Here is a 57,671-nt window from a genome sequence, read left to right as displayed (position 1 = left end):
GTATAGGTGGGCGGGTTCACATGAGATACGTATGGGTGGGATTAATGGTTCTGATGCTGGGGAGCGGGCTAGCCGCCTGCGGTCGTTCAACCTCTGAAACCCCGGACGTTAGTAACCGTGATGCTTCACCGATTGCTCAAGCTCCCGCCAGCCCAGCTTCTCCGTCCGTAACTCCTAGTACGGCGACGTCGATCAAGCTGGGCTCCTTTTCGTTTAATGAAATCTACGAGATCGGCGCAGCAGGCTGTGGCATGACCCTGTGGACAAACGAGGAAAATGCGAAACCTTCTGGCGATCGCCGCTTCACCCTTTTAAGCGGTCTGGACGAGAATTCGACGTTGATGAAGATCAATGACGAAGTTGTGCGTTTCCGGCGTACCGAAGCCAGTGGTGATACCTTTTACGGCCAATTCACCTCGCAAACCTTCAGCAATGAAGAAAAAGGAATTACGGTACATGTTGATGTCACCCAGGGGCAGCCGGGCGAGATTGAGTCTCTTTCCATCCCCTCGGGCACGATTAAGGTTGAACTGAATGGGGAGAGTGTCGAAGTACCCGTCATAGGAGATGCGGGCTGCTAAAGAGCAATACTTCTTGAACAGGACTTACGCAAGCCCTCTATCCGTAGTGCCTTTGTGTTGTGGGTGGGGTGCGAAGCACCCCACCCACAACACAAAGGCGTAAGTCCTGTTGAAGTTAGGGGGAGACGGCAAGCCGTCTCCCCCTAACGCTATCTATCGACGGCGGTAAAATTTAGCTAGCCGTTCCTCCCACTGCTCCCAGTAGGAGAGCACATCAGCCAAATCAAAGGAAAACACTTCAGCGGGCTGATCCGGTAAGGCGACCACAACTCGTGCCGATCGCACCTCCACCCCTTCCACCTGACGGCTATGATTGACTGCACCACAGTAAGCCGCTACCTGCAAAGGTGCATCATAGAGCCGTTCTATCGACCCTTTGGGGCGATCGCCTGTCTTCCAGTCTAATAAGCAGGGAGTCCCTTGATAATTCACTACACAATCTACCTTTCCCGCATAGCCCAGGTCATGGTGAAACACCGTCGTTTCGACTAAATGCACTTCCTGAATATCTGTTAGAACAGGTTGCAAACTTTCCCAGTAGGGGCGGATCAGGTCGGGGCAAGGGATAGGGTTTCCCAGCAGGTAATGGCGAAGTTGCGTATGGGTCAGAGTTCCGCGACGACTGGCAGCAATGGAGACTCGGCTTGCTTCTTCGGAACCAAGGCGATCGCGCCACTTCGCCAGGGCTTCTCGCGCCTCGGGGGGTTTGGTGGCATTCAGCACAGTCGTCACACTGGGCAGCCGAACTCCCATCTCATCAATGAAATACCCGCGAGTGCTCCGAGCTTTAGACGCAGAACGAGCCACAGCTGTTTTACCTTTAGGTTCCTTCTAAGCTTAGCCTGCATTCTTCATCAGACATATCGCTACAGCCTTATAGCGCTGTGGGGTTGATTAAGTACAGTGGTGTAGGGCACGAAGTGCCCTACACCACTGTTGCTGTACTTAACGCACTTGCACATTGCTATAAGGACGTTTTCGAGTGCCGCGCGTTGTACAGCACTCGAAAACGCCGATTTTGGCGTGCGCTTCGCACACGCCAAAATCGGCACTTCAGCTTATCCCAAATTGAGGTTAAAAAAAGAGACGTATTGACTACGTCTCTCTCAATGACATATTGAGCTTGAATGGGCCAATCACACCCTAGCCCAGGATGTTACCAAAGCTTTCCAGAACACCAGACTGAGCCACCTTAAAGATCAGGTAGGCAAAAGCGGCTCCGCCAATACCACCTACCAGGAAGGAACCTGCAAACTCGCTCCAGCCTTCAGAATTGCCGAGGGCAGAGGGGGGGTTGGGGTTGGTCACAGTTGAAATGGGGCTGTTCACACCCACACTGCTGTACACCGACAGACAGAGGGTGAGAATAACCACAAGAACGACTGCTTCTACCAGACCCACTTCGTTTGCGAAGGGGGTGTTGCGGAACTGGCTGGTGAGGGCGAAGGGGCCAAACAGCAAGTAGCCGTGAGCCATGCCAACTTCCAGGCCCCGACGCTGAGCAGACAGACCTGCACGATACGCCGGAAGGTTATTAATCAGAGCTTTAGTAAATCCAGAGGAGTTAATCGGCGTGGCCAGGTTGCCGATTTGGGGATCGCCAGCGGGTTTAACTACGTCCATGTTCTGCACTATCTCTCAAAAGGTTTTCAAAGATGCCAGTGAGCCAGGCGTACCCGGCACACCGGGGAAGCATGCCACAGTAGGCAACCATGGCCCGTCAGCTCATCAGTATAGGGGAACCCAATATTGAAGAAGCTTTAGAGATTTTTGGAGAGGTTTGTAGCCCCTCCAAAAATTCTTGACAGACCATTAGATGCCCGAGGGATCTTCCCGCTCAATGTAGATAAACAAGAGAGCCATCGTAACAGCGGGAAATACCCAACCGATGATGGGTACGAAGATAGAAGGCAAGTAGGAAGCTGCCATAGTGTTTTCCTATGTAAACCAAACGCCATTACGTACAGAATTTACTGCCAATCCCTAACCGATCGACAGGAGACTAAGAATTTTTAACAAAAGGCAAGAAATGTAGGAATCCTGAGAGTCAACGGATCTGGCAAAAAGCTGATAGCTGAAGACTTCACTGATTTCCCTCAAAAAACTCAGGTCATGGGGAATTTACAGAACTACACGAATGGTGAAGGCTAGATCTCTAACTCATCAAATGAGAGGGTAGGAAGATCGGGCGGAACAACCGGGCGATCGACGGAGGCTTTATGGCTTTCCCGTTGCGTGGTGAGTTCGACAGCGATCGCCTCAAACTGTACCTCCAAACATCCATGGGGCACCGTTAGCGTTGTCCAGGCTTCCAGATTTCCATGACCATTGGGTAAAAAGTTCATAACCCAGCGGGGGCCATCCAACAGTACCCGGCTTTGCAGGTCTTGCATCCACAGCTTCACCCCCAGACGCGAAGCTGTGGGAGGTAGTTGCACCGTCACCTCCACCCGCTGCCCTGACACCAGCTCGCCACCAGTCACGCGCAGTTGAGGTGTAGGAAGCGGTTCCTCCTCCGGCAGAGCATCCGGTTGGATGGGTGGGGAAGGCGGGGCAGAAAAGCCCAGGGTATTGCGTAGAGTTGGCGGAGGTAATTCGTCATCCAGCACAATTTCCTGCTCATCCCAGCCTTCCTCGGAGAGGGGAAGAGAACTGTTGCCCAGGAATTGGGAGAGTTCGCGGTCGCCCGCCAGCGCACTCAGCCGAGACAAAAACCGACTTTGTAGATCCAGGGCACGAAACGCTAGTTCCTCGGCGGAGAGCGCCAGGTTTTCTTCTGGCAGGGCTTGCCCTACAACAGAAGGGCCATCCGTTGCCTCAGATGTTTCCAGGCGTTGCAGCACCCCATCAGCCTCTTCCAGGTCATGGCTGGGAGTTTCGGGAGCGCTGGGAGCATCTAGAGCAATATCCTCCGTGTCTGCAGAAGCTTCTGCTAATTCAGGGGCCACTTCCAAAACAATCTCAGGCTCTGGCTCTAGAAGCTTTTCCATGGGAAGTTCTATTCCCCTGGTACGCGGGCGATTGGGATCGGGTTGATAAATCTGAGGCGGCAAAATCTGCTCACCCGCGGGGCGCACCAAGGGAGCCGCTGCAGCTCGCTGAGCAATCAGGAACGTGATATCCAGGTCGACAGGCTGTTCGTCTTCCCGTAAGGGTGGATAGAGATCGGCCGGAAAATCATCGGCGACTGCCTCCAACAAATCATTCAGGCTGGCCGTCACCGAAAACCCAGCACTTACCAGAACCGAAGGATGATCCGTTGGCGTCGCCAGGGCCACCAGAGCCACATCTCCAATTAACAGGCGCGAGTCAGAGTTCTCGGGCAGCGTCACTTGACAGGAAAAGGGGCAGGGAAGCAGGCGGGACGTGAGCGATCGCCGCACTTCCAACACGGTGGAAGCCGTCTGGGGGTCACGCAGGGTAATTTGCAGGGCCACCGGCGGCAGGTAAGGGGTGTCTAGCTCTCCCACAGGCTCGATAGTGCCCTGAAGGGTGAGCGATCGCCCCGCTTGTACCACCAGGCTCGATTGCTGCAAAACCAACTGCACCGATTCTGGCTTTAGAGCTGGGCCCGAGGCGAATTCTTCCTCATTTTCAGGGGTTTCTACCTCAGCCGCAACTGGGGTGTCCAGATCCAAATCCAGATCTTCCAGCAAAGAGTCTATAACTGCATCGGAATCATCCTGAGCTTTCTGCCAGACCTCGCTCGAGCCAGTTGCCATCACAGCAGGCTCCGGTTCCACAGGCTCTTCTACGACTGGCTGTTCTGGGAAAACAAAGGGATTTGGCTCGTCGATCTCGACTGAACTGGCAGAATCAAGCACCGGCTCCGGTTCTGGCAAAGATTCAACCGCAGAAGCAGCACCTGCCTCGTCCAGGTCCTCGTGCACGCTATCGTGTCGCGACATCAGGCTGACTGCATCTAAATCAGCCGCCGGACCATCGGGCTCCCAGTCATCGGCTACTTCTGATTCTTGCGGCAACACGGAGAGCTGCACCCCATAGCGCCAACCCTGGCCCAGCATATCGGCCATCAAATCCCCTGCACAGCTGAGTTCCCACACACCGGGTTGCAGCCAGGTAAACGGAAAAATTACGATCAGACCATCATCGTTGATGCGTCCGTTGCGTTTCTGCGTGCGGCGGCGTGGAGGGTCTTCATCCAACCGAATATGGCAAATGCGAATCTCGACGGGTTGGTTCACTCGGCTGGTACGCGCGACCATCCGATAGCGACCTTCCAGCACCTCCACATCGGGCGACTCCAGGGGCAGCCAGGAGCGATCGCCCTCCCGTTGGATGAGAAATTCCCAGAACTCCATCAACCTGTACCCCTTACCTTACTATGGTTCGCGTGGTGGGTTGCCAGTTCGTGGGCGAGAACGGTAACCCTAAATGTGGATGTATGACGCGGTCTGATTCTGGTTTTAAGTCTAGCCCACTACTAAATATATAGGTTTGAAAATTATCAATTCCTGATGGGCTTCCTGACGCGAGGCCGGAAGTCACCCCATTACCCTGATAGCATGGGAAACGCAGCGTGGTGATAAATGATAAGGCATGACGGCGATTTCTAATGACGTTTTGATGGCCATTCCTCTGGATGAAATTCGCTACAACGACCAGGGGCTTGTTCCTGCCATCGTTCAAGACTATCTGGACGGTACCGTGTTAATGATGGCCTGGATGAATCGAGAATCCCTCCAAAAAACCCTAGAGACAGGTGAAACCTGGTTCTGGAGCCGCTCCCGCCAGGAATTCTGGCATAAGGGCGAAACCTCTGGTCATCTGCAACATGTCAAGTCAATCCGCTACGACTGCGACAGTGATGCTCTTTTGGTCGGGGTTGAGCAGGTCGGTGATGTGGCCTGCCACACAGGGGAACGTAGCTGTTTCCATCAGGTTGAGGGCACCATCACACCACCCCCTGCGGATATGCTATCCCAGGTGTTTGCCGTGATTCGCGATCGCCAACAAAATCCCAACCCTGACTCCTACACCTGCAAACTCTTTGCAGGCGGCGATAATAAAATCCTCAAAAAAATTGGCGAGGAAGGAGCCGAGGTGGTTATGGCCTGTAAGGACGATGATGCGGAGGCGATCGCTGGCGAGGTAGCCGATTTGTTTTACCACACCCTGGTTGCGATCGCCCATCACAACGTTGACTTACGGGATGTTTACCGGAAATTAGCCGATCGTCGCCGTTAAAATTGAGCCCATCAGAACCTACGCATTTTTGTTGTATGGTGTGCGAAGCCCACCACACAACAAAAATGTACTAAGCGTTATGGACTTGCGTAAGTCCTACCAGATATAGAGACGCTCTGCGGGAAGGTTATGTGGCTTAGCCACATAACCTTCCCGCAGAGCGTCTCTTGTTGGAATCTCAGGCTATGGCAATTCAATCCTTGGCCGAGTTAGCTTCCACCCGGCGGTCTTCCATGCCACTCAGCATCGCTAAAATTCCCAGGCAGATCAGCACACTAAGAGCTACTATCATCCAGAAACTATGGGCGATCGCCTCATCCTGATCCATGGCCCATCCCCCCAACGCCGGACCCAGAAAGTATCCCAATGCCCAGCAGAGGGAATTCACCGATAGATAAACCCCTCGAAATGCATCTGGAGAGAGCATCACCACTAGAGAGGAAGCAGCAGGCATGTAGAAGACAAGGGCGATCGCCATCACCCCCAGACCCACGGTTGCCCACCCCAATGCACCCGGAAGCAGCCCTGTCATCCCAACCATGGCAAAGCCAATACCCCACACCAGCGCCGAAATCATTAAGATTCGCGAATTACTGAGCCCATGCAAACGGCGCGCAACGGGCATTTGGAGGAGCGTTGCCAAAGCAATATGCCAGGCAAATAGCGCACTAATCACTCCTTCGGGGAACCCCATTCCGCCATTGGATTGCGGAATAAAATTGGCGAAATAGAGCGGTAACGCGCTCTGGGTCAGGGCTGGATAAGTAGTAAACAGGCAATTTGCCACAAAAAAAACCCAGAGAGGGCGATCGCTCAGAGCGACCCGCCACCCCTTACCCAGGCCATCAAAAGATTGCTCTGAATGGAGGGTTTCGGGAATGAGCCAGTACACAATGCCGAAAAAGACAATAAAGCTGACGCCATCAATCACAAATAGCATCTGATAGGAACTCGTCAGAGCTACTATCAGCCCTCCCAGTAGCACCCCAAACCCCAAACCCAAGGTATCTCCCAGGCGGGTCAGAGCGTACGCTTCGCGACGTTGCTCGACCGTTGTTAAATCTGCAACCACCGCTTCATTGGGAGGCCAGTAGAGACCGATACCCAACCCCAGGAGCAGGTTACCAACGAGAAATAGGGGAAAGTCATAGGCGATCGCGAGCAGAAAGGAGGCGATCGCTGATACGACCGCCGAGGCCAGCAACGTCCACCGTCGTCCCCACTCCGGCATGTCCGCCAGAGAACCACCCACGATACGTCCAAAAATTCCAGCAATGGCCCCGCTCCCAATGCCCAAGCCGACGACTGTAGCAGGCAACCCCACTTGATTCACGAAGTAAATCGGAGCATAGAACAGGGTAAAGCCCGTGCCCATTTGCGAGAGCAGTCGTCCGACAAAGAGAATCCAAACACGGAAGTCCAGGTCAGGCAGCCAGGATTTTAGGTGACGAGTCAGCCAGGTCATGGGGTAGAGCGCACGTAGCGGTTCCGAAGCATCTCTCCCAGCGTAGTGGATTCCTCCCCGGAATTGAGTCCATCGTTTGGGGAAAAGCGACCTCAAACATCTCTTTGAAGTGGTTGGTTTCACAGGGTTTTCACCTGATTTTTTTCAAGCCGTTGATTTTGCGTGAGCGACGCCCACGCAAAATCAACGGCTTGAAAAAATGGCGAGCCTGTTAAACGGTGTATGCCTGAACCAACTAGATGGAGTCCAGCCCTACTCTATCGGTGCCCACCTACAACGTCCACCGTATTTTTGTACTAATGCCCCTCGATCCCTTATCCTGGTAGCCAGACTCCCTGCTCCATCGCCATGCTCAGCTACCTTAAAGGCACCTTGATCGGTATTCAAAAAATTTCTGCCAATCGTGTGATTGCCGTTCTTGAAGTCAGTCAGGTTGGCTACGAAATTCAGATCGTGCCCCGGTTGGTCCAGAGTTTTCCTTCTGTCGGCGAAACGGTGCAGGTCTTTACCCACCAGCAAGTGCGGGAAGATCAAATCGTGCTGTTTGGCTTTGCATCCATGGCTGAACGGGATTTGTTTCGGCAACTGCTCAGCGTTAGTGGCATCGGCCCCCAGGCAGCGATCGCCCTCCTCGACACCCTGGGTCTCACAGAACTCGTGCAGGCCATTGTGACTAGCAATATCCGCGCCCTCTCCCGCGCTCCCGGCGTCGGGACCCGTACTGCCGAACGGTTAGCCGTTGAACTCAAAACCAAACTAGCTGAGTGGCGCAATCAATCCGGTCTCCTCAGTGCCCCAGACGCCACTCCTGTGTCAGCCGTCCAGGAAGATGTCGAGATGACACTGCTGGCCTTGGGCTACAGCAACAGCGAAATTTTGCAGGCCCTACAAGCCGTAGGACAGGAAAAAGCACTGGCCAAGAACGCCGATGCAGAAGTGTGGATTCGGGAGGCGATCGCCTGGCTCAGCCGCTAATAGCTATAGGAATTACGCAAGCCTGCGACCCACAGCACAAATGCTGAGCGCGAAATACACCACACTCAGCATGGCGAAACCAAAAACACTGTGCTGTTGGGCAATAACACTACCCAAACCTGATCCAAACTCCACAGCGAAGCGGCCTGACAACACCTATGCAAAATCTCCTAGGTCAAGGGGGTCTGGAGGACGGAGAGGCCCCTCCTCTAGACAGAGGATTTGGAGAGCGACGCGCTTCCCAGAGCCATACAACCCATATATAGCCTTCACTCTGCAAATTCTGTGGTGTGTCCCGCACTTTACAGAACACGATTCATAACCTATTAGTAGCGTTTTAACAGTCTCCACAACAGGCAATACCACTAGAAGAACCCTAGAGGTGCAAATCCCGATCAAGAAAGGCTTTCGCAGTCCCGTAGTGACCAGCTATGCATGGTATGATTATTGATTGTGACTTATTCAGGAACTTAGAAGATTCCCATGGCACTGGTACAGGAGCAAAAGCAACAAATCATTTCGGAGTATCAGGTTCACGATACCGATACTGGATCCGCTGACGTTCAAGTCGCAATGCTAACCGAGCGCATCAACCGTCTCAGCGACCACCTCAAGACCAACAAAAAAGACCACGCATCCCGCCGGGGTCTGCTGCAAATGATTGGTCGCCGTAAGCGCCTGCTGGCCTACATTCGTCAGCAAAGTCAAGAGCGCTATCGTGCCCTGATTCAGCGTTTAGGGATTCGCGGCTAAACCAGCTATGGCACCCAACCCTAAGCAGAAACCCAATTCTGATGCAGGCCGGACGGCTTTACCCTTTGAGCCCAAGCGTCGGAAGCCTGCTGAGAAAAAAGCCGAGAAGACCCCTGCTCCTGCCAGTTCCACCCGCAAGCCTTCGGGGAAAACGGCCTCCAGGGCAAATACGGGCATTCCTGATGCGGTTAGCAAGCGCATGGTTCGCCGTATGGCAGCCTTTTGTGGGGTTCCAACAGTCCTCGGTATCTCTTCATTCTTCGTCAGTTATCTGGCGGTTACTCAAGGGGTAGGGCTGCCTACATCAGCAGTTCTTTTGGTCAGCTTGGGGCTGTTTGGGTTGGGGGTTATTGGCCTCAGTTACGGGGTTTTATCAGCTTCCTGGGAAGAAGAACCGGGAAGCTTAGTTGGTTTCTCGGAATTTCGTACCAACTTTGGGCGAATGACTTCCGCATGGAAATCTGCAAAACAGGACAAGTCTTAATAAAGGCACAGATCCCGGTCAAGATTCCGTCAAGTCCATCCTGACCTCTCGGCACTCTACCTAAGGATGAACTTAAATCTGAGATGAAGACTGAAATTTTCTCAGTCCTTCCACCTAAATCTCCGCGCAGGATGTTGACATGATTGTAGTAATGAAACCCGGCGCTCCTGAGAGCGAAGTTGATCGCTTAGACGCAGAATTTCGTTCTCTGGGCTTGTCCCCTGAAAAGATCGTTGGTAAGCACAAGACCGTGATTGGGTTGGTAGGCGAAACCGTTGATATGGATGCCCTCCAGCTTCAAGACCTGAGCCCATGGATCGAACAGGTACTGCGGGTGGAAAAGCCCTACAAGCGGGTTAGCCGTGAGTTTCGTCATGGTGAGCCCAGCGAAGTCATTGTTTCAACTCCCAACGGCCCGGTTACTTTCAGTCAACATGCCCCTGTGGTTGTCGTTGCGGGTCCTTGCTCTGTTGAAAATGAAGAAATGATTGTGGAAACCGCACGCCGTGTTAAGGCAGCGGGTGCTCAATTTCTTCGTGGCGGAGCCTTCAAACCCCGCACCTCTCCCTACGCCTTCCAAGGCCACGGGGAAAGTGCTCTGGCGCTGCTGGCAGCAGCCAAGGAAGCAACCGGTCTGGGCATTATCACCGAAGTGATGGATGCCGCCGATATTGAAGTAATTTCTGAAGTTGCTGATGTGCTACAAGTTGGGGCACGCAACATGCACAACTTCTCCCTTCTGAAGAAGATGGGCGCTCAAGACAAGCCTGTCTTACTGAAGCGTGGCATGTCAGCCACCATTGAAGAGTGGCTCATGGCTGCTGAGTATATCGTGGCCGCTGGCAACTCAAACGTTATCTTCTGTGAGCGGGGTATTCGCACCTTCGATAACCAGTACGCTCGTAACACGCTGGATCTGTCTGCAATTCCTGTGCTGCGATCGCTCACCCACCTGCCCATTATGATCGACCCCAGCCACGGCACCGGCAAGTCTGAGTATGTGCCCTCCATGGCAGCGGCAGCTCTGGCAGCAGGTGCTGACTCCCTGATGATTGAAGTTCACCCTAATCCCTCCAAGGCGCTGTCCGATGGGCCTCAATCCCTGACACCCGATCGCTTCGATCGACTGATGACTGAACTTTCGGTCATTGGCAAAGCGGTAGGCCGTTGGGATACTCGGGTACCTGCTTTGATCTAGTTTTTCAACGCCTCACGACTGTTTGCATAGATTGGTTTTTAGTGGTGTGTCCCGTAGAGGTTACACACCACTTTTTTATAGGGTGTGGGGAAAGGGGCACTTCGTGCTTCTTTCACCACACCCTATCCACATGTCTAGAACACTACCTAATCGTCTTCGTTATTCTGATGAGACGATGAGGGGGGCTCGTCATCCTGCAAGCTCAAAATCTGCTCCTCTATCGTTTTGAGCATCTGGGCCAGAGCTGGAATAATTTCAAGTCGGGCACCACTCAGGGAAGATTCTTGTCGAGCGCGATCGCGCAACTCATTCAACTTATTTTGCAACTGTCGTGCAATACCCAAGGCATCCCGCTCCAGCAAAGCTAGTTGTTGCTGCTGGTAGAACCGTAAGGCCGCACCGCGCAGCACCTGCACTGTCGCTTCTTCACCATGATTTGACGGCATGAAGCGGCAGCGTAGAAGTAAGCGAGAGCCATTAAAAACGCGTTCCAAATCCACCTGTTTTGGTTTCTTCAGGGGAACCAGGGAAACATCGGCAAATCGCTTCAATTCACTCAATAACCCTCGAAACTTATCGAGGTCAACAGGGTCTAGCACAGATTTTAGTACGCCGTTCTGGCTCCAGAGCACTCTACCGTAATGCTCCTGACGTTCCAGGTAAAGGCGACCAATTCCCCCAACTAATACTCGGCCCAATAACTCTTGAAGTAACTCTCGGGGTGACAACGAGCCCAGTACTTCAACGGGGCTAGAAAGGTAATTAAAATTTAGCTTGAGGATTGGCAGGGGCTCTGCTAGCCCGGCAATATCCGAACTGGAAGCTGCTGGCTCGGCGGTAGACGGCGGTTCTACGATTTCCGTTAATGGTGCAGCCGCAAAGGTTACCTCCTGGATTGGAAGCTCCTGCTGTAGAGGTTGCTCCTCCTGAGCCACAGGAGTTTCTGAAGGCTTTACCTCAGGAGATGGCTCCTGTCTCAGCTCATCCACTAAGTTATCAGGGCTGTCTACTACCAGGGTGGGCTGCAAGTTGTGGTCAACCGGCTGCGCTGCACGAGAGCGGGCCGTGCGGCTTTCGGGCCGGGGGCGCTGTTCTACCTTATGCTCCCGTTGACCGGCATAATTCAAATAAGCCGTTAGCGACGCCTGCAAAGCTTCCGAGCTAATCTGCCGGGGTAGCACCATATAGTGGTGGTAGCTAATGATCCGCCGCACATAGTCAGAAGCGCTGCGATCATCAGGGCTTACCATCCCCAATATCAGCCGACTACCCTCTAGATAAAGAGGTAACACCTGATAGTAAAGACAAGCTTCAAAAGGCAGCACACCATCAATCAGAACGAACATTTGCTGAAAATCGATGCGTTCAGCCAGGTCGCCCTGAAAGTAGGTCAAGATGGAACGGGTAGACTGCCCGGAGGCATGAGGCTCCTGACCGTCGGATGGAGAAACCATAAAGTTGGGTAGAAGCGTGAGGTGGGATGCGCCTCAACGATCTTATGCCGAAGTATCGTTTGGAGCATCGTCATTATCCGATGCTGCACTCCTGAAGGCGTACGCCTCTAAGAGAATTTTAGTCCATTCGCTCTTCAGTTGGTGGAGCTTCACATTCCGCATACGAGCAACGTCCTCAAGGGTTTCGTGTTGCTTCACGTCTTGGATAAGCTGTTGCTGGTCAGGGGCGAGGCTATCCAGAAACACGGGCCACTGCTGAACTGAAAGACCCAAGTTATGCTCCAGTGTCGTTCCCAACCAGGTTCCTACCAGATCGGGCTGAAGTTTTGATGCAAAGACGTTTTTGGCGTGATAGCTGATCTTCTCACGCAAACGATAAACCTGCTTAATCGGCACATTCAGTTGGCTGGCGATCGCCTCCTGTGTCTTCCCCTGCACATGCAGTTCCAACCACCGGGCGGCCAGCGGGTCAACTTTTTCCTCTAAATATTGAGCAAACTCATCCATCACCGACTTCCGCAGAGCCTGTTGCTCTTCCCAGGCTTGTTGCTCCTGGTACTGCTCCAAGGCTTGAACATCCGTCAGACTCAGAGTACTTTCGGCTTCATCGTGACCGATCTCATCGGACACAAGACGAATGATGTCTCCGGTGGGAACCTGGGTCATGCCACCCCGCTGCGATCGCCGTAAATAATTCACAAAACGATACACAAGGAGCGGCTGATTGCGGATAGGTCTCAGACAATATTCTTCAATACTGGCCAATAGAAGCGAGTTCCGTAACCGGGGGTTGGGGGTACACTCAGCAATCCATTCCACCTGCTGGCGAATGTAGTTATCCCCCTGAATGAGTTCCTGCACAACCTCCTTCAACACGTCCATGACGCTGCGTTGGCGATCGCGCGACAACGAGACCCAGGTTTGAACTTTGCTACGAATTAGGGAAAGGCTTGCCAGTCGTTGTAATAGGTTACGGTACGCTGCATCCGGCCCTACCCCTAGATAGCGCTGTTGCAAAATTCGATAGCGATACTCCAGCGCTTGCTGAATGACCGTCCATTGAGCCGGGGGCAAACCCTCATAGCGCTCCATATCAGACCCTAACAACCAGTGAATGATACTGTCCTGGGTCGCCGCAGGCTGATTGGGATGGTCGGCCGCTAACCGCGCCTGCCACTCGTGTTTCAGTTCCTCCACCCGTGACATTGCAGAGTGTTCCTCGGTGAATGCGTGCAAGGGTAACTCCCCAATTTAGATCGATTTTCGATAGTTTTACTGAGAAGGTTTTATTTTTCTACCCACCATTTCCAGGAGTATTCCTGTTTCTGTTGATGTATAGCTGATATCAACAAAAACTGAAGCATTTCCCTGTTAAGGATACTTAGGATCGGGAAGAGTTGGAATCTTCCGGCAACTCTAAGGCCTTAACCAGTCGCTGCAACACTTCAATCACCTGATCCATCCGGGCGATCGCGGCATCATGGTTCTCCGCAAGGGTCTGCACAGCATCGCTCAGGGCAAAAATTTGGTACCCCTGCTGCTGCACCTGTTTCGATAGGCCATCTACATGATTGGAGAGCTTCTCAACAGTCTCCGTAGTTGCCAATACAGCCTCGCCAATGTGTTGAACCAGGGTGACTAATTCCTTCGTTTCCACTTTCTCTTGTTCCACAATGCTCCTCACGCACAATGGTTATGTTTAGCCTACTTCATAGCCCCCTGAATGTAGGGTTAATCCCCCGGTCATCCTACTCATTTTTCCAACTTATTTCTCCGTCAAGCAAAAATTTGCAGGAGTTTGAATCAAGGGAATGGACAGCAGTAGGTAGAATGGGGGTGCGATTGCGACCCTAATTTATAACGCGTAGTCTCGACAGTATGACCTCTGCCACTCCTGTCAAAACCCAGTACGAAGCGGTCATTGGGTTAGAAACCCATTGCCAGCTCAGCACCGAAACCAAGATTTTTTCGAGTAGTTCCACCCAATTCGGGGCCGATCCCAACACCAACATTGACCCCATCTGCCTAGGTTTGCCGGGCACCCTGCCGGTACTCAACGAGAAAGTGTTGGAGTATGCCGTTAAGGCGGGGTTAGCGTTGAATAGTACGATCGCCCCTTACAGTAAGTTCGACCGTAAACAATACTTCTACCCTGACCTGCCTAAAAACTACCAGATTTCTCAATACGATTTACCTATTGCCGAACATGGTTGGCTCGAAATTGAGCTAGAAGATGAGAGCGGCAACCCCACCCGTAAGCGCATTGGGATCACGCGCCTGCATATGGAAGAAGATGCCGGCAAGCTGGTGCATGGAGGGAGCGATCGCCTTTCTGGCTCTACCTTCTCTCTGGTAGATTACAACCGCGCCGGGATACCTCTCGTCGAAATTGTGTCGGAACCGGACCTGCGCTCTGGAGCAGAAGCCGCTGAGTATGCCCGTGAGCTGCGTCGCATCATGCGCTACCTGGGCGTATCAGACGGCAACATGCAGGAGGGCTCCCTGCGTTGCGATGTCAATATTTCCATCCGGCCGGTTGGCTCCGACAAGTTTGGCACGAAGGTCGAAATCAAGAACATGAACTCCTTCAACGCCATTGAACGAGCTATCAATTATGAAATTGAGCGGCAAATCAAAGCTTTGGAGTCGAACGAGCCCATTGTTCAAGAAACCCGGCTTTGGGAAGAAGGCTCTCAGCGCACCATCAGCATGCGCACCAAGGAAGGCTCCAGCGATTACCGCTATTTCCCAGAACCGGACCTAGGGCCCATTCAGGTCACACCCGAACAGTTGGAAACATGGCGATCGCAGCTCCCCGAATTGCCAGCTCAAAAGCGCAACCGTTATGAAACTGAGCTGGGGCTCTCCTCCTACGATGCACGCGTGTTGACAGATGACCTGGCGATCGCCACTTACTTCGAGGCTGCGATCGCCGCTGGGGCTACTCCCAAGCCCGCCGCCAACTGGATCATGGGCGACATCAGCGGCTATCTCAATAACGAGAAGAAGTCCATTACCGAACTTCCCCTCACCCCGGAAGCCTTAGCCGAGTTGGTGAGCTTGATTGAAGCCAATACCATCAGCAACAAGATTGCCAAGGATTTGCTACCTGAACTTCTCACTCAAGGCGGCTCCCCTAAAGCCCTAGTGGAAAGCAAAGGATTGGTGCAGGTTTCTGATCCGGGTGTGATTGAGGCTGCCATTGATGAGGTGATCGCCGCTCACCCGGACGAGCTTGAGAAGTACCGGGGTGGTAAAACCAAACTTCTGGGCTTCTTTGTCGGCCAGGTCATGAAGCGGACCGGAGGCAAGGCTGATCCGAAACTGACCAACGAGCTGCTGACCAAGAAACTAAACGGATAGAACCTGTCTAAAGGGGGATGTGGCGATCGTGCGCACCCCCTTTAGCATAAATAAAATAATCTAAACTTATATGCAAATCTTAGAATGATAAGAAAACAAAGAAAAAGCCAAAAAAGATCTGTCGAGGGGGGTGACACCCCTCACCCCTGGGATGGCATAATATGATAAGTAGATGCACCCTGATGGTAGGGAGAGTTCCCAAAAGACTCTCCCTTTTTTTTATGCTTTTTTGGGTTTGGCAAGAGGGATGTATTGCATAGTGCTGCGCTCAATTCGGTTGTGGCAACAAGAGGATTTGCAGCATTGCCTGAGGTTCTTCCTTTGCCACAACCGAATTGAACATAGCTATAGAATGGATCAGAGATCTCTGCCAAATGCACGTAAACCATGTTTGAAGCCTTAGCCGATCGCCTGGAGGGAGCCTGGAAAACGCTCCGGGGTTTGGACAAAATTTCTGATACCAACATCCAGGAAGCCCTGCGGGAAGTTCGTCGGGCGTTGCTAGAAGCTGACGTCAACTTGCAAGTGGTGAAGGAATTCGTCGCTGAGGTACAAGAAAAAGCTCAGGGCGCGCAGGTTGTCAGTGGTGTTAACCCCTCTCAACAGTTCATTAAAGTTGTTTATGACGAGTTGGTTGAGGTCATGGGGGAGACGAATGTGCCCCTGGCTGAGGCAGATACTGCCCCAACCGTCGTACTGATGGCAGGCTTACAGGGGACGGGTAAAACAACGGCCTCTGCAAAACTAGCTCTCCACCTCCGCAAGCAAAACCGTAGCGCACTGCTGGTCGCCACTGACGTTTACCGTCCTGCTGCTATTGATCAGCTCATTACCCTGGGTAAGCAAATCAACGTGCCCGTGTTTGAAATGGGCACAGACGTAAACCCCGTTGAAATCGCACGCCAGGGGATTGCCAAAGCCAAGGAAGACGGTATTGATACCGTTATCGTTGACACGGCCGGTCGTTTGCAGATTGACCCGCAGATGATGGCCGAATTGGCCCAAATCAAAGAGGTGGTGCAGCCCCACGAAGTGCTGCTGGTGGTGGACGCCATGACTGGCCAGGAAGCCGCCAACCTGACGCGCACCTTCCAGGAAGAGATTGGCATTACCGGAGCCATCCTGACAAAGATGGATGGCGACACCCGTGGGGGAGCTGCTCTCTCCGTACGACGGATTTCCGGTCAACCTATTAAATTCGTTGGGGTTGGTGAAAAAGTCGAAGCACTGCAACCTTTCTATCCAGACCGGATGGCCTCCCGCATTCTGGGTATGGGTGACGTGCTGACCCTGGTAGAAAAAGCCCAGGAAGAAGTGGATATTGTAGAAGCCGAAAAGCTTTCGCAAAAAATTCTGGAAGCTCAGTTCGACTTCGATGATTTCCTGAAGCAGACCCGATTGCTTAAGACAATGGGTTCCCTGGGGGGCATCATGAAGATGATCCCCGGGATGAACAAGCTCTCAGGTGAGCAACTGGAGCAAGGAGAAACCCAGCTCAAGCGAGCTGAGTCCATGATCAACTCCATGACACGGGAAGAGCGCAAGAACCCTGATCTGTTGGCTGGATCTCCCAGTCGTCGTCGTCGTATCGCCAAGGGCTCAGGCCTGGGCCTGGATGATGTCAGCAAGCTGGTCAGTGATTTCCAGAAAATGCGTACTCTCATGCAGCAGATGAGCCGAGGGCAGTTTCCAGGTATGCCTGGCATGGGAGGAGGACTGGGTGGATTGTTTGGGGGAGGCGGAGCCCCTGCCATGGGCGGTGGAATGCCTCCTGGAGCGGGTATGCCACCGCCAGGTTGGCGCGGTTACCCCGGCGGTGTGGCCCCTACTAGCAAACAGAAAAAGAAAAAGCCCAACAAGAAGAAAAAGGGCTTTGGTAGCCTCTGACGGGTAATGCGTCTGAAGTGCAGGAGCAGGCACAGCCATCAGCGATCGCTAAAGTTGTGCTTTCTCCCTACCTGTTGTGATAGCATTACTAACTGGGCGTTAAATGCCTTTTCTATCTATTAGGTGGTAGGCTAAGTGCCATTCACCTGATCTATCCACTCAATTCTCTGGAGTTAGTTTTTCAGGCATGATCAAGCTGCGTTTGAAGCGGTACGGAAAAAAATTCGCCGCTAGCTACCGTATTGTGGCGATGCAAAGCACCTCTCGCCGCGACGGCCGTCCGTTGGAAGAGCTGGGTTACTACAACCCCCGCACTGAGGAAGTTAAGATTGACGTTCCGGCCGTCGTTCGTCGTCTACAGCAAGGCGCTCAGCCTACTGAGACCGTGCGCCGCATCCTCGAAAAAGCTGATGTTTACGCTCAAGTGAATGCCTGAATCTCCTGTGCCTGATGTAACTAACACCGCGTCCAATACTCACCCACCGGACTTTGAACGGTTGGTACGATTCCTCGTGACGCCTTTTCTTGAGTCCCCCGATGCACTCAAAGTAGATTGTGAAGTGCGCCCATCCCGACAAAAAGCGCTGATTCGCATTGCCTTTGAGGGGGAAGAGAAGGGCAGAGTTTTTGGGCGCGGTGGGCGTAACATCCAGGCCATCCGCACCGTTGTAGAAGCGTTCAGTCAACTGGCAGGCTACACGGCGCACTTAGATGTTTACGGCAGTTCCAGTGCCAACCACCGGGACGGCGGCCCTCCCCGAGAACGAGACGGAGGGGGAGGCCATTCGCGTCCAGACCGTCGCCCTGGCCCACGTCGTCCTCCTCGACATTAGCGGCCTATTTTATGGCAACAGCCATCACGATTGAACTTCCCAGTGTAGACAGTGCGATCGCCCTCGCAGGCCACCGGGAAGAGAACTTAAAACAACTCTCGAAATTGACTGGCGCGACCTTTGTTTTACGGGGTCGCGATCTTGTTGTGTCGGGTACTGAGTCACAGGTGCAGCAGAGTGAGAGCTTAGTGCGATCGCTCCAATCCTATTGGAGTGAAGGCCGAGCCATCACTGGAGTTGACATCCTGACGGCTCGACACGCCCTTGATACACACCGCACAGATGACTTGCAGACGCTCCAGAAAGATGTTCTGGCTCGTACCCGTAAGGGTGATGATATTCGCGCCAAAACCTTTCGCCAGCGGCAATATATCGAAGCGATTCGCAATCACGACCTAACGTTTTGCATTGGGCCTGCGGGAACGGGAAAGACGTTCCTCGCCGCAGTGATTGCGGTGCAGGCGCTACTTTCTAATCAGGTGGAGCGGCTAATTCTTACGCGCCCTGCCGTAGAAGCGGGGGAACGCTTAGGTTTCTTGCCAGGGGATTTGCAACAGAAAATCGACCCGTATTTGCGTCCACTGTACGATGCGTTGTACGAGTTGATTGAGCCCGAAAAAATCCCCAATCTTATGGAACGGGGAATTATTGAAGTGGCTCCTCTCGCTTATATGCGAGGTCGGACACTCAACAATGCTTTCATTATTTTGGATGAAGCCCAAAATACAACGCCTGCTCAAATGAAAATGGTGCTGACGCGTCTGGGGTTTCGCTCCAAGATGGTGGTGACAGGAGATGTCACCCAGACAGATTTGCCCAGCACACAAACATCTGGGCTTTCGGTAGCGATTAATATTCTCAAGAATGTTGAAGGCATTTCCTTCTGTCAGTTGACGAAGGCAGATGTGGTGCGACATGCGTTGGTGCAGCGGATTGTGAGTGCTTACGAAGCCCACGAGAATCATTAATCACTATAGTCACTAAAAAACTTCAGTTCGGGATAAGCTGAAGTGCTCATTTTGACGTGCGCAAAGCGCACGCCAAAATCAGCGTTTTCGAGTGCCGCGCAACGCGTGGCACTCGAAAACGCCCTTAACCCGAACTCAGGTTAAAAATGAAGAAGTCGCCGTTCCTGAGGGATGGCGACTTCTTCATTTTGGTGAGCATGAGTGTCCTTACCCTTACCCTTGACGTTGCTCTAGTTTGAGATCAATTTTTTGTTCAGCGGCAAGACGTTCGAGGGCGTAGCTTTCCATATCAACGAAGTGCATGGAGGCGACGAGGGTAGGGTGCACGTGCTGGATTAGGCGATACATTTCCTGGGCGATCGCTCGATACGTTGGATGCCCCTGCCGAGCACTCCGCAGCTCCACAAAGTGATAAACCTCGCGGAGATTGAGCTTCATTCGCCAGCGCACCCGGTAAGCGAAGGGCACAACATATTGAGACGCAATGGGCAAATCTTGCGCGATCCATTCGGTGGTTTCAGCAGCTTTTTCCAGAGCGTTGCGGTAGGGTTCGGCTAGCCCGGCTTCTTCTAGCTCGGGGGGAATCATGTGGCCGTGACGGACGGTGTAACGCTGACGCTCCTGAGTAAGCACGCGGTGGCGATGGAGGTCGCGATAGGCTCCTAAATCGGCCAGCACATCGAAGGTGTAGTAAGTTTCTTCAAAAGCACGGCCGGGCCGATGGAAGCGGGAGGCGCGATCGCCCACATAGGTCTGAATAATCTCCTCACGCTCTGCCACCGAAAGTTCGGTAGCTTCTATCAGAAGTTGTTCGAAGGCGAGGTCACTGTGGGGATAGAGAATAGCAGCAATGACTTTCGCTTCTGCGTCCGGGTCGTACTCGACTAACTGGACATGCGATGGGGGCGGGAGTGCTGAGGTCGCGAGGCGTTTCTGGGTGAGGTGTTGCGTGCGATCGCGATTAGTCGATAGGTAGCGGGCATATTGCAGCCCCCGCTCAGACTTAGAGCGTTTGACAAAAGACGGAATCATCTGGTCTAAGGCTTCCTGCATGGAGGCTCCCAAAGCATGAACCTCCGCATGAGGGGAAGCAGCCAGCTTAACCAACAAATATTCAAAGGCTCGCCCATTACCAAACAGACCAACATTCGTTAAGGTGGCCATGGGTAGCAAGCCCCGCAACAAATCTAGTGCTTTGGCACGAGTCGCATTGTAATAAGCTCGATCTGAGGTATTGGCGTCTTTCGGTGTACAAGACTGAACCCAGGCCAGCAACGGCTCAACTAATGTTGTGTAGGTTTCAAATAGATGATCGAGAGTTGCTTCGTAAAGAGACGCATGGGATGAAGCCATGATAGAAGCTTCTCGATGGTAGCGATACCGGCCATTGACCTTACGGTTAAAGGGCACGTATCGGGTAGACTTCTCCAGCGGAGAAATGCCGAGGCGGCTATCTTCCAGGGCTTTTGCAGCGATATTGCTGATTCCCTCACAGGCCAGGTGAGCGCCACCCAACTCCGCTACGGAGTCGTCACCGTACCCAACCAGAACGCGATCGTAAAAGGCTTCGGCCTGCTGAATGGCGACAATCTGCTCTCCATCCTGCGTTGAGCCACCGACAATGCGGGAAAAGTCGGCTTCGGGTGCTTTGATAAATTCGTCTAGCAGAATGCGTCGCAGATCTTTATCACTGCGGCTATAGCGAGAAAACAGCGCACCTTTGACGACTTCTGGTAGATTGCGTAGGCCAAATATTGGACTATCTAAGCTCGTGACAAACGGCTCCAGCAATGCCTCTTCTTGATGAGTTAGGGAATTTTCTAAGCCGTCCGCCATGCTGCATCCACCACAGAGGTTATAGGGCAAACAATTCTATCAGAAACCCTACCTATTGGGTATAGATATAGATGCCAAACGCAATAGGTAGGGTTTAAGGCGTTACCAGGGGCTACCAATCATTGTGAAGCCTGCCCAGTAGTAGGGGTGTGCCAAGTTAGGCGTACTACCCTTGTCAAATTCGGAAGGCAACTCAATTACACTTCCCCGACGACGGCTAACAAGGCTTCTGCCATCCAGTTGTACTTCTCCCCTCAGCATAGCCAGTTGAGCTTGACGCAGGGCTTCTGCCTTCATGGGGACATCCTGCAAGTTCTGGTAGAACTCGGTCATCAAAGCCAGCGTGCCTGCGTCAGATACATACCATAAGCTAGCCAGAGCACTTTGAACCCCAGCTTGAAGAGCCAACCCCGCAAAACCCAACTCAGCCTGTGCATCTCCCATAGCTGTACGGCAAGCACTTAACACCAGCAGATTAACAGGTGGATTGTTCAGGTTCATTTGTCGTAGTTGATCGAGCTGTAGCCGCTGATCCCAGAATTGGATGTAGGAATTGCTAGGATCGCCGGGTCGGAACTCGCCATGGGTAGCCAGGTGAACAATGCCAAAAGGCTGGGCGTCGCGCTGCGCCAGTAGGTTTTTGAGGGTAAAGTCTTGATTTAAAAAGTACTCGCCTCGCCAAACTTGAGTAGCAACCTCCTCCAACTCAATGGGGACGGCAGGAAGCGGTAGCTGATCCGTAAACTGGGAAGCCCCCATTGCCAGAACTTGGTTGTTGCGAATGTCGCGGTAGCGGGTATCTACCAGAGCAAGGCTCGGCATTAGGCCAATGCTGTAGCGCTCGACCAGGAAGTGCTGACCATCGTGGAGGGCTGCTACGGGGAGCGATCGCAACCCCTGGTCAAAAATAAACGCCAGATTGTCAATCCCCTGACCCTGGAGATCCTCCTCTAGAGGTGCGACTAGCCACTGGTAGAGTTGCTGAGCTGGAGCCAGGTAGGAGGCCGTACGGGTGCGGGCGGGATTGGTCACTTCATTGCGAAAGCGGGCAGCGGTGGCAAGCACTTGCGATCGCGTCGTTTGTAAAACGCGTTTGCGGATGAGATCTCCTTCCGGAGTGACTAGCACCAGTTCTAACGAGTCGTTTCCTGAGTCGCCCGTATCCACGGCCCTCGGGACAAAGTTGACATAGACCAACGCTGGGGTAAGCCCGGTAGCCTGGGCCACATTCGATAGGGTACCCTGGACCCCCTGAAGCGACAGTGCGCCACTCTCAGGCAAACCAAAGTAATCCTCAAAGTCATCGGAAAACTCCTGGTCGATCGTCCTTGCAGTATTCTCTACCAGGCCATCGGAGGTCTCGTTATCAAGAGGCCTAGCCACGTCATCCAGCTCGGAATCTTCATCGAGCAGAGGATCTCCATTGAGCAGAGGATCTCCATCCTGTGAACCGGGATTAGCCTCGCGCGATCGAATGGCAATGTTGCCCTGGGTATAGTCACCCTCGAAGGATTGCGAGGGAGCAATGGTAGAACGACCAGAGGTGATACTTCCAGCAGTTCCGTTAACCGAAGCGTCTCCTACCGTAAAGGGGATATCCTGTGCAGCACCACCATGGGTGATGTCGACGGGACCACCCCACAACCCTCCTGTCGTATTGATGCTGATCAGACTGCCATTCCCGTCAGCATTTGTCCCCCCCGTGGCCCGGAAAAAACGATTCGTGACAATGCTGACTGCCCCGCCCCGCCCGTCAGTTCCCCCACGGGCATCAATTTGCTCCACTTGCACATCACCTGCGGGATTAATTAACACATCTCCGCCAGAACCTATCGAACCGCGGGTGAAAATGCCACCGGTTTCAACCGTACCGGCGGCCTGCAGTGTGACATTCCCACCCTCAACACCAGAGGCCAAAAGATTGCCTGTCTGAATCCTGAAGGCTTCGGTGAGGGTTAGATTACCAGCCGCTCCAGTTGACGCAGAGCTGGTGAGGTTGCCGGTCACAATTGCACCCGCAGCTTGGAAGAATTGGTTTCCCCCGCGATCGCGCCCCAATGTATTCACATCCCCAATCCGGATAGATCCCTCCCGACTCACCAGGCTCACGTCCGTTCCTGTTCCGCCAGAGGTGGCAGCAATGCTATTGATTGTTTGGGTTCCCTGCGACCCAATCCAGATAGGATCACCGACTCCATTAATTCCGGAGCTTGCCAGGATGTCTTGCAAGGCCAGGGTGCCACCAGCTCGAAGGGCGATCGCCCCACTCCCGGTTTCCCCGGAGGTGGTGACGGTACCGGCTTGAAGGTTGCCATCAACTGCGGCCAGTCGAATACGGCCTCCTGAGTAGGGCAGGTTGGATGTGCCACCGATCGCCTGGGTACTTACATTGCCAACCTGCACATCACGGGTAGATTGCAGGTTCACTGAGCCGCCGGGGCCATCCGTTCCAGTAGCGGAGACATCCCCTGCAATGGTTAGATCACGACCCGCCCGCGCCACAATATCCCCTCCGGCACCAAGGTCAGAATCAGCATTCAGCTCCCCATTGATCCGGATATCCCTCCGGCTTTGAAGGTTAATATCCCCAGCCCGATTTCCAAAGGTATTCACGCTGCCCCGAATCACAATGTTGCGCTGGGCCAGCACAACAATATCGCCAGAGGTTCGAGCTAAGGTAGCCGCATCCAGAGTGCCAGCAGAGGTAAACCGGGCGCGGGAGTCAATGAAAATATCTCCCCCTAAGCCCGTAGAGGCATCGGTTGAGATACCATCAGCTCTGGTGACGCGAATATTACCGCCCGGCAGGCTAAGGTCTGGCTGGTATTGCGTACTGAGGAACACCTGGCCATTGGGAGCATCAATCAGGATGGAGCCAATGGAAATGTTGGCCGATGTCGGCCTTGCTTGAATACGCAATCCAGGAGGTAGGGGCGTACCAGATATGCCTGAACCCACCACGTTGGGTTGCACCCCAGCCCGAATATCTAGCGTTGGCCGTTGTCGACCGTTGATCAATATGCTGTCGCCATTCGAAAGCGTGACGGTCTCCTGCAAGCCGTTCGTCGGATCTGCCCCTGTAATCGTGATGCTTCCGGGTATCACTACACGACCTGATGCAATGACGTGGAGTGAGGCTCCGGTATAGCTGTTAAAGCTGACATTTCCCTGGGCTCGAATGATGGGATCGTAGGGACTGAATAGATCACCCATGTCCCCGTCCAACTGGCGAATTCGGAAGTTACCTCCACTGAAAAAGTGGGCGTCGGCACTAACGGTTTGAGCCGATCGCAATGTCATATCGCCCCCTGACCAGAAGCCACTATCTGGATGGCTGAGGGCAAAAACATCGACCTGGCTGTTGCCACGCAGCACTAAGTCATCCCCAGCGATAATCCGCACTGCATTCGTATTGCTATCGCGTATCTGCAGGCGATCGCCAGCCAACAAAAACAGATCGTCAGCCGCCTGCACCTGCGCTTCACTCAGCAACAGGTCATCTGCTGCGGATATCAGCATATTTCCACCCCATACAGAAGGGTTGGGCGATCGCCCCAGGGCCACATCGCCTGCTGTGATGATGCCACTACCTTGCAATCGCACCGTACCATCGGCACTCACCGTCAATTGCGAAGCATTGTTCAGGCCACCTCCCGTCAACAGTTCAGGTAAAGTCGCCGGACGCAGATTCAGATTCTCGTCAGCCAGCCCTTCTAGCTCTAAGCTCAGAAGACTACCCTCCTGAGACAGGCGTACACGGCTTGAACCGGGCACTGCTGTCACGGTGAGATCGCCATTGGGGGCCGCCAGGCTGCCTGTGTTAATGACGGTCCCTGCGAAGAGAGACAGGTCACCGTTCGCCACCCGAAGATTACCGAGGTTAGCGATCGCCCCTGGTTCTTCCAAAGCAAAGGAAAAGTTTGTGGGATCGCCCACCAGGTTGCTGTAGTTCGTGTCTCCAACCACAGAAAATTCTCGCACTCCGAAGCCGATTCCCGTCGCGGTCGTAGCAACGAAGCTACCCGGTAGATCGAGCCGGGCCTGGGGGCCAAAGATGATCCCCGATGGGTTGATCAGAAATAGGTTGGAGTTGCCGCCGACAACTCGCAGCAGCCCGTCAATCGTAGACGGATCGCCTCCCACAACGCGTGCCAAGATATTGCGAATGTCTGCCTGGGATTGGAAAAGGGCAATTTGATCAGCGGTCAAACCGAACTGCTCAAAGCTATGAAATAGATTCGCGCCATCCTGCGAAGTGCGGCCTCCTGTGACGCGGATACGATCGCCCTGCACCTGTACCTGAGTACCCGTACCATCGGCTGCGGGTTGAATGGTTTGGGCGAGTGCGCGCTTCCCCAGAAGCAAGCTCAGCAATATTAGCGCCCCCAACCCCCACCGTCTCTGTTTTTGGTCCATGCTCCCTCCCTATCCCTCGGCTTTCGATCTGCGTCCCCAGACACCATTCCCCAATACATCAAGCTGCATTGGGAAACTTTAGGCAAACTTCTTTAGGATAGGCCAGGGATTCATCTCCTGCCCAGAGTGAACTTCTGCGCAGACTGACCATGCCACGCCTGTTTTAACACGACCTTCGCCGAATCGCAGCCGGACCTGAAGCAGGAATGGACAGGAATGGACAAGTCGTGAGGACTCAAAACTCAAGTTCTTTAGAAATCTGGGGAGCAGCTCTTCGTGTAGCTGTAACCGACAACAGTGCGTTAGTCCAGGCTATATTAGGTCGTGCGATCGCCCCTGCTCCAGTTCCTCAACGGTTCTATCCTTTATGTCGCCTGTCTACCGATCGATACCCCTTCCCAAGCTGATGAAGAACGAGAGATGGATGCGGGCCCAAGGCCCAGATCTATCTCTCGCACCTCCTCAGCTCCGACAATGCCGTCAGCAACGTTCAAAACTTAGACTGTCTCACCATGGGCTTTGGTTGTGTGGGTTGTTGTTGGTATGGCTTCTGGGTGGCGGCTCGGCCTGGGCAGGACCTTTATCTCAACGGCTAGCGACATTTCCTAACTGGGAGGAACGGCCCATTGTTCAAGCGGCAGTAGGAGATTTGTACTACCCGGATTGGGCCGCAGGTACCTGGGATGTCGCCACAACTCTGGTGGATATGGTCGCACCTCTGGCTCCAAATGTTGTGACCCCCGGATTTGAAAGTAATCGCTCTTATTTAAATCAGCCTATTCGGTTTCAGGCCCGCTTCGTGCCGGAACAGCGAGAGCCGCCGAGTTGGCTACCCATATCGATCCCCCGCACCCCACCCATTGTGGCCGATCGGGCTTTCAATGGAGAGAACTTGGCCCATGCTTACCTGGATTCCCCTACCGGACAAAGTCCTGTATTGGCCGTTAAAGTAGATCCAGAAAACCCCAACCGCCAGCTGACAGTATTGCAAGGCAAACGCCTGTTAGTTTCAACCGTGACTGCCCGCGCCACCGAGCGCCCTGACGACAACCAATTCATCACTACGGAAATTTTTCAGCAGGAATTTCGTAGCTCACCGCAAATCTATTTGAATCAGGTAGAAACAACCACCGCTTATCAACGCTTTCCCGAAACACGTCCGGGAGAGCCCAGCCTCACAGCGGATCAAGTAACGGCAATTTACCTATCGCCCCAGGATCCTGATTTTACTCAGGCAGGCGATCGCCCCGTTGCCCTCTACCGCTACCGCCTGGAGTTCTATCCAGCCAATTCTGACGAAACGACGACCTCATAAATTTGCCCATTTCCGGCTGACCCGATGCGTCTTCCTCTGGTCTACCATCCCGATTATGTTGCGCCCTTGCCTCCTGGCCATCGATTTCCTATGGCCAAATTTGGCAAGCTTTACGAGTTGCTACTCACCGATGGGGTCGCGACCCCAGACCAATTCTTCGAGCCCGAACTCCTCCCCCGGGACCATATTGAACTGGTGCATACCCACGCCTATGTGCAGGACTACTGCAGCGGCAGTCTTTCCCCTAAAGCCATGCGCCGCATTGGCCTGCCCTGGAGCCCAGCTTTGGTCAACCGCACCTGCGTCGCTGCCAGTGGAACACTGCTAGCAGCTCGTCTGGCCTTACAAACAGGACTGGCCTGTAATACAGCTGGAGGAACGCACCATGCGTTCCCACACTATGGCGCAGGCTTCTGCATTTTCAACGATTTGGCGATCGCCGCTCGAGTCGTCCAACAACTGGGGATCGCCCAGAAAATCTTGATTGTCGACCTGGACGTACACCAGGGCGACGGCACGGCCTACATCTTCCAGGACGATCCCAGCGTCTTCACCTTCTCCATGCACTGCGATATCAACTTCCCCAGCACCAAGCAGAACAGTGATCTGGATGTTTCCCTCCCGACTGGCATGGAAGATGATGCCTACTTGCAAACCCTGGCCCATTACCTGCCTGATGTCCTGAGCCAGGTACGGCCCGATCTGGTGTTTTATGACGCTGGAGTGGATGTTCATGAAGGCGATCGCCTTGGCAAACTGGCTCTCACCGATGCAGGCCTGCGTCGTCGCGATCTCCAGGTGCTTCACACCTGCATCTCCCGAGGGCATCCCGTCGCCTGTGTGATTGGTGGCGGCTATGCCGAAGACATGGAGGCACTGGTCTATCGCCACTCCATTCTCCACCGGTCAGCGGATGAGATTTTTCGGCAATTTCAGCTGTAACGATTCAAGAGGGGGAGCTTCGCTCCCTCTCTTGAATCCTTATCCGACGTTCACTCGTTTTTCAGATACTCGACGGGATCGCCGCCTAGGCAATGTTAATCGGGGACGAATGCCCTCGGGATCGCGCCACTGCACCCAATCCCGCAACTCACCTAATAGAGAATTGGACGCGCTACGAATTTCAACTAGAGCCATCCCGACTGACAACACCATCACACCATTTCCCACCGCGAACATCACCATCGAAGCTGGGATCAACCAATCCTGGTTCCACAAGCTCCGCAAGGCTAGCATTAGCGAGCTGATCAGCAGCAGCAACAACGCACTGTAAGCAATCAAAATGCTGGCGTGGATTTGTCTGTAGTGCCGACGTAACTCCTGCTGCTGGCTTTTCAACTGTTGAAAGCGATCGCCCTGTAAAATTGCCGTGCCCATCAGTTGCTCGCGGTATTCCCGGTTAATCCAGTGCAACTGTTGCTGAAGTGTTCCCTGACGCACCAGCAACCCCATCAGCACCAACCCACATACCGCCACCATTAGGGTTGAATTGAGAATGAGCTGAATCAGTTGACTCGTTTGCTCAACGGTCATGGCGATCGCCCCCACATAAGATACAAACAGAGAAAAAGCCTAAAAAAAGTAGCCAAAAAGTACAAACGTATTAATACTCTATATCAATTGAGCGAGGGAGCAAGGGTATTCTAGAAACTGTCACATAAAAGTCTGGAAACGTTCACAGATCAAAGTTATGCTGTGTTCGCAAGTAGGTGTGAGGTCCGTTCATTTTTTACACAACGTAATGATTTTCTGCCGTACCGACCGCGAGAATCGTCGTAGTTGTTACAGAGGAAAACCGCACCCTCCTCGCAAGCTTAGAGAGTGGTAGCTGACAATCTTCAGGGGGCTTACCGTTTTTGCCAGGTTTGCGGAATTTCAATTATCCGGTCCAGCAGGCCGGAGGTTTGCCACAGCCCTCCCGCTGCTGCTCAGGCTCCTTGTTATGCCCGTCTTTTTTACAGCGAGTCGTAAACTATGCCTCAATCTCCTCGATTTCGTTCGTCCTTGCATCCTCTCTTCTTGGGAAGTGCAGCGGCGGCTGGTGCAGCTCTTTCCATTGTTAACCCCCTCTTCAGTACCGCTGTTCAAGCATCCCTAGAAGACAGCCCCAAGGCCGTTTTGGATGAGGCATGGCAAATTGTTAACCGCAGCTACGTCGACAGCAACTTTAATCAGGTCAATTGGCAGGAAACTCGCCAAGAACTGCTGAGCCGTGAGTATAGCTCCCGCAACGAAGCTTATGCAGCTTTGCGACGAGCGCTACAACAACTGGATGATCCCTATACGCGCTTCATGACTCCTCAACAGTTTGAAGCACTCACCAACCAAACCTCTGGGGAACTCTCTGGCGTTGGAATTCGCCTGAGCAAAGATTCCAGCACGAATGCCTTGGTGATTGTAGAACCGATCCCCAACTCCCCTGCGGCTGAGGCTGGAGTGCAGCCAGGCGATCGCATTCTCTTCATCGACGGAGCGGCTACCGATGAAATGACCCTGGAAGAAGCTTCTGAACGGATTCGCGGAGAGGAGGGTAAACCTATCACTCTACACCTCAGCCGCAATGGTGGTAATGGATTCGACGTAATCCTGACCCGCGCCCGGATTGAGCTCACGAACGTCACCTATAACCTTCGCCAGGAACGGGATATGAAGGTTGGGTACATTCGTTTGACCGAGTTTAGCGCCCATGCCGACGAACAGATGCAGGAGGCCATTCAGAATCTGTCTGAACAGGGAGCCGATGGCTATGTTCTAGACCTGCGGGGAAACCCCGGTGGCCTTGTGGATGCCTGTTTATCGATCGCTCGCATGTGGATCCAAAATGGTACCCTGGTACGCATTGTGGACCGAGTTGGAACGAATGAATCGGCTCTGGCTGACAACAGCGCCCTCACCCGCTTACCCCTGGTTGTCCTGGTAGATGGCAACTCCGCCAGCTCCAGTGAGATCTTAACAGGAGCATTAAAGGATAATGGACGGGCGACAGTTGTAGGTAGCCAGACATTTGGTAAAGCCCTGGTGCAATCCGTTCATGAGCTTTCGGATGGCTCTGGGTTAGCCGTAACAATTTCTCACTATTACACCCCCGACGGCACCGACATCAGCCACCGAGGCATTACTCCGGATGTCCCCATCAACCTGACAGAAGCTCAACAAAGACGCCTCGCCACCGAGCCCAACGCTTTGGCAAGCCAATCTGACCCACAATATACCCGAGCGATTTCTGTCCTTCACAACGATGTCATCGCCTGGCGTAACAACCCCGATAATCGGGTTTCGCCATCGGCTCAAACAGCTCCTAGCTCTGAAGTTGGAGCCCGTGTCCTGCACCCGTAGCTCGTTTCAGGCAGCCTGCTAACGGTATGGAGGATGGGCGAAAAACCTATCCTTCATATTCCCAGTTCTATTTCCATCAAACCTCTATCATTCGATAGGGATCAGGTTAAATCCCTCAGATTGTGCTTACTAGAGACTGAGCACAATTCAGAAGGTTTATATCCCTTTCTATCTGACGAAGAGGGGTGAGTGCTGAACACTCACCCCTCTTCACGCTTAATCTGAAGAGCAGTAGTTAACTTGAGTTCGGGTAAGGGTATTCGCCTGAACTCCATTAAGAATCGCCCGCCACCATTCCTCGCACAATATCCGAGTCGTTAAAGTTAGTTCCTCAGATGATGTTTGTGGGGTTGGGCATGTCCACTCTCGTAGAATCTGAGCGTACCCGCAGAGTAAAGTGGCTGAACGCCGGTGCTCCCTGCCGAGCGCGAGCAACCAGGCGAATGGTTATAAGCACCTTCAGAGGCAACCGGCAGCAGTCCCTGGAAGAGATTTTGTGGGTTAAACCGTAGCCAGGCTGGCAGAGTGTGGCCATTGCTCAGTTGAGCCTGATGGCTCAGGCGATCGCCCCGATTCCCATCGATAAAAGTGCTGCCCGGAAAGCGGAGGCTAAATAAAACGAAGCCATTCAGGAAGGGCAGCCCCATTGCTCAGACGTGCCTTATAGGTGAGGCGATCGCCATTTAGATCTACAATCGTTGGCTAAAACGCCATTCAGGGCAGTAACGGTCGGAATAGTATCTTCGTTCAGGGTGTACTGGTCGGCGATCGCTCCGTGAATATTCTTACAATCCACATTGCGATGATAAAAATAGGCGATCGCATTCAGTAAAAAAACGGTTTTATATACACAACTGTTTTTACTCCGTACTCATAACAGTACACAGTAATGTTCCATTTAAATCCAAATCCTGTTTCTGATGGCATCAACTCTTTTGCGTAACAACTGCTTAGGATTAGGATGAAACGCCGTTCTTGCACACCTTCATTTCTATGTTCTGGAAGTGTGATTCTTGAAAGAAGAGTGCTTAGCGTCTCTCTCAACAACTACACACTTGAAATTGGATTCAGCCCGAAGACTGCTCGCTTGGGCCGAGTGGTCTTCGGCTTCAAAGCCGAGAGTTCGTGCCCTATGGGCACGAACTCTCGGCTTTGAAGCTCACTATGAGAATTACTGACGGATTATGGAATCAATTGCCGGATAGCCTGGAGTTGCACCTCAGTGAGTAGGACTTGGGGACGAACCTGTTTCACCTGATGAATGGCTTCCCATAGTTCTAAATCCTGGTGGCAGCACAGGTAGGCAATACAAACAGCAGGCGATCGCTCAATCCCCGCCAGGCAGTGTACATATACTGGAGTCTTCTGGCTAACCTGTGTATGGATGAAGCACACAGCACGGGCCATTTGAGTAGCATCCGGGCGAGCGGCATAGCGACTGTCCGGCAGCATCACCCGCAACCAATCAAACTGTTGAGGCATGTCTGCTGGAATATCCCCTTCCTGAGCGGCACAAAGGGTCAGTACACTGCGAATCCCAAGTTGATGAAAGCGCTGGCTATCTCCTTCTCTGGGCAAGGAACCAAAGGCTAACAACCCGGGCAGAAGCCAGGCCATTGAACAGCCCTTAGAAGCTGGAGACAGTTCATCCTGGCGTGCGCTTTTTCGCCGGGGATTACCCCAGGGTGATGCAAGTGATTTCCACATGGAGAATAGCTCGATTACGGATGGCGATATGGGCCTCTAAACAGGTTTCAATGGAGCGATCGCCTGATCCGGCTAAAACATAAGAGGTTATTTAATGTATTCATAAGGAATTCATAACTTGAACAATATTTGCTGTCAGCACAGAAGAGGGCAGGTACGAAGTACCTACCCTCTTCTGTCCCAAGATTAATCCTTATAGTGATTCGGGATTTGGAATTGGCTTTTTCGCCCCTTTCGATCGCTTCTTATTACCTATACGGGCCCAGGGAGTGAGATACCAGACGTAGGCAAACAAGACACTCGAGATCAACGCACTCAAGTTCCACTTGATGGAGCTTTGCAGCAATGTGTTACGCCGAGCCGCTTTTTCTGCATCAGCTTGGGTCTGCATCTGTTGCCGGAGAGTTTGTAGTTGCCCCATGATTTGCTCCTTCGGGGGCTGCGTGGATTCCTCTAACTTAATTCCCTGGCTGGAGAGGAAGTTGGCAATATCCTCTGGTGTGGCTTGATTCAACTGTTGCTCAAATTGAGTAAACCGCTCTGTTTGAGCTTGAAACTGCTGGTTAATCGTTGCCTCGTTCATAGTATTCAGCCGCATCGTATCCATCACACCCCATAACGGAATCATCAGGAACAGAAATAGGCTAAAGCCCAGTGCCAACCACGATAAAACCTTCAAGCAGGGACGCTCCCACGCCTGGCGAGTTTGCGTATCTCCTAGAAAGACCAACGCCAGGGCCAGCAATGGCACAGGAACCCGCTCCACCATTTGTCCCATAGCGGAGAATTCCCATTCAGGGTTCATCAACTGGGGAGGAATAAGAATGGTTAGATATTCCAGCAGGCTGAGTAGCAATAGACCATAGCCTACCATTCGGATAATGGAAAATGAAAAGGCTTTGGATGGGGCGTCATGGGATACTTGAGACATGAGTAGTTCTCCACAGTAGATGTTGAGAAGAAGTGAAATCAGGTTGGATAACTCGTATCCTTTGCAAAAACACGAACGGTGCGATTTAAGGGTTGGGAAAGCGGCTTTGCCATTGAGTTTGCCAACGTTCCCAAGAAGCTTCGAGGACAGGGTAAGTGGCCTCAGCGGAAGCGTTTGGAGCGATCGCCAAGGTCATATACGTCCATAAGCAACGGCTATCTTGCAGAGACACCTGCCCCAACACAATTGGGATAGCCCGGTCAAGGCGAAGGTCATAGGTATAGCGGTTTTGGGTGAACTGAGCCGACGTCACCGTCGTTCCACCTTTGGGATTGATACAACTACTGAGGTAAGCGGTGTCACCCTCGGCAAAAAGGCTGTAGTAACCTGCTTCGTTTTGCCGAATAGTGCTTTCAAAGGGAATGGTCGGTGTGACCTTGCCGTATTGCAGTATCAGGTTACGAACGCTGGTATCAGACTTTTCGAGATACCGCATTTCAATATCCAATTGGCGATCGCCCTGGTGATAGCGGTACAAGGCCACAGCTCGCAATTCGTTGGCCTTATTCTCGGGAATAGGCAAGGATTGGGGGGGTTGTGAGCGCCAGTTGGGAAGTTCGATGGCGTCAGCAAATACGGTAGGTGCGGCGATCATGCGAGTTGGCATCAACCACAGCACTTTTGCCAGAGTGATCAGTACTCCACCACAAAGCAGGGCAAGCCACGAAGCCCGTAGGGACGGCGTCAGAGAAGTCATTCTTCCAGTACCTCCAAGTCGCTTTCATCCTCCCAGTCACTCTCATCCTCCAGATCGTTCAGGCGCATCATGAGATAGCAGAGAGCCCCGGCGATCGCCACCGCAATCATTGAAAAAATTAAGGAACCTGTACCCTCGTGCCAGTAGCGAAACGCCTCTGGTTGCGAGTTGGCTACCAGGTAGGCCATCAGAGCTACCCGAAAAGCGTTCACCATAAAGGCAATGAACACTCCTGACACCAGCAGAAATAGACGCGACAGCCATCCCAACGGCACCAGTACCAGAAACAGCCCGGTCAATGACAAAACATGGGTCATAGACTCAATCCCTGAACAACCGGGGTAAACTTCCACGGCCCCCCCAGCCATTTGAATATTCAGCCCATCTCGCACTACAGAAAACCCGGAATACCAAAGAATCAGCGACGCAAATTTAGCGGTCCATGGTGTTGGATCCAGTAGTATCGGCAAAATCACCCGGGGTAATCCCAGAAATGCCAGGGCCGTAAACTCCTGGCTATATTGCCTCAAGTAGGAAAAGCCAGAAGTCAGTAGAGCCAACCCTAAACCTGCTACCAGCGGGGCCAAAAGCAAAAATGTTGTGCTGGGTAACCCGACGCTTCTCAATAGGATGAAGACCAGCAACACAGTCCCCACCGCACTCGCAATATAGGTGGATTGCCGGCTTAAGCTAGACCAGCGATCGCCTAACAGCGAAGCAATAACGGCCAGAAAGAGGAGGTTTGCAGCCAACAAATCGGCATCATTGACCCGCCAAACCAGGGTGAGTTGGATAGATACTAAACCTGTGGCGATCGCCCGTAACCAGAAATCGCTATATCTGAGCAAGCGCAAATTGTGTGATAGAGAGGAAGCTTTTGTATTCATGGGTTAAACCACGACAACAGCCAGGAGCCAGGGAATAAGGAGATTAGGTGATCACTTGAGAAGGATAGTTACCCGTTCAAGAATTGATTTTGGGAAACGTAGCGCACAAAATCAACGCTCAGACAACAACAGGTCAGATTATTCTTTAAGCTCTTGAATAGTTTTAGAAGCATTTATTCTCTTCAAAGTAGAGCCGAATGAAGGGAGCTTTCATTTCAAGGAATTTTAGGCTGATTCTAAAGCAGTCAAATTCCTTCCAAGAAGGCCAATTCATGACAGCAAACTAGACACGAACTTTACATAGAATTCAAAACTTTTTCTGGAATAGACCTCGTAGAAATTGCTAGGGATAAATTCCCGAAAAGGGGATGGTTGGCAGCCTCAATTGCAGTTCAAAAAACATTTTATCTATCTACAGAAAAGCCATAGACCGAATACAGATGATGCCAAGGATTTTGTAGGGTAATTACACAATTCCAAAGGCACCAGGTTCATACTGACGTGCAAGCTTAGTTTACCCAGTTCCTTTAAAGCACTAACAAAGCCTCCTTAGGGCTATTCTCTTGGAAGGCTTTTGAGAAGGTTTTTCGTGGACTGAGCAACACAACAGAAAATAACAGGACTTATGCATTTAAGTTGTAGGTGGTGTGCTTTGCACACCACCTACAACTTAAATGCTCTAGGTATAGAGTACTTGCGTAAGTCCTAAATAACTTAGAGAAACATTCAATCTACTTTTCAGGCAGGAAATTTATTCCCAAAATGTCTGCCATGGTATTTCCGTCTCAAACAAGTAAAGACTCCGTAAAGAGACAAATTACCTTTCTAAAAATCCCATCAAGTCCGGCGTTACTCTCTCCTATCAAAGCACTCCACCGGTTTTAATCAAATTTAGAGGCAATATCAATCTACTGATCCAATGGTATTGCTAATCCAAATTCCGTAATTCTTCTGAGTCTATTTACCTTTTTCCAGTGTTAGTCGTAGAGGGGCTACTCGTGTACGGAATTTGCGATGCTACGTCTGAAGCCAGTTAGGTGGATATACCGAATCCCTGAATTCCGTAAAGCGTATTTCATGGGTTCTCCCCTATTTTCACCGTCTGGCTCGCGCACTTTAAAAGAGCGCAAACTGCTCACGCACAGGCCTGTGCAGTGATTCGTCTGCAAGGTCTTCTCTATCCTGCTGCCTTTCGCAATGTCATGGAGTACGCGGTTAATGGACACAGTTAAAATTCTAAATCTCGAAATTCATAACCTAACAATGGACTCGTTTCTGCATCAGCTAAAAGCAGGAACGGTTTATACTCCAAACACCGATCACATCATGCAATTGCAGCGGGATGCTGCTTTTATGGAGGTTTACCAGGAAGCTGACTACAAAGTATGCGATAGCAAACTGCTGGTATTTGCTTCCTACCTATTGGGCACACCTTTCAAAGATAAAATTTCAGGTTCTGACCTCTTCCCAGCCTTCTACAACTACCACCAAGACAATGAAGATGTCACAATTTTCTTGTTAGGTGCCATGGAAGGAGTAGCCGCTCAGGCTCAGAAAAACATTAATGCCAAAGTTGGCCGTGAGATGGTGGTGGGCACCTACTCTCCGCCATTCGGCTTTGAGAAGGATGAAGCCGAGTGCCAGAAAATCATTCAGATGGTTCAAGATTCTGGAGCTACCGTCTTGGCCGTTGGCTTAGGGGCACCCAAGCAGGAGAAGTTCATCCATCGGTTCAAATCCCAATTCACCAATGTCAAAATTTTCATGGCTATTGGTGCCACCCTTGACTTTGAAGCAGGCAACGTAAGCCGAGCGCCTAAAATTTTGAGTGAGCTGGGTCTGGAATGGTTCTACCGTATGTGCCGAGAACCCAAACGGCTCTGGAAGCGTTACCTTCCTGCTGCTCCTCGTTTTGCCTATCTACTGCTCCTACAAAAGCTGAATCTTTACAGAGATCCCTGGCAGGGCCAAGGACAGGCTAAGGCTCTTGAACAGCCCACAGACGCTACTGCCGATGCGAAGCTGCCGTCCTCCCCGGGTGTCTCTATCTAATACAACATCTGATTGAATGATGAAGTGCGTGGTGCATGGCATCGCGCACTTTTTCTATTGAGGCTTTTACTGCTACAGGGGCACTAATTTACAGTACTTAACGTCAGTTCGGGATAAGCCGAACCGCCCATTATTGCGTGCGCGTTGCGCACGCAATAATGGGCTTTTTCGAGTGCCGCGCGAAGCACGGCACTCGAAAAAGCCCTTAACCCGAACTGAGGTTACTTAGACAAGAAGAGGGGTGGGCGTGAGGCACACTCGCACCCCTTCTTGTCTAATCAGAGTAGAAGCTGCGTGAGTGGGCTTGCAGCTTACGGTTGAAGGCGTACACGCCCTACCTCTCACTCTGGGCAGCTCCATATAAAAATGGTATTAGCTCAATTGTTTGAACTCGGAAGTGGGGTAGATGCTTTTCAACATCTCATTCTCAAAACAATAACTATGGGGATAAAGCCTAAATCGTCAGTATGTCTTAAACTTTGGTTTAAGTTTGATTGCATTGGTTTACCAAAGTTTTTTTAACTTGCAAATGGAACACCATTACCGTGAATTTTCCTAACTTGAATTCATCGCTAGTTTGTGGTCAGGTTAATCTGAATACAGGCCGTTGAGATGTTGTTTGGTTGATTTCTTCATTGATACCTGGCACTCCGCCAATTGTGTCAAATATGAAAACCTGACTATCAGGAAGCCAGTCTCTACTGTATACAAGCTCTTCATTTCAGAACTTCCTTTAGGTTTTTCATCGGCAATTCTCGGATACTCAGCGGTAGATATTCTATCCCATTCGATCCGATGATTCGGAGGGTTTTATGAGTGAAAAAGTTTTATCGGGCTCACGAAATGTGGCGATTGTGGGGCCATACCTGAGTGGCAAAACGACGTTGCTGGAAAGCATTCTCTCTGTAACCGGTACGGTTTCTCGAAAAGGTAGTGTGAATGAGAAAAATACCGTAGGGGATAGCTCAGCCGAAGCCCGCGATCGCCAAATGTCTGTAGAAGTTAATGCCGCCAGTGCAGAGCAGGGCGGCATTTGTTTTACGTTTTTGGATTGCCCTGGCTCCATCGAATTTGTACAGGAAACCTGCAATGCATTGATGGGAGTAGATGCAGCGATCGTCGTATGCGAGCCTGACATTGGTCGTGTGCTGACCCTGGCCCCCTTATTTCAGTTTTTAGACGATCGGGAAATTCCCCACCTGCTGTTCATTAATAAGATGGATCGCGCCCACGCGCCTTTCACAGAAATTATTGAAGCCCTTCGCAGTGTGTCCAGTCGGCCCCTGGTATTACACCAGTACCCCATTGGCCAGGGCGAACATTTGAAGGGCTACATCGACTTGGTGACCGAGCAAGCCTACCAGTACCATCCCGGTTCACCCGCCGATGCCATTCCTTTACCGCCAGAACTGCAAGATGCAGAACGTGCTGCCCGGACGGATATGCTGGAGCACCTGGCAGACTTTGACGACCACCTCCTGGAAGAACTCCTGGAAGACATTCAGCCAGAGCGTGAGGAAATTGAGCGCGACCTCAAGATGGAGTTGGGCGCTGATCTGATTGTGCCCGTATTCGTTGGGGTCGCTGAGCAAGATTTTGGCGTACGGCCCCTGTTGGATGCGCTGCTTCGAGAAGCACCCGAACCGGAAGTCACTGCTGAACGCCGTGGGCTGAAGGCGAATTCAAATGAGGCGATCGCCCAGGTTCTCAAAACCTACTACACCCCTCAGGGCGGCAAACTCTCCCTGGTGCGCGTCTGGAGCGGCAAACTCACGGATGGTATTACGCTCAACAACACCCGCACAGGTGGTTTGTACCGCATGATGGGGCAGCAACAGCAACCTATTAGCGAAGCGCCTGCTGGCACCATTGTTGCCATGGGACGGATGGAAGGTGTGAAAACCGGAGAAATACTCACAACAAATGGTCAGAAAACCGATCTGTTGCCTCAAGCTCCAACATTAACCCCTGTATATGCGATGGCCATTGCGCCACGCGATCGCAAGGATGAGGTGAAAATTACTGGAGCCCTCAACAAACTTCTGGAAGAGGATCCCTCCCTGTTCTGGGAACAGCATGGCGATACCCACGAAGTTATTCTCTGGGGCCAGGGCGATATTCACCTGCAAGTGGCGCTCGATCGGCTGGAACGTAAGTATAAGCTACCCATGAGCACCCACGCGCCTCAGGTTCCTTACAAGGAAACTATCCGCAAACCGGTTACCAAGATCCATGGTCGCTACAAGCACCAGACAGGTGGTCACGGCCAGTTTGGGGATGTATATCTGGATATTCAACCACTGCCGCGTGGTAATGGCTTTAACTTCAACGAGACGATTGTAGGTGGTGTAGTGCCCCGGCAGTACATCCCGGGTGTAGAAACAGGCGTGCGGGAATATCTGGTGCATGGGCCCTTGGGCTTCCCAGTGGTGGATGTAGCTGTAACGCTAAAGGACGGCTCCTACCATTCCGTTGACAGCTCGGAGCAAGCTTTCAAGATGGCGGCACGGTTAGCGATGCAGGAAGGCATGGCCAAGGCAGAGCCTCAGCTACTGGAACCCATCCTCTCAGTGACGATTTCGGTACCTAACGATGCGACCTCTAAGGTGCTGCGTTTGGTAAATGGCCGTCGCGGTCAGGTGTTGGGCTATGAAGCCAAGGAAAACTGGAAAGGCTGGGATGAGGTGCAAGCGCAAATTCCACAGGCGGAGATCCAGGACATGATTCTGGAGTTGCGATCGCTCACCATGGGCGTTGGCTTCTTCCGCTGGGAGTTTGACCACCTGCAAGAAGTTCCCGAGAAAATTGCGGAACGGCTGTTAGCCAAAGCAAATGGCCATAACGGTGGGTGATTCATCTAATGTTCAGGCGCGTTATGCCTGAACACTAAAAACCCCATAACTTCTTAAAGTGAGACGTTGATGGTTTTAAGGGCAAGCTCTCCGGAGCTTGCCCTTTGTTCAGGCTATTGGCTGCGTAGGGTGTGCTTCGCACATCACATCACAAACAATGGAACGGCGCGGAGCTTTGCTTCACGCCGTTCCTATAGGTATTGAATCGAATGTGTATTACTCGCGAGTGGCAACACTTTCAGGGGGAGGAGTCTCCTGAAACAATCCATCGCTGCCAGATTCTGTTGCCAGGAGCCAGGGCAGAACATCGGAAGACCGCAAGGTATCAAAGCTGGCTTTAATAAAGCTGGCAATAGGAACAGCAATTAACAATCCCAGTGCGCCCCCCAGCTTGACTCCTATATCTAAAGAAATCAGCATCCAAACAGGATTGAGTCCCGTCAGCTCACCGACAATTCGTGGTCCCAAAATATTTTCGCAAACCTGGTTAATCAGAATGGCGATCAGCAGCACCTTTACCCCTAACCAGAAGTTTTGCAAGGCCAGAAGAATGCTGACAATAGAAATTGTTGTGATGCCACCCAGGGGAATCAGGCTGGCAACGCCAATACCAAAACCAAACAGTTGAGCCAGGGGAACACCGAGGATCATCATGGCGGTCACCTGAGCAAACCCAACGATGCTGGCCAGGGTCACTTGCCCGGCAATAAAGCGTTCAAAGTTTTGCGGTAGGGACTGGCGGATCTGGGTACTCCATCGGGGAGGAAGCCAGCTGAGAATACCGGCCCATAGGCTTTCACCTCGCCATACCAGGAAGATGGTGAGGGCCACCGTTAGGAAGATGTTAACGATGCTGCCGATCGCACTAAAGAGAATAGTGATGAACTGGCTGGTGAGCGATCGCAACACACTGGTCAACCGCTCAATCAACTGATTCAGGTTGGTGCTGAAATCAACGGGAATCTGCTGTTCTGCAGCCCAAGTTTCCAGGGACTTGAGCTGTTGTTGACCTGACCGCAGCCACTCTGGTAGGCGAATAATCAATTCATTTGCCTGGCGCAAAATGACTGGTCCCAGGAAAATGAACAGCACTGTCACCAGCACCACAAACAGCAGCAGCACAATCCCCGCTGAAATTCCCCGATTGACCCCACGCTGTTGCAGAAACCGAATGGGATAATCTAGCAAAAACGCGACCAGTGTCGCTGATATGAGCGTGCTCACCAAAGGCTGCAACGAATTGGCCAGCAGCAGGAGCAGCCAACCATTGAGAAAAATGATGGGGAAGGCCAGCCCGATGGTGAAAAAGCGGGGCAGCTTATTCAAAAAATCCAGCATAGGAGCATCAATAATGCATCAGAACGGGGCAGATTCCGCCTTATGTTCATTATTATTGCCGGAATTGGCTTCAACGTCTTCGCTACTGGGATAGGGGTTAGGCAATAGCAAGACTCCCATTGATTGAGCGAATGCTAAACTTCCTCCTCTATGGGAGCAGTAGCCTATAGTAGAAGAGCATTTGCCGAAGGCAGGAACATCGGTGGAGCGGTAGTGGCCATATCGGTAACACGCGCCCTAATCGGCTCACCTGAGCAAGAGGTAGCCTGCATGATCGTGGATACTGTTGAGCCAGACTGGATCTTCTGAGCTGCACCTACCTTCGATCACAAAAACTCTAAGGATGAAAATCAGCTTGATGAATTTTGCATGCGTGTTGTGCACGTAAATCAAAGGTTTTCACTCTCGATACAGGCAGGTCACCCCAGATGAGGCCGCCGTGCAAATAACTCGACGCGATAATGTAGATTTGACGGAGCTTTTAGATCGGTAGCGATCGCCCAACCTCATGCATGATTTTCCAGACGAGCCTTCCGCAACGCCTTCCTCTCGCCCCGAGGAAAACCAACGCCGATTCAGTAGTGGAGGTTCGCTCGAGGAGTGGGAAGCCGTTGAGGCAGAACTAGCGCGACCCATTCACTCCTACGAACCTATTCAGGGGCAGCGAGCGAGTGCGCCCCCTTTAGCCCTTGTAGAAACAGCATTTTTAGCCAGCACGACAGGTTTGCTTTGGTTAGCCAGCTACTATTTGAGTCTGGTGCCCTGGATGCGGGTCGTCTTTCCACTCCCTCTGGCACTGGTTTATCTGCGATGGGGCAGTCGCGCCGCATGGATGGGGCTCACAGTCACAGCCCTACTGCTGTCAATTCTCATGGGGCCTTACTTAAGTGTGCTATTTTTAGTGCCCTATGGCCTGTTGGGAGTGCAACTAGGAGCCACCTGGAAGCATCGGATGGGTTGGACTGGGTCAATCACAACGGGAACGTTGCTCTCTACTCTGAGTTTTTTCTTTCGAGTCTGGTTGCTATCCGTTTTCGTCGGGGAAGATTTGTGGGTTTATCTGACCAGCCGCATTGCTGACTTAGCGCAATGGATTGTTGCACGGTTGGTAGACTGGGGGATTTTGGGAGTAGGAGCCCTGGGCCAAGTCGATTTGGTGTGGGTTCAAGCCCTGACGATTGGTACCGTCCTACTCAGTGATCTCATTTATCTCTTTACCGTCCATCTAGCAGCCTGGTTGCTATTGCAACGCTTGGGCAACCCTATTCCAGATCCACCGGAATGGGTACAGGTGATTTTTGATGAGGAATAGAATCAACTGAATTTAAGCTATCGAAACTAATACTTCCCCACACCCATTTTGATAGATGGGATGTGGTGGGCAATGCCCGCACATCTCACCTATCAAAATAGGTGGTCTCCTGGAGTCTGAAAGGGTTGTTTCTTCGTTTGTGAAGTGCACGAAAAAACAACCCTTTTAGACTGCTGCAAAACACGTCTTAATAGGGAAAATCAATTTTGCCCGATGGGTACACTTGGAAATATAGCTAAACCGAGCCATTGATACTCACCGAACTAAGCTATATCCCTTATCGGGAGGGGTTTCCGTCGCATGCTCTTCAGCAAGGAGAAACCACATGGGTTTGTTTGACCAGGTCCTAGATGCACAACAGAGTTCAGTGCAGGCAGTGTTGAGCCCAGCCGAAGCTTTTGCAGCCATCACTTTGGCAGCGATCGCCTCAGACGGCCATCTCTCCGAACAGGAATTGAATGGATTAATCACCGCGCTAAACCGCATGCGGCTTTATCGCAGTTACACTGGCGATACCATGCGACAGATGTTCGACAAGCTATTCGGCATTCTCAAGCACGATGGTGTCGGGGTTCTATTCAACGCAGCTCAGGATCTGCTGCCCAAGGAATTGCAAGAGGCAGCCTTTGCGGTTGCGGTCGATTTACTAATGGCCGATGGCCAGGTCAGCCCCGAAGAAAAGGCTTTTTTAGAACAGCTCTACAACACGCTCAATATCCCCGAAGAAAAAGCCAACAAAATTATTGAAGTCATGGCAATTAAAAATCGGGGTTAAACTAACCAGAATTGGCGCAGTTTTGCTAAATTCCGTAGGGCTCATCCACCATTCACACAATTAGCCCCCTGTATGAATCAGTTTTTGAGGGCTTGAATCGTTGCGCGGCTTCACTTCGCAACGATTCAAGCCGGAAGTCTACTGAGCAAGACTATAGCCCTTCTCTACTTTGTTTGAATAATTCCAGGTCAGCTTTAATGCGCTCGTACCCAGCGGAATTTTCCCCCTCCAGGTACAGCTCACCTGCACGTACAAGGCTACGAACCGCTTCATTATCCTGGCGCAAATTGGCCTGGATCATTCCAAGGTTGTGGAAAAATTCGGGACGGGTAGGATCCGACTGGATAGCCGTGGTAAGGGGGGCGATCGCAGCACGAAACTTCCCCTGCCGAAAGGCCACACAACTCTCATCAAACGCTTTCCAGCCTTCGCTGGTTGGGCGCGGTTCAGGCACATTGATGGGGTTTGCAAAAATAACCCGGCGGCTTCCACTGCCCACATAGGCCCAGAGCATCACGATCAGGGCAAAGCCACCTACCGCCAGGATAAACGCCAGCCAGGTTAATAGATTGCTCGTTTCCAATGTCATGGTTATTCCACTAATGGGTCAGACTTAACCCGACGAATGGGCAGATTGGCAATCAGAGCCGTAGCTCGCTGATTATTCTCTAGCATGAATTCTGTCGCCTCCGTGTCGATATCCACGTAGCGGGAGACCACCTCAAGGATTTCCTGCCGCATTTTTTCGACCGTCTCAGGCGGTAGGTCAGCGCGATCGTGGGCCAGCACAATTTGCAAGCGCCGCTTTACGGTCTCACGGTTACTGGTTTCGGGGGTAGATGGTCGCGGAAACAGGCGATCAAGAAGTTCGGAAAGCATGGGAGAGCAGAGGAAATAGCGATGGATTCAATGGACGTTGGATCAAGACCCCCGGAACAAGCGACGGATGCGTGAGAACAAGTCATCGTGGGTTGCCGTGAGGTCTAAGAACGGCACCGCTTCCCCTTCTAAGCGGCGAGCAATGTTGTGGTAAGCCAGCCCAGCCAGGGTCAGCTTTTGCTCCAGCACCAGGGGTTCACCCTTGTTAGTAGATACAATTACCCGTTCATCATCAGGCACGACGCCAATCAACGGAATCGCCAAGATTTCCTGCACATCCTTCACCGACATCATCAGGTCTTCCTGCACCATGGCAGGTTTGAGACGGTTGACGATCAGGTTTTGCTTTTTGATGTCGTTAGCTTCTAGCAGACCTACCACTCGATCGGCATCGCGCACAGCGGCGATTTCGGGAGTGGTGACAATCAGGGCTTCTTGAGCAGCGGCGATCGCATTCTGAAACCCCTGCTCAATTCCTGCCGGACAGTCAATCAACACATAGTCAAAAGAAACCTTCAGGGAGTCCACCAGTTGCTTCATTTGATCAGCATTGATGGATTCTTTGGTGCGGTTCTGGGCGGCTGGCAGCAATGACAAATTCGGTTGCCGTTTATCCCTCACCAAAGCCTGGTCTAAACGGCACTCGCCAGATAGCACTTCGATTGCCGTGTAAACGATACGGTTTTCAAGGCCCAATAGCAGGTCAAGATTACGCAGGCCAAAATCAGCGTCCAGCACCACGACTTTTCTTCCGCGTTGCGCCAGGGCCATGCCCAGGTTGGCGGTGCTGGTGGTCTTGCCAACGCCTCCCTTCCCCGATGTAACGACAAAGATGCGACTCATGAATCCCCTCTAAACCCTCTAGTTACTTGGCGTCTGGACGAAATTTTGCAAAATCTGTGGCATGGGTAATGCGGATACCCTCCTCGCCCACGTAAGCCACTTCAGGAAAAATTTGATCGGGAGCTTTTTCAGGGGGACGAGCTACATGCTCCCCAATCCGCAACTGGGTCGGCTCCAGACGTAGTGCCATGATCAGGCAGCGGTTATTCCCGCCTGCTCCGGCATGGGCCACGCCGCGAAAATAGCCCCAAACGACGATGTCCCCATCCGCAATCACCGAGCTGCCAGGATTCACATCCCCAACAATGACCACAGTGCCGGGATGGCGAACTTCCATGCCCGATCGCACGGTCGTTTGGATGTACAGAGGCTCCTCTAGCGGCTTTCCAGTCTCAGTGGATGGATTGAGATGGCTGATGGGCGGTTGTTGCTCAACGGAGAGCCCTGTGGTCGCAGCAGCCACGGCGGTTTGGCGACGGCTGGTATAAACCCGTTTTAGCTTCAGTTCGGCGTTGGAGAGGGCATCTGAGATGGCCTGCAACTGCCGACCGTCAAGGAGGCGATCGCGGGCAATTAAATGTACAGGCGTATTGGGCTGCCAAAAGCGTTCATTCGCATCCAAACGCTGCTTGAGTTGTTGCCACAGTTCAGGCCAACCCTGGGCTCCGCCCGTCTGCTCGCCTTCAGGCGGCATCAACAGCAAGAGTTTTCCAGCCTCGCTCTTAAAGCGAACCTGCATGTTGGGATCAACGGGCACCGCTGATTGCGGAATAGTTGGGAGCGAAGCAGTGGCGGGAGAGGACTCAGAGTTCATGAAAATTGCCAAAGCGACAACGCTTTCAATGAAGGCTTAGTAAGTATACATATTAGTCGGACGTTTGTAGTTCTTAACGGAAATTTTGGTGGAATTCTGATGGGCTGAACCCCTTGTAGAGGCCCTGCATACAACGTCCTCAAAGCCAGGAATTCAGCCTATGGGTGTTCCGATAAATGGTGCGGATTAAGGTTTCAGCCGTGTATACGCTTCAGCCAGAGAATCTGCATTTCCCACATTGCCGGGAAACAGCACGACAGGCAGATCGGGAAATTGAGGATGATCCGCTGGAGTCCGTACCATAGATACCCCCGGCAGAATTTGCCCCAGCAAGCGTGCTGTCCTCAGCGCCAGACCATCACTGAGCACATCGTTAGACGTGATGCCCCCCTTGCTGATGAGAAAACCGATTGTCGGCGGCAGGCCCCGCACAACATCCATCAGCAAACGGGATACGGCTACTCCAAAATCCAGACGAGTTTGGGCATCCGGGAAGGTAACTTCCTGACGGCTGGTAAAAATGACAGGGGTTTTGCCTTCGGCATGGGCAGCAGCAGCCTGCTGGAGAACAGATTGCAGCACGTCGCCCCGCTGAAGTGTAGAGTCTTCCATTAAATGGGATACGTCCACTTCCAGGGGAGCGACATCAGGCGCTTGCAGGAGTTGGTTCAATTGCTCCGTTGTCTTTTTAACGTGAGAGCCGACAATGACCGCACCGGGCTTGTGGTCACGGGTGTACTCGCCCATGGCTGAGGGCGACGTGGGCTGAGGTGGCAAGTTTGCCACAGCCGTGAGCAGACTGGCGGCGCTCCGAAACAGGAAACGCTTGCCCTGGGACGCGGCATGGCGCACATCGCCAGCAAATTGGTCTAGATCCAACTGGTTCTCAGCGTCCACAACGCAGCACTGGTTGTTGTTGAGTTCTAGCAAGCGCTCCAGAATGCCTGCTCGCACATCTGGCAGCAAAAATCGCTCAACCTGGGCTGCGGGAATGCGCCCCCGGGTTTTCTCTTCGACGTAATCGGGCAAATAGCTATAGCTGTAGCCAAACACCGAGTCTCGGGCGAACTCCGTCTCATGCACTGGAGTCGGCACCCCATCCACCAGCAGGTAATGAATGCTGTCGCGGGTGAACCGCCCCCCTTCAAAAAAGGCGGGGGTGAGGAAGTGGGCATCAAAGGGGCCCAGTTCTTCCGCGATCGCATCCGTCTCTACAGGATAATGACCACGCAGGGTGGAATCGGAGCGACTAACCATCAGAAAATCTTCGATCCCAACCTGGGCGATCGCCTCCTTCAAATTCTGGCACGCCTCTCGGGTCACGACGTCGGCCCGTTCGGGAGTCATGGCACGGGTATTTGTCAACACAAAAAATATAGGTGAGGCGTCCGTCAGCCCGACCTTCAGCGTGTCTACATCCCAGCGCATCAGTAACAGACAACCATGCACCGTCTGGGAACCGGTGGGGTCATCATCCAACACAATAATTTTTGGGGTACTCATCTCACCGATCTCGTCTGGGACGCATCCAGTATCGATTATGCGGGTTGACTGTCACAAAACTTGCAGCAATCCGCTCAGTTCATACCGGCGCCTGGTTAGCAAAATCAAACTTCAAGAAAGTCTTCCATTCCCCTAAAGATGGGTTAACCTCTGAAAGGGAGAAGAAACAAGACAGAGAGCCTTCTCTCAGTGATGCATCGCTTCGTTCTATCCGGCTGAGTTAAGCTGTCGTCACTTGAGCTGTCATCAATACTTTTGAAACCATTGTTTGCTAGGGCTGCACAGGATGGGTGAATCGCAAAATCGACCTCCCGAATCCACACCAAACGACCGCCAGGCCGTCGATCAAGTTTTGCGGAGCGTCACGCAAGACTTACGGAGCCTTCAGCAGAATCTGGTGTCACAACTGAGCCAAGATATCTCGCGCTTACAAGCCGAGCGATCGCGACTCCAAACCGAAATTGACACCCTTCAGACTCAAAATTCTCAACTCCAGTCTGAGCATGAGGTTCTGCTGAGTCAGCAACAGCAAGCTCAACAAAAAGTTTGGGCGAAACAACTGGCTCAGGCTCTCGCTGGCCACCTTTACCAGATTCTGAGCCAACGTCTGACGGCAGATAGCAATCCCTCCCTCCCCGGAGGAAACGGTAACGGTCACACCTCCCAAACTTTAATGGCACTGGATGAGACCCTCAATCAGGCTCTTGTCTCTCTCCAGCAGGATCTGAATAGCTATCACAGCTCCCTCACCCAGCAGCTCGATCGCATGCAAAGCCTGGAGAAACAGGGTGAGGTGTTGCTGGAAACCCTGGTCAGCCGATTGAGCGATCGCCTCCAGAGCGAGCTGGCCCGTATTCCTCAAGATTCTCAGTCGTTTCCAACAGGGCCCCACACCCTAGCCAATGGGTTCCGAGTTGAGCCTCCTAGCTACCCAACCGATACGCCACCTCCCAGTAATGGCTCGCGGTCAACCTATCCGACTACGTCACCGCCGCCCCCGCCGCCACCCCCGCCTCAAATGGTTCGGTCCATAGCCGTAATCCCTCCGCAATCTGCTTCCCGCTCTGGGTCTGCTCCTCGCTTCAATGTTGCTCAGCAGGGCTTAATTCTGATCCTGCTCTCGACACTGGCGTTATCTCTACACAATGTGGTTGTCAGGATTGTCAGTACGGAGCAAACCAGCATTTTTGGTGTCTTTAACCTGTCCCGTTCAATCGAGCTGAAGAGCTTAGATGCTGCGCTGCTGATTCTTTGGTTACGGATGCTGGTGGTCGTTCCGGTAATGATGGGCATTGCCAGTTTTCTTTACCCAGCCTCCTGGCGCGATATCAAAAGCTTTACCCTATCCCGCGATCCGCGATTGATTCGTAGCGTCATCGGCAGTGGGGTCTTTCTATTTTTGTCCCAGGTGCTGATTTATATTGCGATCGCCAGCATCGGCCCTGGTGTTGCAGTCACCATTCTGTTCATGTATCCGCTAATTACGGTGCCCCTGGCATGGTTTTTGTTTGGCGATCGCCCCAGCTTAATCCGATGGCTGGTGATGGCGACAATTCTATTCGGGGTGGTTCTGACCACACTTCCCCGATTAACCGTAACCAACGTCTCTCAATGGGGAATTTTTAGCGCCATTCTATCGGGTATTTTCTTTGCGCTATATCTGATTGCCATGCAGATTAGCTTCCGCAAGCTGCACCCGGTACCTGTCAGCGTTGTTCAATTCATCACGATTTTTGTCTTGACCAGCGTCATGCTGACCATCTGGTTCCCTGTCAAGGAACCCCCCAACAACCTGCTGGGCTTATTGCTTGGCGGTATTGTGTTAGGAAGCTTAACCCTAGTCGGTTATCTACTCAATAACTTGGGTGTCAAACGACTGGGTGCAGCGCGAGCCTCCATCATTGCCGCTAGCGGCCCTGTGTTGACGGCATTGCTCGCCTTTTTTATCACAGCGGATGAGTTGCAGGCAGTACAGTGGTTGGGTATTATCCTGGTGACCACAGGTATTTTAGGGCTGAGTTTTGAGCGGATGTTTCTGCAAGCACGTCCTCAAAACGGGCGGTAATCACCCTCATATTCTTACGGTTGAGGGGCAGTGCAGTGCACTGCCCCTCAACCGTTTATCCTTCGCTCAATAAGCTCTCTATGGGCCCTGAAGCATGGTTTTAGAGACGAGACGGGTTTTCTTGCGATCGCTCTCCGATAGGTTCTCCCCGGATTGCAAACGGGTTGCGTTTTCTTGTAACACCGTCGCCGCATTCTGGTCGCCCATCTGTAGGGCTGTTTTGGCGGCAGTCTGGAGCATGGTAGCCGCTCCGGTGCGATCGCCCTGTTGCAGCTTGGTCTCGGCAATCTGGGTTTGGCGGTACTTTGCCAGGGCCAGCACATGTTGTTGCACAGCCGGTTCGGGCGCAGGTTGATAGGCCGTTAAGGCATTCGCAGAAATCGTAATCGGCTCCGAGAGCAACCCTTCCCGGTTTTGAGACGGGTCATCGTAGCGCACTCGAACTGCCGCCAGTGGGTGCGTTCCTTCGGATAAGCCACCGGCATACAGGTTTGCCAATACAACACGGGGGGAATCGACCATCAAATCTCCCAAACGTACCAACAAGTTGGAACCTTCACGGGTAGGGGTTAGCTCGACAGTATCGGGCACCACCTGGGCCAGGGGCTTCATTTCCGCCAGCCGCACGTTTGGCATGAGTTGCAGCATCAGGTAGGCATTGGTCAACGCCACAGACTGCATTCGTTCAAACAGACGGCCAAACTCTGATACAGCGTCTTCAGGACGCTGGATATAGGCCAGAGTACCGCCCGCTGCATCGGCAATCCGTTCCAAAACGTCCTGGTTCCAGTGGTCACCAAAGCCCAGGGTGTTCAGCGTAAGGTTGTAGTTAGCGGCCAGCTCCGCTAATTTGAAACAGCGATCGTTGTCGCCATGCTCGTTCTCCCCATCTGTCAGCAGCAATGCCTGGGAAATCGTATCTTTTTTGGCTTTCGCCAGTTCTTCAATTCCCAAACGCATCCCTTCATCAATGGCAGTGCCGCCGCTGGGAGTGAGTTTATTAATTTGAACCTTAATTCCTGAAGGGCTTTCGACGTACTGGTTGGGCACCAGCACTTTGGCCTTGTGGTCGAACACCACAATGGAAATGCGATCGCCCGGAGATAACTTCTCCACAATCCGATGAGCGGCCTGCTTCACCGTTTCTAACGGTCGGCCCGCCATGGATCCACTATGATCGAGGATCAGACACAGATTCAGGGGAGCCGTGCGGCTACTGGGTTCTGCGATCGCCGAAATGGACACTGCCAATTGTCGCTGGTTACTGGGTTGAGCTGCATCTAAATTGGGATCGCTCAACACCGCCTGTACACCCACTCTCATGCCGCGCTCCTACCACATCTCAGCTTCACGCTACTATGGTAGAAAGAATATCCCTGTTTCAGGCAACTGCAACGCTAAACTGCAACATTTGCATATGGATTCACCCATTAAGGCCGTTCAGTCCACCTATTATGGCGAAGCATCTTATCGGACGCCGCCGCCCGACCTGCCGTCTCTTCTGTTAAAGGAGCGCATCGTCTACCTGGGGATGCCCCTGTTCTCTTCCGACGACGTGAAGCGGCGCGTCGGCGTGGATGTAACGGAACTGATCATCGCTCAGTTGCTCTATTTGCAGTTTGACGACCCCGAGAAGCCCATCTTTTTCTACATCAACTCGACGGGCACCTCCTGGTACGACGGCGACGCGATTGGCTACGAAACCGAAGCCTTCGCCATCTGCGATACCCTCAGCTACATTAAACCACCCGTTCATACCATCTGCGTCGGTCAGGCCATGGGTACTGCTGCCATGATTCTGTCCGCTGGTACAAAGGGCTACCGCGCTAGCCTCGCCCATGCCACCATCGTGCTCAACCAGACACGTACTGGAGCCCAGGGGCAAGCGACGGATATTCAAATCCGTGCCAAGGAAGTGATTGCCAACAAAACCGCTACGTTGGAAATTCTCTCCCGCAACACAGGGCAAGATCCCGAGAAGATCGACCGGGATACCGATCGGATGCTGTACCTGACGCCCCAGGAGGCCAAGGAATACGGTCTGATTGATCGCGTTCTGGAAAGCACTAAACAGCTTCCCAAGCCGGTTCCCGCATTAACCTGATAGCGTTCCGGGGGCGAATCGCCTTCGCCCCATCTGTCGAATCCCTTGAGAGGGCGAATTCTTCGCCTTTGCCAGAGGTTTTCTGTGACGGCCGCTAGCCTGACCAGAATTCTCACCTGGAACCTGCGTTAAACTTCTACTCCACGGTTCTGACCCATGCCTATCGGTATTCCTAGCGTTCCTTACCGCCTCCCTGGCAGCACCTACGAGCGGTGGATTGATATCTACACCCGCCTGAGCCAGGAGCGCATCATTTTCCTGGGACAGGAAGTCACTGACTCCCTGGCCAACTCCATCATCGCGTCGATGCTGTACCTCGATTCTGAGGATCAGAACAAACCCATTTATATCTACATCAACTCTCCCGGTGGCTCGGTGACCGCTGGCATGGCTATCTACGACACCATGCAGCACATCAAATCAGAAGTGATCACCATCTGCGTGGGTCTGGCGGCTTCCATGGGAGCCTTCCTGCTCACCGCTGGAACAAAGGGCAAGCGCATGGCCCTGCCCCACTCCCGCATTATGATCCACCAGCCTCTAGGTGGAACCGGACGGCGTCAGGCAACTGACATCGAAATCGAAGCCAAGCAAATTCTACGAGTTCGTCAAGAACTCAATGAGTTGATGGCGATGCACACCGGCCAAACGGTGGAGCAGATCGAAAAAGACACCGATCGCGACAACTTTATGTCGGCCTTTGAGGCACAACAGTACGGATTGATCGATCGCGTGATTGAAGATAAGAACGGGTAATCTTAAATCGATAGTCGAAAGATTGGTTTTCCAGGTTGCTACCTGTGAAAGCCAATCTTTTTTCGTAGAAGTTGGTAATCGGCAATGGGCCATGGACTGACCACAGCTTATCCCCATTGCCGATGCTGCAACTATCTACTCACGCCAAAACCCTACCGATCGTGTAATGATGGCAATAATTTCTGTTCAGATCGGTTAATTTTTACGTTTCTGGTGGCAGAATTCCATTAATTCTGCCTTTTTTGGATGAAGCTTGCGGATTGCTATCGCCTGTTGGGATTAAGGGAAGGGGCCAGTTACGACGAGATTAAGGCCGCCTACCGTCGTTTGGCACGTCGTTACCATCCCGACATGAATCCCGGCTCGGTCAAGGCTAAAGACACCTTTATTCAGCTCACAGACGCCTATCACAAGCTCCTGGATGCCGCCCAACCCTCGGTGCTAAAGGCCCGGCGCAAAACCCAGACAACCGCCGCTGCAAAGCCTGCTGACACGAAATCCACAAAGTCAACGGCGGCCGCCCAGCCTAAAGTCGCTCAACCCAAAACTTCAGCTCAGCCTGCTGTAAAACCGGCCACCCCCAGCAGTATTCGGAAACGCCCGGTGGTGCAGCGTGACCCCAATACGTCCGCCAGTGACCACCAGATGAAGGAAAAGGTCTTTGAGCTGTTGCAGCGATCGCTCCAGGAACAACGGTATCCACGAGCGATCGCCCTCGTTGAAGGTCTTGCCCAACGCCTTCCCCAGGACGCCGAAGTTCGCCAGTGGTTGGCCGTGGTTTACCAGCGTTGGGGCCGCCACCTGATCAGTACTCGCCAATTTGATAAAGCCAAAATCTTCCTCAACAAAGCTCTGCGCACCGACCCCCACAATCGGACTTTATGGTATGAAGTCGATCGGGATATGCGACGGATTGATGGCATTGAGATTATGTAAGGAGGTTTCTGCATAAGAATTTACCCAGAATGTTGGTGCTTTGCCCGCTTCGCGGGCAAAGCACCAACATTCTGGGGGTAATTTCATTACTGGAAATCTCCTAATATCATGTCGCCTTAAATGCACATAATACTCACTTTTGCACAATGACGATTTAGCAAGCACTCCAGCGTTTTTCCCTGACCTTATATCATGTGCATTTAACCAGACATGATATAAGGCAGAGGGCAGGAGGTAGAAGTAGGGATTAAAGCCAAAGGTAGAGGGATAAATTAAGCGCAATACCTGAAAATACTTGCCTTTTTCCCTCTGCCCTCTGCCTCCTATCTTTCCTCCTGCCTTATCCCAAAACCTGAGCGATCGCCCCTTCTAACTCTCCCTGGTTCAACGTCGTCAACACGAATACTTCTTGGAAGGTTTTACCTTTGCGGGCAATTAACTTAAAGCCACCGCGAATGGGGATGGAAACCTTGATTTTAAGTTCGGGCGTGTTGCTTTTGGCCCGACCGATGACGGCCGGGGTGATGGTACTGATGCCAGCAACCTGGGTCAGGCGTTCCAGAATGGGGATGAGGCCGGGTAGATGAGTTGAGTGGTTCCAGACCAAGCGGCCGCCAGGGGTATTACGCATGGCCAATACCCAAAGCAGCCCGTTGATCAACAGCTATACAAGTTATAAGCGGCACTAGGCGGCCTCCAGAGGAGCCATTGTCAGCCCCTCGCGGCGGAGTTGTTGATGGTAGAGTTCGGCCTGTTCTTGTGGCCCTACCCAGACGACCGCTTGCCCGTCGAAGTGAACCTGGTTGGTCAGTTCCCAGGCGCGATCGCTGGTCATTTGAGGAATGTATTTCATTAAGCATTCGGCGACGTGCTGAAACGTATTGAAGTCATCGTCGAGCACGATCACTTTGAAGTTAGGATAGGTCTTTTTAACGGTTTGGCTAACCTTATCGGGAGTGACGGTTGGGGAAGCCATTGCACGAGGTTGAATGAACGGTATTGCCATAACAGGAGGAATGAAGACGAAACAAATTGTTACATTTTTCCTCAATCATCAGCTTACCGAGCATTGGGCGATTTGGGTAGAAGCCAGCGGGCGATCTCATTCCCACCCAAACACCTGAAGCAACCGAGGAAAGCTGGGATGATGCGCCCAGTTTTTTTCTAGCCAATTATCTTGCCGTTCGCCTAAAACGAGCGATCGCGACAGCATCCATCAGACACACAGACCAGATTAGCCGATCGCTTTATTGATTGCCCAAACGAAGTTAATTGGATTCTTCCAACAGATGAAATTTGTTGAGAGCGGCCATTAATTGGAACTCTAGCCTTAGGAAATTGCGTCCCTTGGCAACCAACTTACGAAACTTTACAAAAAGATCTGTGGAAAAGCTCACGATCTTTTGGGGAAATCTTGGGGGGAAGATCGTGGAAAACCGTGAAACGATCGTGGAAAAAGAGTTTCAGCTTTCTGGCCTGTGGATAAACCCCTAGGTTTTCCACAAGTTTTCCACAGGCCCGATCAGACTTGAGCAGGCGTTTTTGATTGATCCCCGATCTTTTTCCACAGTTTCCACACGCCCTACTACTACGATCCGGTCTTTTAAAAAATTGATCAAAAGCAGATCAAGAAAGGCGTTCAGGCGATCGCGTTGAACGGGCAAAGCAGGGGTGATAAGATCACCGTCCAAGCCGATCGCGCTTGCACCGATTCGTTCAGACCTCTTCTTTCCCTCGCGGTTTTGCACTCCATGAAACTGACCTGTACCCAGAGCGATCTCAACGCCCACCTTTCACTCGTTAGCCGCGCCGTACCGTCTCGACCCAGCCACCCGGTTCTTGCGAATATTCTCTTGATAGCGGATGAAGAAACGCAGCAAGTGCGTTTAACGGGTTTTGATTTGAGCTTAGGAGTGCAAACCAGTTTTAGCGCTGAGGTAGAAACTGGAGGTAAATTAACGCTTCCAGCTCGTCTGTTGTCAGACATCGTTTCGCGCCTTCCCGATGGAAGCCTTACGCTAGAAGATGAATCTGGCGAGCATACCGCTACGCTGACTTCTACCTCTGGGCGGTATCAGATGCGTGGCATGGGCGCTGAAGATTATCCAGAATTACCAACGATCGCGGACACTGAAGGTACCAGTAGCCTCCCTGTCGAAGCACTGATCGAAGGATTGCGTGGTTCTCTTTTTGCAGCCAGTAGCGATGAAGCCAAGCAAGTTCTCACGGGAGTTCACCTGACGGTTGATACCGAAGGTATGGAATTTGCAGCCACGGATGGCCACCGACTGGCCGTTGTCCAAACTCCTAATGTGGAGGATGCCGCTGTCAGTGAAGATGACACGTTTGATGTAACCGTTCCCGGTAAAGCCTTGCGAGAGCTAGAGCGGATGTTGCAGATGAACAGTGCGGGAAATGCGATCGCCGTTCGCTTTGACCAGGGGCAATTAATTTTTGAATGGGAAAATCAGCGGCTCACCAGCCGTCTGCTGGAAGGCCAGTATCCTAACTATCGCCAACTGATTCCCCGGCAATTCTCACGTCAGATGACGGTCGATCGCCGCGCTTTTACCAGCTCTCTGGAACGAATCGCAGTTTTGGCTGACCAGAAAAACAACATCGTCAAATTTAATATTGATTCTGGTGCCCAGGAAGTTGTGTTGTCTGTAGATGCTCCAGACGTTGGCAGTGGTCGAGAAGCGATGCCCGCCCAAGTCTCCGGCGATGACTTGGAAATTGCCTTCAACGTGAAATATCTGTTGGAAGGACTCAAAGCCTTCAACACCACTGATATTCAGATGCAGTTCAATACATCGACCAGCCCCTCGATCATCGTCCCTTTAGGTGGCATGAAAATGACTTACTTGGTAATGCCTGTCCAAGTGCGAAGCTAAGCTATAGAGTCCCAAGACGTTAAACATCCTGGGATTCTGGCTCTTTAGTTAATCTCAATGCTTTGGAGACAGAAGAACGCCTGTAGATACAACAACATTCGAGAGAACGTTTAGCAGTTTCAACAGCGTTTTACTCTGGTTTCGATCTTCTGAAAGAACGAATTGCTAGCGATAGCAAGTGCTGCTATACAAAAAGCTTCTTCATGTGGCAGCGCTTTCACGCAAACCCTAAGAGTACGCAAATACTCTTCATGAAGAAGCTAAATCCAAATTAGCAATGAACCTGTTGGTGCTATTGCCTTTTCAATTTCTAGTCGATGTATCCCAGTCCGAGTAGCAGGGCCATAAGGACATTCGCGGCGATCGCCACTCCACCAAAGCTACCGCTGAGGCAGCGGAACCATTGCAGAGATTGACGGCTGTGTTGCCAGAGTTGAACGGCGGTGAAAATAGCGAAGATAGTGGCGATCGCCATAGAAACCCACATCAGCACATACCCAACGTGTGAAGAAGATGTACTCAAGCTAAAGAAGGGTGGGAGATGAACGAAAGTCCAGCGGAGGGAGGACCAACACAGTTGAAACATCCCAAGAACGCTGAGGATGCCCGCTAGAACTGCGCCAATGGGGTTGAGCCGCTCCCAGAGGAAGAGGGCCGTAGTCAAGATGGTAATGATGCCTACGGCGATCGCCCCGCCGTGAAGTACCCGATGCCAGGTATCGAGTGTGAGGCCATGAGAGGTAACGGCATCATAGTAGGGTAAACGCCCTAACACACTCCAGACCATTTGGTAAGTGCCGAACCCACAGGCCACACTGACAAAGCCTTTGCTGATCCCTCCTGGATGCAGCCAGGCAAAAAGACCAAAAATGACTCCAGCCGCGAGAGCCAACCCCATCACGATCCACAGAAGGCGGATCTCTCCCCATTTCTTAATCGTGTTAATTCCCCAATATTGGCGTTCGATGGCTTGCAGCTGCTCTGTAGTTAATGGGAGCCCTGTCAGTTCATACATCGTTGCCAGAATGGGTGCATAGTTCATGCCTGTGTCTTTGCAGCTAACGAGTTGGTTCCCATACTCGGCACGGCAAACATTGGGGTTGTATGGATAGTCAGAGCCCTTCAGCAATGTGACGTTGAGTGTTTGATTTTGGACATCGGCTTGACATTGAAATTGTGCGTCTGTTGCTGTGCAGTTAAAAATAGGATTGGGTAGATAGATGACGGAGCTTTCGGTTGTAGAAATTGCCAAACTCGCAAAAGGGGTGCTGGGTACACGAGGTGCATTGAGTAAAAGCAAACTTAGAAAAGCACTAACTAGAACAATCCATAAGCCAATCATGAATCTTGATGAAAACAGGAGTGCTCGATACATAAGCGGGTTGCTTTGAAGGGCTAATAACTTGTTGTAATTGATAGATACACTCTGTTAAAAGTTCCTTTAATTGATTGAAATAGTTGTCTTTATCTAATCTTTAAGAAAACGAGTTGAAAATCCGCATTGCTCTTGAAATAGCGAACAGTTGAGCTACTTATTTTCTCTAAGCAATATTTCATGGAGTACCTGAAGACACGTTATGCAAAAACTAGAACAAGCCATTCAATTAGCGACTCGTCTACATGCAGGGCAGGTTGACAAAGCCGGTGAAGATTATATTCAGCATCCATTACGGGTCATGAATGCAGTAGAGGGTGAAACTACGAAAATCGTTGCGGTTTTGCATGACACTTTAGAGGATACTCCCATTACATTTGAGGAACTGGAGGGACAATTTGGGAGTGACGTTGCCTCTGCTGTTCAGGCTTTAACGCGATTAGAAGGTGAAGATTATTTTGACTTTATTGAGCGGGTGAAGCAGAATGCGATCGCCACCACCGTTAAAATTGCTGACTTGAAAGACAACATGAATTTAAGCCGGATGGCAACGATTACTGAAAAAGATCTTGCAAGACATGAAAAATATAAAAAAGCGCTCCAGTTACTTCACTAGTAGGCTGCGGCCTAAGTTCGCAAACTATGTTTTTGTGTAGGGTGCGAAGCACCCTACACAAAAACATAGGTGATGGATTTCCGCCGCAGCGTACTAGTGGTCTGTCAGCTTTATTTTGAGGGGTAACTAAACGATAATGGATGAAAGCTCGTCTCCCCCTTTAACAGCATGGCAAAAAAGAAATACATCGTAGCTCTGACTGA

The 57,671-nt window shown here is 52.1% G+C and carries 51 protein-coding genes; 25 read left to right on the top strand and 26 right to left on the bottom strand.

Going from position 1 to position 57,671, the window contains the following annotated elements:
• Positions 1-20 precede the first annotated feature (20 nt).
• Positions 21-581, top strand: coding sequence for a hypothetical protein (locus H6F91_RS13225; RefSeq protein WP_190772104.1), 561 nt, complete (start codon positions 21-23; stop codon positions 579-581).
• A 153-nt stretch (positions 582-734) separates the two neighbouring features.
• Here the strand turns inward: H6F91_RS13225 and H6F91_RS13220 are convergent, their stop codons facing one another.
• The 4 genes from H6F91_RS13220 to H6F91_RS13205 form a co-directional block, all read right to left on the bottom strand.
• Positions 735-1,388: a PD-(D/E)XK nuclease family protein gene (locus H6F91_RS13220; protein ID WP_199307802.1), complete on the bottom strand. Its 654-nt coding sequence runs from the start codon at positions 1,386-1,388 to the stop codon at positions 735-737.
• Positions 1,389-1,724: 336 nt separating this feature from the next.
• Positions 1,725-2,204, bottom strand: a complete 480-nt coding sequence (locus H6F91_RS13215) for a photosystem I reaction center subunit XI (protein ID WP_190772105.1) — start codon at positions 2,202-2,204, stop codon at positions 1,725-1,727.
• A 189-nt stretch (positions 2,205-2,393) separates the two neighbouring features.
• Positions 2,394-2,510, bottom strand: coding sequence for a photosystem I reaction center subunit VIII (gene psaI / locus H6F91_RS13210; RefSeq protein ID WP_190772106.1), 117 nt, complete (start codon positions 2,508-2,510; stop codon positions 2,394-2,396).
• A 218-nt stretch (positions 2,511-2,728) separates the two neighbouring features.
• Positions 2,729-4,903 carry a hypothetical protein gene (locus H6F91_RS13205; protein ID WP_190789378.1) on the bottom strand — a complete coding sequence of 725 codons (2,175 nt, stop codon included), beginning with the start codon at positions 4,901-4,903 and terminating at the stop codon, positions 2,729-2,731.
• Positions 4,904-5,141: 238 nt separating this feature from the next.
• On the opposite strand from H6F91_RS13205, the gene hisIE reads away from it, so the two are divergent.
• Positions 5,142-5,789, top strand: a complete 648-nt coding sequence (hisIE, locus tag H6F91_RS13200) for a bifunctional phosphoribosyl-AMP cyclohydrolase/phosphoribosyl-ATP diphosphatase HisIE (protein ID WP_190772108.1) — start codon at positions 5,142-5,144, stop codon at positions 5,787-5,789.
• 193 nt (positions 5,790-5,982) lie between these two features.
• Here hisIE and H6F91_RS13195 read toward each other — a convergent pair whose 3' ends face one another.
• Complete coding sequence (locus tag H6F91_RS13195) at positions 5,983-7,254, bottom strand: MFS transporter (RefSeq protein WP_190772109.1); 1,272 nt, start codon at positions 7,252-7,254, stop codon at positions 5,983-5,985.
• A 348-nt stretch (positions 7,255-7,602) separates the two neighbouring features.
• On the opposite strand from H6F91_RS13195, the gene ruvA reads away from it, so the two are divergent.
• The 4 genes from ruvA to aroF all read left to right on the top strand — a co-directional run bounded on the left by ruvA (position 7,603) and on the right by aroF (position 10,664).
• The gene (gene ruvA, locus H6F91_RS13190; protein WP_190772110.1) at positions 7,603-8,229 is read left to right on the top strand and encodes a Holliday junction branch migration protein RuvA; all 627 of its coding nucleotides are present in this window, start codon (positions 7,603-7,605) and stop codon (positions 8,227-8,229) included.
• Between the two features lie 483 nt (positions 8,230-8,712).
• Positions 8,713-8,982, top strand: a complete 270-nt coding sequence (gene rpsO, locus H6F91_RS13185; protein WP_190772111.1) for a 30S ribosomal protein S15 — start codon at positions 8,713-8,715, stop codon at positions 8,980-8,982.
• Between the two features lie 7 nt (positions 8,983-8,989).
• Positions 8,990-9,466 (top strand): PAM68 family protein, encoded by a 477-nt coding sequence (locus H6F91_RS13180; protein WP_190772112.1) that lies wholly within the window; start codon positions 8,990-8,992, stop codon positions 9,464-9,466.
• Between the two features lie 139 nt (positions 9,467-9,605).
• Positions 9,606-10,664, top strand: a complete 1,059-nt coding sequence (gene aroF / locus H6F91_RS13175) for a 3-deoxy-7-phosphoheptulonate synthase (protein ID WP_190772113.1) — start codon at positions 9,606-9,608, stop codon at positions 10,662-10,664.
• Positions 10,665-10,810: 146 nt separating this feature from the next.
• Here the strand turns inward: aroF and H6F91_RS13170 are convergent, their stop codons facing one another.
• The 3 genes from H6F91_RS13170 to H6F91_RS13160 all read right to left on the bottom strand — a co-directional run bounded on the left by H6F91_RS13170 (position 10,811) and on the right by H6F91_RS13160 (position 13,790).
• Entirely contained in the window at positions 10,811-12,118 is a 1,308-nt protein-coding gene (locus tag H6F91_RS13170; protein WP_190772114.1) for a hypothetical protein, read from the bottom strand.
• 42 nt (positions 12,119-12,160) lie between these two features.
• Positions 12,161-13,324 carry a HetZ-related protein 2 gene (locus H6F91_RS13165; protein WP_190772115.1) on the bottom strand — a complete coding sequence of 388 codons (1,164 nt, stop codon included), beginning with the start codon at positions 13,322-13,324 and terminating at the stop codon, positions 12,161-12,163.
• A 175-nt stretch (positions 13,325-13,499) separates the two neighbouring features.
• A complete protein-coding gene (locus tag H6F91_RS13160; RefSeq protein WP_199307801.1) occupies positions 13,500-13,790 on the bottom strand; it encodes a hypothetical protein in 291 nt (96 codons plus the stop codon).
• 206 nt (positions 13,791-13,996) lie between these two features.
• Between H6F91_RS13160 and gatB the strand changes: the two genes are divergently transcribed.
• The 5 genes from gatB to H6F91_RS13135 all read left to right on the top strand — a co-directional run bounded on the left by gatB (position 13,997) and on the right by H6F91_RS13135 (position 19,169).
• Complete coding sequence (gatB, locus tag H6F91_RS13155; RefSeq protein ID WP_190772116.1) at positions 13,997-15,481, top strand: Asp-tRNA(Asn)/Glu-tRNA(Gln) amidotransferase subunit GatB; 1,485 nt, start codon at positions 13,997-13,999, stop codon at positions 15,479-15,481.
• 387 nt (positions 15,482-15,868) lie between these two features.
• Positions 15,869-17,368 carry a signal recognition particle protein gene (ffh, locus tag H6F91_RS13150; RefSeq protein ID WP_190772117.1) on the top strand — a complete coding sequence of 500 codons (1,500 nt, stop codon included), beginning with the start codon at positions 15,869-15,871 and terminating at the stop codon, positions 17,366-17,368.
• A gap of 187 nt (positions 17,369-17,555) precedes the next feature.
• Positions 17,556-17,804 (top strand): 30S ribosomal protein S16, encoded by a 249-nt coding sequence (rpsP, locus tag H6F91_RS13145; RefSeq protein WP_190772118.1) that lies wholly within the window; start codon positions 17,556-17,558, stop codon positions 17,802-17,804.
• Entirely contained in the window at positions 17,797-18,201 is a 405-nt protein-coding gene (locus tag H6F91_RS13140) for a KH domain-containing protein (RefSeq protein WP_190772119.1), read from the top strand. Before rpsP ends, H6F91_RS13140 begins: the two co-directional genes overlap by 8 nt.
• 11 nt (positions 18,202-18,212) lie before the next feature.
• Positions 18,213-19,169, top strand: a complete 957-nt coding sequence (locus tag H6F91_RS13135) for a PhoH family protein (protein WP_190772120.1) — start codon at positions 18,213-18,215, stop codon at positions 19,167-19,169.
• A gap of 213 nt (positions 19,170-19,382) precedes the next feature.
• Here the strand turns inward: H6F91_RS13135 and H6F91_RS13130 are convergent, their stop codons facing one another.
• Both H6F91_RS13130 and H6F91_RS13125 read right to left on the bottom strand, forming a co-directional pair.
• Positions 19,383-21,005, bottom strand: coding sequence for an FAD-dependent thymidylate synthase (locus H6F91_RS13130; protein ID WP_190772121.1), 1,623 nt, complete (start codon positions 21,003-21,005; stop codon positions 19,383-19,385).
• Between the two features lie 102 nt (positions 21,006-21,107).
• A complete protein-coding gene (locus tag H6F91_RS13125; protein ID WP_190772122.1) occupies positions 21,108-25,421 on the bottom strand; it encodes a CHAT domain-containing protein in 4,314 nt (1,437 codons plus the stop codon).
• Between the two features lie 227 nt (positions 25,422-25,648).
• Between H6F91_RS13125 and H6F91_RS27720 the strand changes: the two genes are divergently transcribed.
• The 3 genes from H6F91_RS27720 to H6F91_RS13115 are packed head-to-tail and all read left to right on the top strand — an operon-like array spanning position 25,649 to position 27,678.
• Positions 25,649-25,828: a hypothetical protein gene (locus H6F91_RS27720; protein ID WP_206754936.1), complete on the top strand. Its 180-nt coding sequence runs from the start codon at positions 25,649-25,651 to the stop codon at positions 25,826-25,828.
• 17 nt (positions 25,829-25,845) lie between these two features.
• Complete coding sequence (locus H6F91_RS13120; protein WP_242035772.1) at positions 25,846-26,736, top strand: DUF6816 family protein; 891 nt, start codon at positions 25,846-25,848, stop codon at positions 26,734-26,736.
• Between the two features lie 24 nt (positions 26,737-26,760).
• Entirely contained in the window at positions 26,761-27,678 is a 918-nt protein-coding gene (locus H6F91_RS13115; protein ID WP_190772123.1) for a histone deacetylase, read from the top strand.
• Between the two features lie 39 nt (positions 27,679-27,717).
• On the opposite strand, the gene H6F91_RS13110 is transcribed toward H6F91_RS13115, so the two are convergent.
• Positions 27,718-28,269, bottom strand: coding sequence for a DUF2721 domain-containing protein (locus H6F91_RS13110; protein WP_190772124.1), 552 nt, complete (start codon positions 28,267-28,269; stop codon positions 27,718-27,720).
• A gap of 441 nt (positions 28,270-28,710) precedes the next feature.
• On the opposite strand from H6F91_RS13110, the gene ctpB reads away from it, so the two are divergent.
• Complete coding sequence (gene ctpB / locus H6F91_RS13105; RefSeq protein ID WP_190772125.1) at positions 28,711-30,072, top strand: carboxyl-terminal processing protease CtpB; 1,362 nt, start codon at positions 28,711-28,713, stop codon at positions 30,070-30,072.
• 661 nt (positions 30,073-30,733) lie between these two features.
• Here ctpB and H6F91_RS28295 read toward each other — a convergent pair.
• The 5 genes from H6F91_RS28295 to crtA form a co-directional block, all read right to left on the bottom strand.
• Positions 30,734-30,868 carry a hypothetical protein gene (locus tag H6F91_RS28295; RefSeq protein WP_277874388.1) on the bottom strand — a complete coding sequence of 45 codons (135 nt, stop codon included), beginning with the start codon at positions 30,866-30,868 and terminating at the stop codon, positions 30,734-30,736.
• Positions 30,869-31,254: 386 nt separating this feature from the next.
• Positions 31,255-31,779: a dual specificity protein phosphatase gene (locus H6F91_RS27930; protein WP_190772127.1), complete on the bottom strand. Its 525-nt coding sequence runs from the start codon at positions 31,777-31,779 to the stop codon at positions 31,255-31,257.
• Positions 31,780-31,972: 193 nt separating this feature from the next.
• Positions 31,973-32,710 (bottom strand): HpsJ family protein, encoded by a 738-nt coding sequence (locus H6F91_RS13095; RefSeq protein ID WP_190772128.1) that lies wholly within the window; start codon positions 32,708-32,710, stop codon positions 31,973-31,975.
• A gap of 85 nt (positions 32,711-32,795) precedes the next feature.
• Entirely contained in the window at positions 32,796-33,467 is a 672-nt protein-coding gene (locus tag H6F91_RS13090; RefSeq protein ID WP_190772129.1) for a cyanoexosortase A system-associated protein, read from the bottom strand.
• Positions 33,464-34,354 carry a cyanoexosortase A gene (gene crtA, locus H6F91_RS13085; protein ID WP_190772130.1) on the bottom strand — a complete coding sequence of 297 codons (891 nt, stop codon included), beginning with the start codon at positions 34,352-34,354 and terminating at the stop codon, positions 33,464-33,466. Before crtA ends, H6F91_RS13090 begins: the two co-directional genes overlap by 4 nt.
• Positions 34,355-35,572: 1,218 nt before the next feature.
• Here crtA and H6F91_RS13080 point away from each other — a divergent pair.
• Positions 35,573-36,406 carry a WecB/TagA/CpsF family glycosyltransferase gene (locus tag H6F91_RS13080; protein ID WP_190772131.1) on the top strand — a complete coding sequence of 278 codons (834 nt, stop codon included), beginning with the start codon at positions 35,573-35,575 and terminating at the stop codon, positions 36,404-36,406.
• Positions 36,407-37,218: 812 nt separating this feature from the next.
• Positions 37,219-39,258: an elongation factor G gene (locus tag H6F91_RS13075; RefSeq protein ID WP_190772132.1), complete on the top strand. Its 2,040-nt coding sequence runs from the start codon at positions 37,219-37,221 to the stop codon at positions 39,256-39,258.
• Between the two features lie 216 nt (positions 39,259-39,474).
• Here H6F91_RS13075 and H6F91_RS13070 read toward each other — a convergent pair whose 3' ends face one another.
• On the bottom strand, positions 39,475-40,596 hold the full coding sequence (locus tag H6F91_RS13070; RefSeq protein ID WP_190772133.1) for an AI-2E family transporter: 1,122 nt from the start codon (positions 40,594-40,596) through the stop codon (positions 39,475-39,477).
• 508 nt (positions 40,597-41,104) lie between these two features.
• Here H6F91_RS13070 and H6F91_RS13065 point away from each other — a divergent pair.
• Positions 41,105-41,908: a DUF2232 domain-containing protein gene (locus H6F91_RS13065; protein ID WP_190772134.1), complete on the top strand. Its 804-nt coding sequence runs from the start codon at positions 41,105-41,107 to the stop codon at positions 41,906-41,908.
• A 325-nt stretch (positions 41,909-42,233) separates the two neighbouring features.
• Positions 42,234-42,683, top strand: a complete 450-nt coding sequence (locus tag H6F91_RS13060; protein ID WP_190772135.1) for a tellurite resistance TerB family protein — start codon at positions 42,234-42,236, stop codon at positions 42,681-42,683.
• Positions 42,684-42,834: 151 nt separating this feature from the next.
• Here H6F91_RS13060 and H6F91_RS13055 read toward each other — a convergent pair whose 3' ends face one another.
• The 5 genes from H6F91_RS13055 to H6F91_RS13035 form a co-directional block, all read right to left on the bottom strand.
• Positions 42,835-43,272: a hypothetical protein gene (locus H6F91_RS13055; RefSeq protein WP_190772136.1), complete on the bottom strand. Its 438-nt coding sequence runs from the start codon at positions 43,270-43,272 to the stop codon at positions 42,835-42,837.
• A gap of 2 nt (positions 43,273-43,274) precedes the next feature.
• A complete protein-coding gene (gene minE / locus H6F91_RS13050) occupies positions 43,275-43,562 on the bottom strand; it encodes a cell division topological specificity factor MinE (RefSeq protein WP_190772137.1) in 288 nt (95 codons plus the stop codon).
• 42 nt (positions 43,563-43,604) lie between these two features.
• Complete coding sequence (minD, locus tag H6F91_RS13045; protein ID WP_190772138.1) at positions 43,605-44,405, bottom strand: septum site-determining protein MinD; 801 nt, start codon at positions 44,403-44,405, stop codon at positions 43,605-43,607.
• A 22-nt stretch (positions 44,406-44,427) separates the two neighbouring features.
• Positions 44,428-45,219: a septum site-determining protein MinC gene (gene minC / locus H6F91_RS13040; RefSeq protein WP_190789377.1), complete on the bottom strand. Its 792-nt coding sequence runs from the start codon at positions 45,217-45,219 to the stop codon at positions 44,428-44,430.
• A 186-nt stretch (positions 45,220-45,405) separates the two neighbouring features.
• Positions 45,406-46,722 carry a four-carbon acid sugar kinase family protein gene (locus H6F91_RS13035; protein ID WP_190772140.1) on the bottom strand — a complete coding sequence of 439 codons (1,317 nt, stop codon included), beginning with the start codon at positions 46,720-46,722 and terminating at the stop codon, positions 45,406-45,408.
• 286 nt (positions 46,723-47,008) lie between these two features.
• Between H6F91_RS13035 and H6F91_RS13030 the strand changes: the two genes are divergently transcribed.
• On the top strand, positions 47,009-48,787 hold the full coding sequence (locus H6F91_RS13030) for an EamA family transporter (RefSeq protein ID WP_190772141.1): 1,779 nt from the start codon (positions 47,009-47,011) through the stop codon (positions 48,785-48,787).
• Positions 48,788-48,865: 78 nt separating this feature from the next.
• Here the strand turns inward: H6F91_RS13030 and H6F91_RS13025 are convergent, their stop codons facing one another.
• Positions 48,866-50,110, bottom strand: a complete 1,245-nt coding sequence (locus H6F91_RS13025; RefSeq protein ID WP_190772142.1) for a VWA domain-containing protein — start codon at positions 50,108-50,110, stop codon at positions 48,866-48,868.
• A 94-nt stretch (positions 50,111-50,204) separates the two neighbouring features.
• Between H6F91_RS13025 and H6F91_RS13020 the strand changes: the two genes are divergently transcribed.
• The 3 genes from H6F91_RS13020 (at position 50,205) to H6F91_RS28290 (ending at position 52,583) form a co-directional block, all read left to right on the top strand.
• Entirely contained in the window at positions 50,205-50,891 is a 687-nt protein-coding gene (locus H6F91_RS13020) for an ATP-dependent Clp protease proteolytic subunit (RefSeq protein ID WP_190772143.1), read from the top strand.
• A 156-nt stretch (positions 50,892-51,047) separates the two neighbouring features.
• A complete protein-coding gene (locus H6F91_RS13015) occupies positions 51,048-51,647 on the top strand; it encodes an ATP-dependent Clp protease proteolytic subunit (protein WP_190772144.1) in 600 nt (199 codons plus the stop codon).
• Positions 51,648-51,893: 246 nt separating this feature from the next.
• The gene (locus H6F91_RS28290; RefSeq protein ID WP_190772145.1) at positions 51,894-52,583 is read left to right on the top strand and encodes a DnaJ domain-containing protein; all 690 of its coding nucleotides are present in this window, start codon (positions 51,894-51,896) and stop codon (positions 52,581-52,583) included.
• Positions 52,584-52,923: 340 nt separating this feature from the next.
• Here the strand turns inward: H6F91_RS28290 and H6F91_RS13005 are convergent, their stop codons facing one another.
• Positions 52,924-53,214 carry a DUF2103 domain-containing protein gene (locus H6F91_RS13005; protein WP_190773255.1) on the bottom strand — a complete coding sequence of 97 codons (291 nt, stop codon included), beginning with the start codon at positions 53,212-53,214 and terminating at the stop codon, positions 52,924-52,926.
• A gap of 54 nt (positions 53,215-53,268) precedes the next feature.
• Positions 53,269-53,559 (bottom strand): ATP-dependent Clp protease adapter ClpS, encoded by a 291-nt coding sequence (gene clpS / locus H6F91_RS13000; RefSeq protein WP_242035771.1) that lies wholly within the window; start codon positions 53,557-53,559, stop codon positions 53,269-53,271.
• A gap of 775 nt (positions 53,560-54,334) precedes the next feature.
• Here clpS and dnaN point away from each other — a divergent pair.
• Positions 54,335-55,477 (top strand): DNA polymerase III subunit beta, encoded by a 1,143-nt coding sequence (dnaN, locus tag H6F91_RS12995; RefSeq protein WP_190773257.1) that lies wholly within the window; start codon positions 54,335-54,337, stop codon positions 55,475-55,477.
• Positions 55,478-55,787: 310 nt separating this feature from the next.
• On the opposite strand, the gene H6F91_RS12990 is transcribed toward dnaN, so the two are convergent.
• Positions 55,788-56,729, bottom strand: coding sequence for a hypothetical protein (locus H6F91_RS12990; protein WP_190773258.1), 942 nt, complete (start codon positions 56,727-56,729; stop codon positions 55,788-55,790).
• A 325-nt stretch (positions 56,730-57,054) separates the two neighbouring features.
• On the opposite strand from H6F91_RS12990, the gene H6F91_RS12985 reads away from it, so the two are divergent.
• Complete coding sequence (locus H6F91_RS12985; protein WP_190773259.1) at positions 57,055-57,468, top strand: HD domain-containing protein; 414 nt, start codon at positions 57,055-57,057, stop codon at positions 57,466-57,468.
• Positions 57,469-57,671: the final 203 nt, after the last annotated feature.

Origin of the sequence: Leptolyngbya sp. FACHB-8, assembly GCF_014695575.1 — a bacterium.
GTDB lineage: Bacteria > Cyanobacteriota > Cyanobacteriia > Elainellales > Elainellaceae > Vacuolonema.
This window is presented reverse-complemented; position numbering and strand designations above follow the sequence as displayed.

Bases quoted from the DNA above. Each gene is read 5' to 3' on its own strand.
- H6F91_RS13225 (WP_190772104.1), top strand. From the start codon at position 21: ATGAGATACGTATGGGTGGGATTAATGGTTCTGATGCTGGGGAGCGGG.
- H6F91_RS13215 (WP_190772105.1), bottom strand. From the start codon at position 2,204: ATGGACGTAGTTAAACCCGCTGGCGATCCCCAAATCGGCAACCTGGCC.
- psaI (WP_190772106.1), bottom strand. From the start codon at position 2,510: ATGGCAGCTTCCTACTTGCCTTCTATCTTCGTACCCATCATCGGTTGG.
- H6F91_RS13205 (WP_190789378.1), bottom strand. From the start codon at position 4,903: ATGGAGTTCTGGGAATTTCTCATCCAACGGGAGGGCGATCGCTCCTGG.
- hisIE (WP_190772108.1), top strand. From the start codon at position 5,142: ATGACGGCGATTTCTAATGACGTTTTGATGGCCATTCCTCTGGATGAA.
- H6F91_RS13195 (WP_190772109.1), bottom strand. From the start codon at position 7,254: ATGACCTGGCTGACTCGTCACCTAAAATCCTGGCTGCCTGACCTGGAC.
- ruvA (WP_190772110.1), top strand. From the start codon at position 7,603: ATGCTCAGCTACCTTAAAGGCACCTTGATCGGTATTCAAAAAATTTCT.
- rpsO (WP_190772111.1), top strand. From the start codon at position 8,713: ATGGCACTGGTACAGGAGCAAAAGCAACAAATCATTTCGGAGTATCAG.
- H6F91_RS13180 (WP_190772112.1), top strand. From the start codon at position 8,990: ATGGCACCCAACCCTAAGCAGAAACCCAATTCTGATGCAGGCCGGACG.
- aroF (WP_190772113.1), top strand. From the start codon at position 9,606: ATGATTGTAGTAATGAAACCCGGCGCTCCTGAGAGCGAAGTTGATCGC.
- H6F91_RS13170 (WP_190772114.1), bottom strand. From the start codon at position 12,118: ATGGTTTCTCCATCCGACGGTCAGGAGCCTCATGCCTCCGGGCAGTCT.
- H6F91_RS13165 (WP_190772115.1), bottom strand. From the start codon at position 13,324: ATGTCACGGGTGGAGGAACTGAAACACGAGTGGCAGGCGCGGTTAGCG.
- gatB (WP_190772116.1), top strand. From the start codon at position 13,997: ATGACCTCTGCCACTCCTGTCAAAACCCAGTACGAAGCGGTCATTGGG.
- ffh (WP_190772117.1), top strand. From the start codon at position 15,869: ATGTTTGAAGCCTTAGCCGATCGCCTGGAGGGAGCCTGGAAAACGCTC.
- rpsP (WP_190772118.1), top strand. From the start codon at position 17,556: ATGATCAAGCTGCGTTTGAAGCGGTACGGAAAAAAATTCGCCGCTAGC.
- H6F91_RS13140 (WP_190772119.1), top strand. From the start codon at position 17,797: ATGCCTGAATCTCCTGTGCCTGATGTAACTAACACCGCGTCCAATACT.
- H6F91_RS13135 (WP_190772120.1), top strand. From the start codon at position 18,213: ATGGCAACAGCCATCACGATTGAACTTCCCAGTGTAGACAGTGCGATC.
- H6F91_RS13130 (WP_190772121.1), bottom strand. From the start codon at position 21,005: ATGGCGGACGGCTTAGAAAATTCCCTAACTCATCAAGAAGAGGCATTG.
- H6F91_RS13125 (WP_190772122.1), bottom strand. From the start codon at position 25,421: ATGGACCAAAAACAGAGACGGTGGGGGTTGGGGGCGCTAATATTGCTG.
- H6F91_RS13120 (WP_242035772.1), top strand. From the start codon at position 25,846: ATGCGGGCCCAAGGCCCAGATCTATCTCTCGCACCTCCTCAGCTCCGA.
- H6F91_RS13115 (WP_190772123.1), top strand. From the start codon at position 26,761: ATGCGTCTTCCTCTGGTCTACCATCCCGATTATGTTGCGCCCTTGCCT.
- H6F91_RS13110 (WP_190772124.1), bottom strand. From the start codon at position 28,269: ATGACCGTTGAGCAAACGAGTCAACTGATTCAGCTCATTCTCAATTCA.
- ctpB (WP_190772125.1), top strand. From the start codon at position 28,711: ATGCCTCAATCTCCTCGATTTCGTTCGTCCTTGCATCCTCTCTTCTTG.
- H6F91_RS27930 (WP_190772127.1), bottom strand. From the start codon at position 31,779: ATGTGGAAATCACTTGCATCACCCTGGGGTAATCCCCGGCGAAAAAGC.
- H6F91_RS13095 (WP_190772128.1), bottom strand. From the start codon at position 32,710: ATGTCTCAAGTATCCCATGACGCCCCATCCAAAGCCTTTTCATTTTCC.
- H6F91_RS13090 (WP_190772129.1), bottom strand. From the start codon at position 33,467: ATGACTTCTCTGACGCCGTCCCTACGGGCTTCGTGGCTTGCCCTGCTT.
- crtA (WP_190772130.1), bottom strand. From the start codon at position 34,354: ATGAATACAAAAGCTTCCTCTCTATCACACAATTTGCGCTTGCTCAGA.
- H6F91_RS13080 (WP_190772131.1), top strand. From the start codon at position 35,573: ATGGACACAGTTAAAATTCTAAATCTCGAAATTCATAACCTAACAATG.
- H6F91_RS13075 (WP_190772132.1), top strand. From the start codon at position 37,219: ATGAGTGAAAAAGTTTTATCGGGCTCACGAAATGTGGCGATTGTGGGG.
- H6F91_RS13070 (WP_190772133.1), bottom strand. From the start codon at position 40,596: ATGCTGGATTTTTTGAATAAGCTGCCCCGCTTTTTCACCATCGGGCTG.
- H6F91_RS13065 (WP_190772134.1), top strand. From the start codon at position 41,105: ATGCATGATTTTCCAGACGAGCCTTCCGCAACGCCTTCCTCTCGCCCC.
- H6F91_RS13060 (WP_190772135.1), top strand. From the start codon at position 42,234: ATGGGTTTGTTTGACCAGGTCCTAGATGCACAACAGAGTTCAGTGCAG.
- H6F91_RS13055 (WP_190772136.1), bottom strand. From the start codon at position 43,272: ATGACATTGGAAACGAGCAATCTATTAACCTGGCTGGCGTTTATCCTG.
- minE (WP_190772137.1), bottom strand. From the start codon at position 43,562: ATGCTTTCCGAACTTCTTGATCGCCTGTTTCCGCGACCATCTACCCCC.
- minD (WP_190772138.1), bottom strand. From the start codon at position 44,405: ATGAGTCGCATCTTTGTCGTTACATCGGGGAAGGGAGGCGTTGGCAAG.
- minC (WP_190789377.1), bottom strand. From the start codon at position 45,219: ATGAACTCTGAGTCCTCTCCCGCCACTGCTTCGCTCCCAACTATTCCG.
- H6F91_RS13035 (WP_190772140.1), bottom strand. From the start codon at position 46,722: ATGAGTACCCCAAAAATTATTGTGTTGGATGATGACCCCACCGGTTCC.
- H6F91_RS13030 (WP_190772141.1), top strand. From the start codon at position 47,009: ATGGGTGAATCGCAAAATCGACCTCCCGAATCCACACCAAACGACCGC.
- H6F91_RS13025 (WP_190772142.1), bottom strand. From the start codon at position 50,110: ATGAGAGTGGGTGTACAGGCGGTGTTGAGCGATCCCAATTTAGATGCA.
- H6F91_RS13020 (WP_190772143.1), top strand. From the start codon at position 50,205: ATGGATTCACCCATTAAGGCCGTTCAGTCCACCTATTATGGCGAAGCA.
- H6F91_RS13015 (WP_190772144.1), top strand. From the start codon at position 51,048: ATGCCTATCGGTATTCCTAGCGTTCCTTACCGCCTCCCTGGCAGCACC.
- H6F91_RS28290 (WP_190772145.1), top strand. From the start codon at position 51,894: ATGAAGCTTGCGGATTGCTATCGCCTGTTGGGATTAAGGGAAGGGGCC.
- H6F91_RS13005 (WP_190773255.1), bottom strand. From the start codon at position 53,214: ATGCGTAATACCCCTGGCGGCCGCTTGGTCTGGAACCACTCAACTCAT.
- clpS (WP_242035771.1), bottom strand. From the start codon at position 53,559: ATGGCTTCCCCAACCGTCACTCCCGATAAGGTTAGCCAAACCGTTAAA.
- dnaN (WP_190773257.1), top strand. From the start codon at position 54,335: ATGAAACTGACCTGTACCCAGAGCGATCTCAACGCCCACCTTTCACTC.
- H6F91_RS12985 (WP_190773259.1), top strand. From the start codon at position 57,055: ATGCAAAAACTAGAACAAGCCATTCAATTAGCGACTCGTCTACATGCA.